The sequence below is a fragment of the Streptomyces sp. NPDC003042 genome (assembly GCF_053591315.1).
In genome coordinates this window covers 1-42316 of sequence record NZ_JBSFTP010000064.1, presented here as the reverse complement: position 1 = coordinate 42316, position 42316 = coordinate 1, and the positions used below count along the sequence as shown (strand labels likewise).

At 68.1% G+C, this 42316-nt stretch carries 36 protein-coding genes and 4 pseudogenes; 18 read left to right on the top strand and 22 right to left on the bottom strand.

Annotated elements, in window-relative coordinates:
* Positions 1 to 520 (top strand): IS630 family transposase (locus ACWDYJ_RS26735; protein ID WP_451568132.1); only part of this gene is annotated, 520 nt, incomplete at its 5' end.
* 134 nt (positions 521 to 654) lie between these two features.
* On the opposite strand, the gene ACWDYJ_RS26730 is transcribed toward ACWDYJ_RS26735, so the two are convergent.
* The 6 genes from ACWDYJ_RS26730 to ACWDYJ_RS26705 all read right to left on the bottom strand — a co-directional run bounded on the left by ACWDYJ_RS26730 (position 655) and on the right by ACWDYJ_RS26705 (position 6880).
* Entirely contained in the window at positions 655 to 1128 is a 474-nt protein-coding gene (locus ACWDYJ_RS26730; RefSeq protein ID WP_451568131.1) for an RICIN domain-containing protein, read from the bottom strand.
* Between the two features lie 255 nt (positions 1129 to 1383).
* Positions 1384 to 2235 carry an SDR family oxidoreductase gene (locus tag ACWDYJ_RS26725; RefSeq protein WP_451568130.1) on the bottom strand — a complete coding sequence of 284 codons (852 nt, stop codon included), beginning with the start codon at positions 2233 to 2235 and terminating at the stop codon, positions 1384 to 1386.
* Between the two features lie 70 nt (positions 2236 to 2305).
* The gene (locus tag ACWDYJ_RS26720; RefSeq protein ID WP_451568129.1) at positions 2306 to 2773 is read right to left on the bottom strand and encodes a GNAT family N-acetyltransferase; all 468 of its coding nucleotides are present in this window, start codon (positions 2771 to 2773) and stop codon (positions 2306 to 2308) included.
* Between the two features lie 70 nt (positions 2774 to 2843).
* Positions 2844 to 4166, bottom strand: a complete 1323-nt coding sequence (locus ACWDYJ_RS26715; RefSeq protein ID WP_451568128.1) for a UDP-glucose dehydrogenase family protein — start codon at positions 4164 to 4166, stop codon at positions 2844 to 2846.
* Between the two features lie 108 nt (positions 4167 to 4274).
* Complete coding sequence (locus ACWDYJ_RS26710) at positions 4275 to 5495, bottom strand: hypothetical protein (protein WP_451568127.1); 1221 nt, start codon at positions 5493 to 5495, stop codon at positions 4275 to 4277.
* A gap of 59 nt (positions 5496 to 5554) precedes the next feature.
* Entirely contained in the window at positions 5555 to 6880 is a 1326-nt protein-coding gene (locus ACWDYJ_RS26705) for an aminotransferase class III-fold pyridoxal phosphate-dependent enzyme (protein ID WP_451568126.1), read from the bottom strand.
* 186 nt (positions 6881 to 7066) lie between these two features.
* Between ACWDYJ_RS26705 and ACWDYJ_RS26700 the strand changes: the two are divergent.
* The 6 genes and pseudogenes from ACWDYJ_RS26700 to ACWDYJ_RS26675 form a co-directional block, all read left to right on the top strand.
* Positions 7067 to 7231: pseudogene (locus tag ACWDYJ_RS26700) on the top strand (helix-turn-helix domain-containing protein); the annotation flags it as partial.
* An 805-nt stretch (positions 7232 to 8036) separates the two neighbouring features.
* A complete protein-coding gene (locus tag ACWDYJ_RS26695) occupies positions 8037 to 8453 on the top strand; it encodes a hypothetical protein (protein WP_451568133.1) in 417 nt (138 codons plus the stop codon).
* Positions 8454 to 9039: 586 nt separating this feature from the next.
* A complete protein-coding gene (locus ACWDYJ_RS26690; RefSeq protein WP_451568125.1) occupies positions 9040 to 9165 on the top strand; it encodes a hypothetical protein in 126 nt (41 codons plus the stop codon).
* A 181-nt stretch (positions 9166 to 9346) separates the two neighbouring features.
* Positions 9347 to 9736 carry a hypothetical protein gene (locus ACWDYJ_RS26685; protein WP_079403197.1) on the top strand — a complete coding sequence of 130 codons (390 nt, stop codon included), beginning with the start codon at positions 9347 to 9349 and terminating at the stop codon, positions 9734 to 9736.
* Positions 9737 to 9795: 59 nt separating this feature from the next.
* A pseudogene (locus ACWDYJ_RS26680) lies at positions 9796 to 10281 on the top strand (translational GTPase TypA); the annotation flags it as partial.
* A gap of 255 nt (positions 10282 to 10536) precedes the next feature.
* Positions 10537 to 10923 (top strand): SH3 domain-containing protein, encoded by a 387-nt coding sequence (locus tag ACWDYJ_RS26675; RefSeq protein WP_451568124.1) that lies wholly within the window; start codon positions 10537 to 10539, stop codon positions 10921 to 10923.
* 304 nt (positions 10924 to 11227) lie between these two features.
* Here the strand turns inward: ACWDYJ_RS26675 and ACWDYJ_RS26670 are convergent, their stop codons facing one another.
* The gene (locus ACWDYJ_RS26670; RefSeq protein WP_451568123.1) at positions 11228 to 11428 is read right to left on the bottom strand and encodes a hypothetical protein; all 201 of its coding nucleotides are present in this window, start codon (positions 11426 to 11428) and stop codon (positions 11228 to 11230) included.
* A gap of 147 nt (positions 11429 to 11575) precedes the next feature.
* Between ACWDYJ_RS26670 and ACWDYJ_RS26665 the strand changes: the two genes are divergently transcribed.
* Entirely contained in the window at positions 11576 to 11968 is a 393-nt protein-coding gene (locus ACWDYJ_RS26665) for a hypothetical protein (RefSeq protein ID WP_451568122.1), read from the top strand.
* Positions 11969 to 12024: 56 nt separating this feature from the next.
* On the top strand, positions 12025 to 12315 hold the full coding sequence (locus tag ACWDYJ_RS26660) for a hypothetical protein (RefSeq protein ID WP_451568121.1): 291 nt from the start codon (positions 12025 to 12027) through the stop codon (positions 12313 to 12315).
* A gap of 199 nt (positions 12316 to 12514) precedes the next feature.
* Here the strand turns inward: ACWDYJ_RS26660 and ACWDYJ_RS26655 are convergent, their stop codons facing one another.
* From ACWDYJ_RS26655 to ACWDYJ_RS26645, 3 genes are all read right to left on the bottom strand, one after another.
* Positions 12515 to 12931: a hypothetical protein gene (locus ACWDYJ_RS26655; protein WP_451568120.1), complete on the bottom strand. Its 417-nt coding sequence runs from the start codon at positions 12929 to 12931 to the stop codon at positions 12515 to 12517.
* A gap of 600 nt (positions 12932 to 13531) precedes the next feature.
* Positions 13532 to 13948, bottom strand: a complete 417-nt coding sequence (locus tag ACWDYJ_RS26650) for a hypothetical protein (protein ID WP_451568119.1) — start codon at positions 13946 to 13948, stop codon at positions 13532 to 13534.
* A gap of 322 nt (positions 13949 to 14270) precedes the next feature.
* Positions 14271 to 14717, bottom strand: coding sequence for a hypothetical protein (locus ACWDYJ_RS26645; protein WP_451568118.1), 447 nt, complete (start codon positions 14715 to 14717; stop codon positions 14271 to 14273).
* Positions 14718 to 15786: 1069 nt separating this feature from the next.
* Between ACWDYJ_RS26645 and ACWDYJ_RS26640 the strand changes: the two genes are divergently transcribed.
* Positions 15787 to 18873 (top strand): hypothetical protein, encoded by a 3087-nt coding sequence (locus ACWDYJ_RS26640; protein ID WP_451568117.1) that lies wholly within the window; start codon positions 15787 to 15789, stop codon positions 18871 to 18873.
* 194 nt (positions 18874 to 19067) lie between these two features.
* Here the strand turns inward: ACWDYJ_RS26640 and ACWDYJ_RS26635 are convergent, their stop codons facing one another.
* Positions 19068 to 20669 (bottom strand): DEAD/DEAH box helicase family protein, encoded by a 1602-nt coding sequence (locus tag ACWDYJ_RS26635; RefSeq protein ID WP_451568116.1) that lies wholly within the window; start codon positions 20667 to 20669, stop codon positions 19068 to 19070.
* A gap of 542 nt (positions 20670 to 21211) precedes the next feature.
* Here ACWDYJ_RS26635 and ACWDYJ_RS26630 point away from each other — a divergent pair.
* Positions 21212 to 22156 carry a cytochrome P450 gene (locus tag ACWDYJ_RS26630; protein ID WP_451568115.1) on the top strand — a complete coding sequence of 315 codons (945 nt, stop codon included), beginning with the start codon at positions 21212 to 21214 and terminating at the stop codon, positions 22154 to 22156.
* Positions 22157 to 22243: 87 nt separating this feature from the next.
* Here the strand turns inward: ACWDYJ_RS26630 and ACWDYJ_RS26625 are convergent, their stop codons facing one another.
* On the bottom strand, positions 22244 to 22816 hold the full coding sequence (locus tag ACWDYJ_RS26625) for an EF-hand domain-containing protein (protein ID WP_451568114.1): 573 nt from the start codon (positions 22814 to 22816) through the stop codon (positions 22244 to 22246).
* Between the two features lie 777 nt (positions 22817 to 23593).
* On the opposite strand from ACWDYJ_RS26625, the gene ACWDYJ_RS26620 reads away from it, so the two are divergent.
* The 4 genes from ACWDYJ_RS26620 (at position 23594) to ACWDYJ_RS26605 (ending at position 27293) form a co-directional block, all read left to right on the top strand.
* A complete protein-coding gene (locus ACWDYJ_RS26620) occupies positions 23594 to 24568 on the top strand; it encodes a hypothetical protein (RefSeq protein ID WP_451568113.1) in 975 nt (324 codons plus the stop codon).
* A gap of 843 nt (positions 24569 to 25411) precedes the next feature.
* Entirely contained in the window at positions 25412 to 25951 is a 540-nt protein-coding gene (locus ACWDYJ_RS26615; protein ID WP_451568112.1) for a hypothetical protein, read from the top strand.
* Between the two features lie 827 nt (positions 25952 to 26778).
* Positions 26779 to 27030: a trypsin-like serine protease gene (locus ACWDYJ_RS26610; RefSeq protein WP_451568111.1), complete on the top strand. Its 252-nt coding sequence runs from the start codon at positions 26779 to 26781 to the stop codon at positions 27028 to 27030.
* A 74-nt stretch (positions 27031 to 27104) separates the two neighbouring features.
* Positions 27105 to 27293 (top strand): hypothetical protein, encoded by a 189-nt coding sequence (locus ACWDYJ_RS26605; RefSeq protein ID WP_451568110.1) that lies wholly within the window; start codon positions 27105 to 27107, stop codon positions 27291 to 27293.
* Between the two features lie 191 nt (positions 27294 to 27484).
* Here the strand turns inward: ACWDYJ_RS26605 and ACWDYJ_RS26600 are convergent, their stop codons facing one another.
* The gene (locus ACWDYJ_RS26600; protein ID WP_451568109.1) at positions 27485 to 27919 is read right to left on the bottom strand and encodes a lipocalin/fatty-acid binding family protein; all 435 of its coding nucleotides are present in this window, start codon (positions 27917 to 27919) and stop codon (positions 27485 to 27487) included.
* Between the two features lie 1466 nt (positions 27920 to 29385).
* On the bottom strand, positions 29386 to 29754 hold the full coding sequence (locus ACWDYJ_RS26595) for a hypothetical protein (RefSeq protein WP_451568108.1): 369 nt from the start codon (positions 29752 to 29754) through the stop codon (positions 29386 to 29388).
* Between the two features lie 321 nt (positions 29755 to 30075).
* Here ACWDYJ_RS26595 and ACWDYJ_RS26590 point away from each other — a divergent pair, with 321 nt between their 5' ends.
* Positions 30076 to 30273 carry a hypothetical protein gene (locus tag ACWDYJ_RS26590; RefSeq protein WP_451568107.1) on the top strand — a complete coding sequence of 66 codons (198 nt, stop codon included), beginning with the start codon at positions 30076 to 30078 and terminating at the stop codon, positions 30271 to 30273.
* A 764-nt stretch (positions 30274 to 31037) separates the two neighbouring features.
* Here ACWDYJ_RS26590 and ACWDYJ_RS26585 read toward each other — a convergent pair.
* From ACWDYJ_RS26585 to ACWDYJ_RS26575, 3 genes and pseudogenes are all read right to left on the bottom strand, one after another.
* Entirely contained in the window at positions 31038 to 31292 is a 255-nt protein-coding gene (locus ACWDYJ_RS26585) for a hypothetical protein (protein WP_451568106.1), read from the bottom strand.
* A 732-nt stretch (positions 31293 to 32024) separates the two neighbouring features.
* Positions 32025 to 32763 (bottom strand): annotated as a pseudogene (locus tag ACWDYJ_RS26580) (IS110 family transposase); the annotation flags it as partial.
* Positions 32764 to 33483: 720 nt separating this feature from the next.
* Entirely contained in the window at positions 33484 to 33729 is a 246-nt protein-coding gene (locus ACWDYJ_RS26575) for a hypothetical protein (protein ID WP_451568105.1), read from the bottom strand.
* Between the two features lie 185 nt (positions 33730 to 33914).
* Between ACWDYJ_RS26575 and ACWDYJ_RS26570 the strand changes: the two genes are divergently transcribed.
* On the top strand, positions 33915 to 35213 hold the full coding sequence (locus tag ACWDYJ_RS26570; RefSeq protein ID WP_451568104.1) for an NAD(P)/FAD-dependent oxidoreductase: 1299 nt from the start codon (positions 33915 to 33917) through the stop codon (positions 35211 to 35213).
* Positions 35214 to 35813: 600 nt separating this feature from the next.
* On the opposite strand, the gene ACWDYJ_RS26565 is transcribed toward ACWDYJ_RS26570, so the two are convergent.
* On the bottom strand, positions 35814 to 37778 hold the full coding sequence (locus ACWDYJ_RS26565; protein ID WP_451568103.1) for a hypothetical protein: 1965 nt from the start codon (positions 37776 to 37778) through the stop codon (positions 35814 to 35816).
* A gap of 334 nt (positions 37779 to 38112) precedes the next feature.
* On the opposite strand from ACWDYJ_RS26565, the gene ACWDYJ_RS26560 reads away from it, so the two are divergent.
* On the top strand, positions 38113 to 38814 hold the full coding sequence (locus tag ACWDYJ_RS26560) for a hypothetical protein (protein ID WP_451568102.1): 702 nt from the start codon (positions 38113 to 38115) through the stop codon (positions 38812 to 38814).
* A gap of 319 nt (positions 38815 to 39133) precedes the next feature.
* Here the strand turns inward: ACWDYJ_RS26560 and ACWDYJ_RS26555 are convergent, their stop codons facing one another.
* From ACWDYJ_RS26555 to ACWDYJ_RS26540, 4 genes and pseudogenes are all read right to left on the bottom strand, one after another.
* Positions 39134 to 39643 carry a hypothetical protein gene (locus tag ACWDYJ_RS26555; RefSeq protein ID WP_451568101.1) on the bottom strand — a complete coding sequence of 170 codons (510 nt, stop codon included), beginning with the start codon at positions 39641 to 39643 and terminating at the stop codon, positions 39134 to 39136.
* 269 nt (positions 39644 to 39912) lie between these two features.
* Positions 39913 to 40380 (bottom strand): helicase associated domain-containing protein, encoded by a 468-nt coding sequence (locus tag ACWDYJ_RS26550; RefSeq protein WP_451568100.1) that lies wholly within the window; start codon positions 40378 to 40380, stop codon positions 39913 to 39915.
* 237 nt (positions 40381 to 40617) lie between these two features.
* Positions 40618 to 41127, bottom strand: coding sequence for a hypothetical protein (locus tag ACWDYJ_RS26545; RefSeq protein WP_451568099.1), 510 nt, complete (start codon positions 41125 to 41127; stop codon positions 40618 to 40620).
* A gap of 417 nt (positions 41128 to 41544) precedes the next feature.
* Positions 41545 to 42316: pseudogene (locus ACWDYJ_RS26540) on the bottom strand (hypothetical protein); the annotation flags it as partial.

Genomic DNA, 42316 nt, shown 5'->3' with positions numbered 1-42316 from the left:
CCAGGTCGGGATCCGCTCGGACCAGGTCACCGGCCGCACCTGGGGTGCCAAGGGCACGACTCCCATCGTCCGCCGGACCGGGAACCGGTTCTCCGCGAACGCGATGTCCGCGATCAGCACCCGCGGCCGGATGCACTTCATGGTCTTCACCGAGTCGTTCGACGCGAAGGTCATGTGCCGCTTCCTCGCCCGGATCGTCGGGCACTTCGACCGGAAGATCCACCTGATCGTCGACCGGCACTCGGCCCACCGCTCGAAGACAGTCCGGGCCTGGCTCGCCAGCCACGAGGACCAGATCGAGCTGCACTTCCTGCCTTCGTACTCACCCGAGCCGAACCCCGACGAGCTGGTCAACGCCGACCTCAAACGCAGCCTGCCCCACACCCACCGGGCCAGGAACCAGGCCGAACTCGCCGCCGAAACCGCAGATTCTTCCACAGACGCCAGCGTCAACCACACATCGTCCGCGGCTACTTCGGCGGCCCACACGTCCGCTACGTCCTCGACGAGAACCCTTTGAGTTTCTGATCAATAAGGGCCTGCGTTCTTCGCACCCCGGCCAACCGGCCCGCCCCATGAGCAATCGTGTCGACCGCGCTTGTAATCTGCCGCAGCAGAACCCACCCAGCTGTCCTGGTGAGACGTGACGCTCCTTTAGGCAAGTGACCGCACGATCCATCGCTGACGCTTGATCCCAGTCTCACACACGTCGAGGGTCACCGACTCGGGCCACTCGGTCACGCACTGGTAGTTGAGTGCTGCGCTCTTGAGAAACGGGATGCCCGGACGGGGGGTCACGTACCACCGCTGCAGGGGATCGTTCGAATTGCAGGTCGCCATGTACAGATCCCCGCCCGCATTAGTGGCCAGGCATTTATCAGTGGCCACCTGTCGCATCGGTGTGGCTACTCCGTCGCCGTTGTTCCAGATCCACTGCTGGTACGGGCCTGTGTTGCACTTGGTTGTGTAGACCCCTTGGGTGCCACTGTAGTCCAGGCACTCCCCGGTGTTGTAGTAGCTCTCGAATCGGTTCGCCACCACGGCGGCCGACGCCGGCGTGGTGGGCGCCACCAGCGCGATCAAGACCGCGGCTAACACCGTTCCCATTGCCCTGCGATTCACGAGCACCCCTCGCTTCTGTGCACCACGCGCCCCGTCCTGCGTATGCCGGACAGAACAGCCACCATGCCCGTCGATGCCTACGGGAACAAGACCTGCGGCCAAGGCACACCTGTCAGCCGCGATCCGCGGCACCTGGACGGCCTGAACCGACCTTTGTCAGTGCCAGGTGCAACCCTGTACGGATGCCCGGCGGCGCCCATCACCTCGGATTCTTCCCGTGCCTGGGCATCGGCCAAGTCCTCATGGGACCTGGCCGATCACTCATGGGCCCACTTGCTGAGCTGTTGCGCCAGGGTGATGCAGGAACTGCCGGGCGCCGCGCAGTGTGGTGCGCAGAGTCCGCTGGGTCGCTCTGCTGTCGAGGCGCACGTCGAGAGCGCCGGGGAGGGTGCTGTCGGCCCGCAGACCCGTGGGCAGCCGGGAGGCGTCAAGACCGTCCCGCTGGGCGATGAGGATGCCTAGCTCGTGACGGCTTACAGCATCGCGGCCTGCGAGGTGGTGGACGCCGGTTGTGTCGGTGGCCGCCAGCTCCAGGAGGGCGGCGGCCAGGTCGGTGACGTGCACGGGGCAACGGATGTCGTCGGTGAACAGCGCACCGTCGCGCGTTCCGGCGGCGAGTTCGTGCACCACCTTCTCGTGTGCGGACTGCCCGTGGCCGATGATCAGCGATGTCCGGGCGACAGCAGCCTTCGGATGGACCGCGAGGACGCCGGTCTCTGCCGCGGCTTTGGCCGCGCCGTAGGGGGTGATGGGGTCGGGGAGGCTGGACTCGTCGTAGTGGACTCGCGTGCCGGAGAACACTGCGTCGCTGGACACGTGGACCATGCGGGTTCCGTACGTCGCCGCGGCCATCGCGAGCCGGATGGGGCCCTCTGCCGTGGTCGCCCAGTGGGCCAGGCCGCTCGAGGCGTTGAGGACGAGCTGCGGGCGCACCTCGGCCATGATGGCGTCCAGGCTGCCCGCGTCCCGCAGATCAAGGTGGCGCCACGCGGTGGGGGAGGCGGTGCCGGGCTTGGTCGCGTACGTCGCGACGGTCGTGTGCCCCGCTGTTCTCGCCTGCCGGACCAGCTCGGTCCCGAGGAATCCGCTGCCGCCGACGATCAGAACTGTCATTGCGACACCGTAGACCGGCTCCGCGACGATGAAGGCGGTCACCCTGGAGTTCGGGTGACCGCCTTCATCGTCAGCGTGTTGGTGGGGGAGGCCAGACGTAGCGGACGTCCGGCTCGCGCTCGTCGTTGCGTAGTCCGTCGGTTCGCTCGACCGCGATGAAGCCGTGTCGCTCGTAGAACCGGTGGGCCGATTCGTTGACCTGGAACGTCCACAACGCCAGTCCGTCCGGCTGCCGCTTCTTGGCCAGGGACATGAAACGGTCGCCGAGGCCCCGCCCGCGCCACGCGGGGTCGAGGTAGAGCTGTTTCAGCTCCCCGCCGCCCAGCACCATGAGGCCCACCACGTTGCTGCCGGTGACCGCTACCCAGGTCTCGTACTGGGGCACGAGCACGCGGGCGAACCAGCCGCGTACGGCGGCTTCGTCGTGGGCGCAGCGCACGGTCGGCAGCGCGGCGGCGAAGGAACGCAGCCACAGATCGGCCGCGGGGCGCGCGTCGGAGTCCTCGGCACGACGAAGAAGGACGTCGGCACTGGTCATGGCAGGGCACCTCCGGCTTTCGAGGGCGTTGATGATGTGATGCGGGCCTAATCCTTTTCGACCGCCGGTTCTACTTGCCGGGTCGTCCAAGCTGGTGGAGAGTCCAGCCGGCCGTGCGCCAGGGCTCGGGGTCGAGGGTGGTGCGGCAGTCGACGAGCAGGGGGTTGGCCGGACGGTCCACGAGAGCCTGAGGGTCGGCCTGCCGGTACTCCGGCCACTCGGTGGCCAGGACGACGAGGTCGGCTCCGTCGACGGATGCGGCCAGGTCGTCGGTGTAGTCCAGCTCCGGGTTGCGGGTCATGGCGGAGGCCACAGCCTGCGGGTCGTGAACGGTGACGTTGCCACCGGCCTGCTGGAGGGCATGGGCGAGGGCGAGGGCCGGGGACTCACGTACGTCGTTGGTGCCAGGCTTGAACGCGGCGCCCCACACGGTGACCCGGGTCCCCCTGACGGGACGGTCGCCCAGAGCCTCGCGGATGAGGTCCATGGCGACATCGGTGCGGCTCTCGTTGATCTTCTCGGCGGCGCGCAGGAGGGTGGCGGCCTGTTCGGCGCCGAGCTGGCGGGCGGAGGCGGTGAAGGCACGGACGTCCTTGGGGAGGCAGCCACCGCCGTAGCCGATGCCGGGCCTCATGCCGCCGGACCCGATCCGCGGGTCGATGCCGAGGATCTCCACGATCTGGGAGACGTCGCCGCCAGCGGCTTGGCACATGTCGGCGACGGCGTTGATGTAGCTGATCTTCAGGCCGAGGAAGGTGTTCGCGGCGCCCTTGGCGAGTTCGGCGGTCTGCGGGTCGGTGACGAAGATCGGGACACCGGCGTCCAGGATCGGCGCGTACACGGCACGGATCGCCTTCTCCCCCTCGGCGCTGGTGACGCCGGCGATGAGACGGTCCGGGCGCAGCGTGTCCTCCACCGCGTGCCCCTCGCGCAAGAATTCGGGATTCCACACGACATCGACGTCCTGGCCGGCCGGGGCCAAGCGCTGGGCGAGTGCGGTGACCTGAGCGGTGGTGCCGACGGTCACCGTGCTCTTGCCGACGATCGTGCACGGCCGCGTCAGGAGAGGGGCGAGCTGGCGGACAGCGCCGTACACCTGCCCGGTGTCGTATGAGCGGCCGTCCGCGTCGATCGGCGTACCGACACCGATGAAGTGCAGCTCGGCGAACTCGGCGGCCTCCCGGATGTCGGTCGTGAACCGCAGGCGTCCGCTCGCGGTGTGGCGGGCGAGCAGCTCGGGTAGTCCGGTCTCGTAGATGGGGCAGTGACCGGAGTTCAGGCGCTCGACCTTGGCCTGGTCGACGTCCACACCGATGACTTCGTGACCCAGTTCGGCCATCGCCGCCGCGTGCGGGATGCCGAGGTGCCCGCAGCCGATTACTGAAATACGCATTCCTTGACTCTCATCCTAGGAGGGGCCCGCGTGGCAGGGCCGGGGAACGAGCCCAGAGGCTAGCGCCGTTCCCCGGCCCCGAATCTCACGTGTTGTCTGCGTCGAGGTTCAGCAGCCGCTCCAGCTCGCTGATCGCGGCGGCGGCCGTCTGCCGTACGACCACGTCACCGGTCTGCGGGGCCTCCAGCGGGTAGTCGAACCACGTGCCGTCCGGACGGGGGAATCCCTCCGGGTCACGAGGAACACCTTGAGTCCGGCCGCGCGGGCCCGCTTGGCCACCCACCGCCGGTCGGCGTGCAGCCCGATCACGACCAGTGCCTTCGCGTCGGGGTGGAAGGTGACCGGCGGGATCCGCTGGTCGTAGCGGCGCATGAACTGCTCCTCGAACCCGGCGCGCGCGCCCAGGCCGTCGAAGTTGTTCGTGATGAACGGGCCGACCAGGTGCCCGGCCTCTTCCATGCGCTTGAGCGCGTGCAGTGCCGGGGTCACCTCGGCGTCGAAACACGCCCGGTACATCTCCGAGAGCTCGCTTACCTTGTCCTCGGTCTGAAGGAACATCTCCGTGAGCAGCGGGTCCCTCCCCGGGGCGAGGACGAACGTGAAGCCCTTGCCGAGCAGCTCGTCCTCGATCTCGTTGACGTGGTAGATCTCGTGGAGCCGGTGCAGCGGCGGGATCCCGGCCTCGTAGGAGACGCCGCAGCCGACCTCGACCTGGAACGGCAGGAAGTCGGTGAGCTGCGCGAGGCTGTCGGCGTAGACCGGTTGCCCGGGGGTGTCCTTGACCCGGACCCCGTGTGTCAGGACCTCCCAGGGCCGGCGGCGGACCGTCCTCGGCGGGAACGTGTTGACGGAAGTGAACGTGGTGTCGATGACCTCGTAGTCCGCCGGAAGCTTGCGGCCCGCCCGCAGGTCCTCCGGGTGCAACTCGACGCGGATCATGTGGACGCGCAGGTCACCCAGCTCGAACCGGCCCGGCCCGACGTGCTTCCAGCCGCCCTCGGACAGCATGGCGTGGTTCTGCTCCCACGCCTCCTCGATCTCGGCCCGCGGCGCCGCCACCGAGTGGTACAGGTACATCTGCGTCATGGCGAGCGCCGGCGCCGCGGTGGTGTCCACGAGCCCGTACTGGTGCCAGTAGTGGACGATACGGCGGCGCGCGTCACCCTCGCCCGTCCAGCCGGAGTTGGCGGCGGTCTCCTCCTGCTGGGTGCGCCGCCAGATGCCCTCCTCCTCGAACCGGGGCCGGTCGGCGGTCACGCCGTAGAAGTCGTGCCACTTGCGGAGCTGGGCCTCGTCGAGCTGGTCGATGACCGTGACGGGAAACTGCATGCCGTGTCCTCGATCTCTGATTCGGAACGGTCCGCCCCTTGGAGGGAGCGGCGGGTGGGTTAGCTGAGGGCGGCCACCGCGTCGGTGAGCGCGGCGGTCAGGAAGTCGATGTCCTCATCGCTGGCGTTCAGCGGGGGCGCGACGACCAGGCCCTCGCTGCGCGGGTCACCGGCTCCGGTGAACGGGTAGAAGAAGACGCCGCGCCGCTCGCACTCCTGCATCAGGGGCCAGAGCAGGCCGGGCGCGACCTCGACCCCGTAGAGGTGGCCGACGCCACGGACATCCCGCACCGGCGCCCAGCCGGTCAGGGACCGCAGAGACGCTCCGAGACGCTCGCCTCGCGCCGTGAAGGCGCCGAAGTCCAGGGACTCCAGCTCGTCCAAGACCCCGAGGCAGGCCGCCGCCATCAGGGGGTGGGTAGCCATGGTGCCCATCGCGGGCAGCGGGTCCACGTCCTTGTGCCACAGCAGCGGTGCGATCTCCGGCGACACCAGCACCGCGCCCACACTGACGTAGCCGGCACCCAGGCCCTTGGACAGGATGACCAGGTCGGGCTCGCAGCCGTCCCAGTGATGACTCGCCAGAGGCGTGCCGGTGCGCCACAACCCGGTGAGGACTTCGTCGTGGATGACCAGGACGTTCCGCTCCCGGCAGATCTCCGCCACCCGCCACAGGTAACCATCCGGGGGCACGAAAGCGCCGCCCGTGGTCCCATTGATCGGCTCGATCAGGACCGCGGCGATGTTCTCCGCGCCCCTGCTGTCGATCGCCCGCGCGACCTCGTCGGCACAGGAGGCATCGCAGCCGTGCCCTTCATGGGCGTGGCCGTGTGTCGGCGGATAGGGAGCGGAGAAGGCGGGGCCGAGACCGTACCGGTCTTCCGGGCGGGGGTTGCGGACCTGGTTGCCCGCGACCCCGAGGGTGAACATGCTGTTGCCGTGGTAGGACAGGTTGGACGTCAGGATGTCCCCGCGCCGCTTCCCGCCGCGGACGCGCACGATGTTCCGCGCCAGGCCCACCGCGACCTCCACGCCGAGCGTCCCGCACGTGGTCAGCGCGACGGAGTCCTCCGGCCGGCCCACCGCGCGGCACAGGCGGTCCATCAGCTCCATCTGGATGTCAGGCCGGACGACGGCGGCCCCGCCGAACGAGTAGCGGGAGAACTGCCGCTCGATGCGGGAGAAGACCGCCCGACTGCCCTGCCCGACGTTCACGCAGAGGAGGCCGCTCGATCCGTCGAGGATCCGACGGCCGTCGGCGCGGTGAAGCCAGGGCCCTTTCGATCCCACGACATCGAAGTCCGGCAAAGGCCTGGACGACGTCAGCAGACGTTCGCGACGCTGCAAGTACCGATCCACGGAGAGTCCCTTCTCGGGAGTGCTCATTGGGTGGGTGGGGTGCGCGGAGGTGATCGACCGCCGCAAGTCCAAGACCACCGCACCAGGACGCGGTAGAACAGTCCGTAGCCATAGGGCTGCAAGGAGTTTGCATCTCGTGCAAGTTCGGACGGCCGCGTGCCGAGTTCCTGCTCTCAGGGCCCACGCAGCCTGGCTACACAGGGACGGGGGGTTATGGATGCAGTGCGCAAGCCACAGGTGACACCCACAGCGACGGCAACACCCGGCGAGGTGGTCCGCAGAACGCGTAGAACCCAGGGCATGACTCTCGCCAAGCTCGGATCGCTGACCGGCTACTCGGCCGCCCAGGTATCCCGCCTAGAGCGCGGAAAATCCGCCATGACGGACGTCTCCGTACTCCAGAGGTTCGCCCGAGCGCTCGACATCCCACCGCAAGCCCTCGGCCTCGCACCGACCACGGGCGCCCAACCGGACCCGACCAGTCAGCCAACTGGCCCGTATCCCAGCCTGCCCGCCCCTACCCTGGGAATCCCAGGCCGCGAAGACGGAAAGGACCCGGTGCACACGCGAAGGCAACTGCTCGCGAACCTGGCGGTCACCGCGGCCGCCGCCATGGGCGCCCCTGTCGCCGGCGCCGCCCCGGCCAAAACCGAGGAAGCGCAACTCGGCGAGACGCTCGTCGCAGGGCTGCGCGACGCCATGCTGGGACTCGGCCGCACAGCCCCCGACACACCCCTGGACCTCCTCGCGGCGGAACTGCACCGCGCCTCGGCCGACTTCAACGACTGCGCGTACTCCAGCCTCGCCCTACGGCTCCCACGCCTGATCTCCGCCGGGCACCAGTCCACCAACGACAGCGACAACTTCCCCGTGCTGGCGCAGGCCTACCTCCTCGCGACGCGAATCCTCATCAAACTCGACGAGCCGCAACTCGGCTGGATGGCAGCCGACCGAGCCCGGCAGTTCGCCGCCGCCGGCGGAGCGCCCATGGCCGTCGCGGAAGCAGCCCGCCAGCAGGCCGTCCTCGCCCGCAAGGCGGGATGGCACGACCAGGCCCTCACCCTCTCTCAACGCCGCCGACGACCCGGCCCTGCGCGAACTCGGAAACGCAGGGATCGCACAGCGAGGTCTACTGGTCCAGTGCGCCGCCTACACCGTCGCCCACCAACGCGATCAAACCGGCATGCGCGAACTGACAAGCGAGGCCACCGCCATCGCCAAGAGCCTCGGCGCCGTAACCCACCTTCGGGACACCAACGGCGGCTTCAGCCGGGCCACCGTGCAGCTCCACCTGATCTCAGCGGAGAACACCGCCGGTGACCCTTCCGCAGCCATCGCCGCTGCCGATGCCCTCGCCCCCCAAGCCCTCCCCACCACGGAACGGCGCGCGCTCTACTTCACCGACCGCGCGAAAGCTTTCGCCCAATGGGGCCGACGAGACGAATGCATCCGCGCCCTACTCCAGGCCGAGTACTGGGCCCCTCAGGAAACCCACGCCCGCCCAGCCGTGAAATCCCTCGTCTCCGGCCTGCTGCTCTCCGGGCGCACCACACCCGAGCTCCGAGGCATCGCCGCCCGTACCGGAATCCTCCACAGCTAGCTGACCAAGCCGCCGATCACGACGACGATGGTCGCTGACCCGCCCAGCTACCAGGAGCAGCGCACCCCCGCCTCGGAGGCGGACACCAGGTCAACCGGTATCTGTCCGGAAGGATGATGCCGTCGAGAGCCGCTGCAGGGGGACCGGCCGTTCTGCTTCACTTCGCCCATGACCGACACCCGCGAGGCCCTCGACCGCGCCGTCACCGCGCTCGCCACGGGCTCGGACCAGACGCAAAGCCAGTCCGTCCGAGCCCTGGTGTCGATCGCGCTCAGAGCGTGATTCTGAACCCGGTTCAGGCGGGGGTCGTGGTCACCCGCGCAGTGTGCCGCCCGGCCTCGGCGGTCCGGGCCGGTTCACCGGCGGTAGCAGTGGTTTAACCGCTCTGTTCTGGTGAGCTGAAACAACCAGCCTGGCCCTGCTGGCCAGGGCCAGAGCACTATCACCGCTGATAGCGGCCTGGCCCTACCCGCAGGGCCGGACCTGGGAGACTAGGGATCATGACCGACCGTCGACCGCTCTCGCTGCCCGCCTTCTCCGAGCCCGCTTCGACGCTCCCGTACCCGCCCAGGCGGGTGGGCGCCTGATGCCGGTCGAGCAGGGCGCCGACTTCCTCCAGCCGCCCGGCGAGACCGAGCCCGCACCCGCCCCGGCCCGACGTCCGCTCGCCCCCGGCGGCCTCACCTTCTCAGACCCGGACCGCCATATCTGAGCGCTACCACCACGGGTTGCGCCACGTCCAGGACCAGCTCACCACCTAGCCCCACCGCCCGGTGTGTCAGCGCCTCCACCTGGACAGTGGTCGTAGCCGGACCGGCTCCCGCCTCGGATACCGTGTTCCTCTACGGGGTGCCATAACGGATGTGACGCCCCCCACCGGAGGTAGTCAGCGTATGAGTTCAAAGCGCAGCAAGAATCCAGCCCTGCCCGTACTTGATGACGCATTCCGACTCGCGTCGGTCAAGGACGCCGAAGAGTCCACCCGTGACTTGGCTGCGCGGCTGGCCACTACCGAGCTGCGCCGCGTTTCCCACCCGGGCCGGGTCACCTGGGAGCCCACCGATCAGGCCGAGCCCGTACCGGTCCCGCCGACTGTGGTTGACGGTGACGGGGACCTGTGGCTGCGGGACCGGGGCACTGGCACCTGGACCATGCCCGAGTTCAACCCGAAGGAGTTCCCGGCCCGCTGTGGCGAGGTTCTGACGTGGAACCAGCTTGCCCGCGAGTTCGGCCCGCTTACCGCACTGGCCGACGACCGCCGCATCGGCGGCGGCCGGCGCTGATCGCGCAGCCTTCTGGGATGACCGCGCCCCTGAAGCGCCCGTTACAGCCGGAAAGATTGTCGTCAGGCCGGGCTGGCTTCCGTACGGAGTTCCTGACGCAGACCCGCGGCACCGGCATCGCGCACTCCCTCTTCGAGGGTCACGAGCCGTGGTTCGGCGAGCTGCGCACCCGCCACAACGGTTCGCTGGTCGCGGACCGCTCCGGTTCGGTGACACCGTTCGCGATGGTCAACCTGCAGGAGCGTGGTGTCATCTTCCTGGAGGCCGGCACCGAGGTCTACGAGGGCATGATCGTCGATGAGAACTCGCGTGCCGACGACATGGACGTGAACATCACCAAGGAGAAGAAGCTCACCAACATGCGTGCGGCGGCGGCCGACAATACCGAGAACGTGGTGCCGGCCCGCAAGCTGTCGCTCGAGCAGTCGCTGGAGTTCTGCCGCGACGACGAGTGCATCCGGGTGACCCCAGAGACCGTGCGTATCCGCAAGGTCGTCCTGGACCAGAAGGAGCGCGGCCGCACCAGCTCGCGCGCCAAGCGCTGACGCCGTCCGGGCCCCCTGAAAGGGGCGTCCCGGGGCTCCAGCGTCTTACGGACTCCCCAACCGGAACCGGAACGGGCAACTTCCCCTTCCGATTGGGGAGTTCTCATGCGTCAGGCGGCTGACTTCGCCCCGATGGCGCTAACGTCGTGCGCGGCTCCGGTGTCCGTTGAGAGGTGACACCGCTCGGCCGACCCGGGCCTGCTCCTACGTACGTGTTCCGCACCCAGAACCGACGACGCAAGGGGAATCGATTCCATGACGGTCGCAGCAGCACGCCGCACCATGTCACCGCGTCGCTCCGCCGCCCGCACGGCGGCCGTGGCGGCCCTGTCCGCCGCCGCGCTCCTCGGCGGCGGTCTCACGGCCCAGGCCGCCGCACCCGCCCGGACGACGGGCGCGGCCGTGGAGCTCGCGCCGGCCGGTGCGCTCGCCACCCGGTGCTACTACAAGGTCAACGCCAGTGGCGGTCTGCTGATCCGCAGCGGTCCCGGCACCGGCTACTCGGTCGTCGGGTCCTACGCCAACGGCTCCACGATCCTCGCATCGGCGTCCACCACCAACGGCTTCCGCAACGTGGGCACCAACCGCTGGGTCTCCTCGGCGTACACCGTCCGCATCGTCAACCTTCCCTGCGAGTCCTGACAGGGACCCGCGCCGAGGACACCGTTCCCCAGCCCTTCGACAGGCCGCCGACCGCCGGAAATCTCTCCGACGGCCGGCGGCCTGTCCGCTGCCTCCGACCGGTCTCCGAATTCGTCAAAGCGCCTGGATTTCTGAGGTGCTGGCACCACGAACTTGGCTCTGCCGCCCGGGATCCTCGGCTGTGTCGGCTCGGTTCCGGCTGATTCGGTGTCGAAGTGCATGACGATTCGGTGTCCGAGTGAGCGAGTGCTCGGGCGCCGGAGCGAGAGGGGCGGTGCGGGCACGCAGTCGGGGCGGTTGCCGGTTACGGCGTGTCCTCTTGGCCGCGGTCGGGCAAGGGGTCGGGGAGGAATGTCCGGGTGTAGCGCAGTCCGGTGTCGGGGGAGATGTTGAATACCGCGCACAGGTGTTGCGGGTCGGCGCCGGTGACGGCGGCCTCTTCGAGGATCCGATTCTCGCGGAGTCGTTGGGCGGTGACCGGATGATCCTTGAGCAAGGGCTGCATCCAGCCGATGGTGACCGGCGTGCGAGAGTGCGCGGTCCAGCTGTCCGCGTAGGGCACGCGGGGGTGGCAGCGGCGACAGTAACCTCCCGCGCAGTGGTCGCTGCCGCATGCTGTGCAGACTGGCAGGTTGATGGGGATGCCGACGAGTTGGCCGCCCTGACGGCGGGGGCGTTCGGGGCGTCGGTGGGCCGGCTGACCGCGCCGGGCACGGGACCGTTGGCGGTCATGGGGGAGGTGCGGGTGGCGGAGCGGTTCCGTTCCGGGTCGGGCGGCCTGCGCCTCACGCTCACCTGGCCTGCCGGCCTGCGGGGCGCCGCCTCGGTGGGCTCGGTCGGTGTGGAACGCCACGGGGTGGCATACGCCGGCCCGGGGGAGGCGTGCGCGTGCAAGCGGCACGACTGCGGCGGAGTCGTCCCGGTGAGCTGGTGCGCCGAGCACGGGGGCGTGGTGGGGCCGGTGATGGAGTGGCACCCCGGCGGCGGTATCCGGTGCGTGGAGCTGGCCCGGAGGCGTACTGGTGTTGCGGCGGTCCGTGCCTGACGCAGGACAGTGGCCGCCACGACCAGACCGGGCGCCTGCGCCCCGTCGGTCGCACGGTGCCCCTGCGGGCGGATCAGGCCCGCCAGGTCGCGGACCACCTGCCGGTTGCCCCAGCCGGCCGCGACCACCCGTGGGAGGGGGCCCGGTTCACCGCGTCATGGGGGTCCCGCGACATCCTCGATATCACGGTGGTCCGTCCCGAGCTGGTGGCCGAGGTCAGCGCGGATCGCGCTATTGACCGCGGCGGAGTCTTCCGTCACCCGCTGCGTTTCAAGCGGCTACGTCTGGACGTGATGGCGGCGGATGTGCCGCTCTTCGGCCAGGGACCTGCTGCCGCGGCCGGTTGACACCAGATCAGCGTGCGGCGTTCGTTGCTCAGACTGAGGAAGGAAAAAGCTCAGTGGCCAGGATGAAAGAGCTCAAGGCTGGCCCACTACCAGCCCGAAAAGCCGAAACGGCCCGTCATAGACACTGACGGACCGTCACGAAAGGTGCAGGTTCAGTCACTGCATTGAGGCTTTTGCTTACCTGGGTAGTATCTGCCGACTACTCGTTGAATTCGGTAGAGGCCTTGCAGCCTGGCCATGTTTGGAAAGCATTCGTCGGGTAATCGCCCGGGCAGATAACGAATGTATAAGTGCCGGTGTTGCCGATGTCGTAGCCTTTTTTGTCGCAGCCGGCGTCGCCGCCGTCGTTGATCGTCATCACCCTCTGGTAGCCGTCGGTGTTGTAGTAGGAGTTATAGAAAACCGCCCCATACACCCCTTCGCCATTCACAAGAGTGTCGCAGATTTTGAAGACGTCCCCGTCGTCGATGAACTCCATCCTGCCTTCGGCGATGCTGACGCTCTTGTTTGCCATCGCGGTAACGTCGTCGGCAGCCGCCGGATATGCTGACGCGAAAACCATTGCGGCGGCGCTTGCGCAAATCCCTGCCATGTGGGCAAATCTGGACGTGAACATTATTCCTCCTGATCGGCCGCTTTATTCGCGAGCCGGAATCAAATACTGTTTGGCGATTCCCGGTTGGCAGACTGTCATGTGCTCATCAGATCCGCGAGACGGGTAGCGGTGCTGTGATGGGAGTCACGTCTGCTGTGTCCGGATAGAGCGGGATGGAACCAAATAGCGGGTTGCGGGTGGCCCGTCGTGTCCTGCTCCGACTGTCCGGAGTCTCGCAGGGCCGAGGCAGTCATCTTCCCCAGTAAGGCGCTGTACGCCTCGCTGAGCGCTAGCGGCCACTTCCAGCCCCCTCGGTTGAGTTGGCGACTGATGGGCGCTCAGCGGGGCCTGTCGGGCTGTGGGTTGGTCTTGGTGGAGTCGGGACGGGGCATGGGGTCGGGGACTGGGTGCCCTGCTGCCGCGGCTGGTTGACACCAGATCGGCGTGCGGCGTTCGTTGCTCAGACTGAGTAAGGAAAAGCTCAGTGCCAGGATGAAAGAGCTCAAGGCTGCCCACTGCCAGCCCGAAAAGCCGGAACGGCCCGTCATAGACACCGACGGACCGTCACGAAAGATTCAGGTTCAGTATTGAGGCTAGTGGCTACCTGGTGGTATCCGCCGACTACTCGTTGAACTCGCCAGAAGCCGTGCAGGGATAGGTTTGGTAAGCATTCGTCGGGTATTCGCCCGGGCAGATTACCATCGTGTAAGACCCGGTGTTGCCGATATCGTGGCCCTTGGTGTCGCAGCCGGCGTCGCCGCCGTCGTTGATCGTCATCACCCTCTGGTAGCCGTCGAAGTTGTAGTAGGAGTTATAGAAAAGCGCCCCATACACACCCCGGCCATCGACAAGAGTGTCGCAGATTTTGAAGACGTCCCCGTCGTCGATATGCGTCATCGTGCCCTCGGCGATTTTGATGCCCCTGTTTGAGAACGCGGTAACGTCGCCGTCGGCAGCTGCCGGATATGCTGACGCGAAAACCATTGCGGCGGCACTTGCGCAGATCCCTGCCGTGCGGGCGAATCTGGACGTGAACATTATTCCTCCTGATCGGCCGCTTTATTCGCGAGCCGGAATCAAATTGCTGGTTGGCGATTGCCGGTTGGCAGACTGTCATGTGCTCATCAGATTCGCCAAACGGCTAGCGGTGCTGTGATGTGAATCACGTCTGCTGTGTCCGGATAGAGCGGGATGGAACCCACATAGCGGTGCGGGTGGCCGTTTGGGTCCTGCTCCAACTGCCCGGAGTCCCGCAGGGCCGAGGCAGCCATCTTCCCCAGAAAGGCCGTCTGTACGCCTCGCTGAGCGCTTCACAGCCCCTCGCGGCTCCCCTCCAGCCAGATGGATGTCTGACGGGCGCTCAGCGGGGCGTGTAAGGCTTGGTATTGCTCGTGTGGGGACGCGGGCGGGGGCTGGCCCAGGTGGCGGGGGTGGGGCGTTGGGGCATGGGGTCGGGGATTGGGTGGAGTGGGGGTGTGATGAGGGGGTGGTCGTCGCCGGTGAGCGGGTGGGCGGTGAAGCCGGCGGTGTGGACGTTGTTGTCGGCCGTGAACGTGATGAGGGTTCCGACCGGCTGCGCTGCGGCCTGCTCGATGATGCGAAGTAGTTCGTCCGACCAGTCGATCGGGCGTCCGTTGCGGTCGGTGCGCTTCGCCCCGGGCGGCAGGCGGAGTATCAGGCCGTTCGGGTGGCCGGTGACGTGGAGGTGGAGGTCATCGTCGGCGGGGGTTACCGCGGTGACCTTGTCGGCTCGGATTCGGGTGTGACCGACGCGGAGCCACACCCGGGAGCGGCCTGCGCTCACCATGTCCGGGCCCGTCGGGCGATGGTCGGCCGGGGGCCGACGGTGGTGTCCATGCAGCCACGATCCCAGGAAAGGCGTGGGGCTCGGAGACAGTTCGAGAGATCCCAGCTGGCCGTTGTTGGCTGGTGTCACTACGGATCGTCTGACCTGCGGTTGTTGTCGGTCGAAGCACGACTGCGCAGGTTGGTTGAGTGCTGCTGTGAGTTCTCATCCGTGTTGCGGTAGAGGTATCGCTATGAGCTGCGGGCCTGCAGATGACTGAGAGATGGCTCGGTACGCTTCTTCACGCAGATCAGGCCTTGGCCTGCAGTACCGCAAACTGGATGAGAATCCCGCAGTTGTATTGAGAATTCTGGTAGCGGCCAGGGAGGCGTCTGACTGGCTACCGTCGGCGGCATGAACCGCACGCCGATCCGGCTCTCCGGTGCCCGCCCGGACTGACACCGCTCAGGTCCGACCACCAGGAGTCGTACCGGTCCACGCCAGGCCAGGAGGTGGCGCGTGGGCAGCGGTTCAACGCGTTCCTGGCCGAGGTGCTGCGCTCGGGCAGCTGGGGGACGCGGTCAGCGACCAGCGCGGACTGGATGGCCGGGACGAGACCGGTGTGTCGTTCCCCTCGAGCGTACCCTCTACAGCCTCGAGGCCAAGTGGCAGCACGTACCGCCTCCCGGCGGCTGAGGGGGCGGTATCCCGTGGACCGGACCTCCCCGCCCGCACCCCCCACTCCCAGCCGAGTCGGCTGGGCAACGCCGAGGCTTTTGTTGTAGTTGTTCGGGCGTCGGCCGCACTCGCCGCGAGCATCGACCCGTTCCGGCCGCGCTGGTCGTGGTGGCCGCGCCGTAGCCGGCCTGATCCGCACGTTGCACCCGGCGTCCCTAACACTCCCTCCCGCCGTTGCAGCCGTGACCGTGAGTCGCCCCATCAAGTTTGTCGCCGCTAGCGCCCACCCCGACAAGTGCACGACTCGGGCGACTGAACCCTAGCCGCAGACGTGGGCATGCCTCCCAAGATGTCAGTGGGGTGCTGGACACTGGTCGTGCGTGACCGTGGCAGTGAAACCAGGGGGAACGACGTGAGTGACGATGCCGTCCAGCTCGAGAAGCGCATCCGCTTCGCATTGAGCACCCTCGGCGAGAGCAACAGCCATCACGAGTTCGAGGCCCTGTGCCTGGGCCTGGCCCGCCGGAGGATCACCAGCAATCTGCTGCCGGCGACCGGCCCCGTCAGTAGTGGCGGGGACCAGGGCCGGGACGCCGAAAGCCACTGGAGCGACATTCCCCGGGAGCTGCCCGACACTTCCCTGTTTGCGTCGCTGGCCTCCACCCGGCGGGTGGTGATGGCCTGCACCATCCAAAGCACCGACATCCCGGGCAAGATCCGAAAAGATCTGGCATCGATCTGCGGGCAAGGCACCCCCGTTGACCTCGTCATCTACTTCACAGTGACCGCCGTGCCCACCAGGAAGCGGCACGATCTGATCGACGAAGCCGCCCGGACGCACCAGGTCGACCTGGAGATCTGGGACGCGGCTGCCCTGGCCCTCCACCTCGCGGACTATGACCTGTTCCACCTCGCCGTCCAGTACCTCCATCTGCCCTCAGATCTCGCTCCACCGCGCCCGGACGGATCCGGTGAACTACCCGACTGGTATGCCGAAGCCCGCCGACGATGGCAGGCAAACGACGCGCCGGCCCGCACGCTGGGCGACCTGGTGGACCTGCGAGGCCCGCTGCGCCACGCTACCTTCCACGACGAGGCCCGGGCCGATCTGCCGGAATGGATCGGCCACGCACGTGCTCTGCTGGTCGCCGCGGCGGGGGAGCACACCGCTCTGCGCGCCAGCTACGAGATCGTCGTGGCCACCCTTCGCGGCCTCGGCGACATGCACCCGGCGGACCAACTGGCCCGCGACTTCTTCGACACGGTCACCACCGACGACACCCTCACCGACCCGGGAATCATCGAGGACGCCGTCGTGCTCCTCGGATACGGATTCGGGGCGCTGATCCGCAATCTCACAGCGCTGACTGCAGACGCCCTGTGCGGCTGGCAGCGCCTGCTGGCCGACAAGCTCGACCGCTTGCTGGACGCGGACCCGCCTGCCAACGCCATGGCCCATCTGCTGGCCATGCGGGCCCGTCTGGCCCTTCACACCGACATGACCGCTGACCTCGAATCCGTGCCCGAGGACCTGGCGACCATCCGGGAAGTCACCGCATCCGTCCTCGAAGCGGTAGAAGCCGGTGAGCCGATACCTGCTCTGCAGACGGGACTGCCGCTCACCGACCTCGACACAGGCATGCGCATCCTGCTGAGGCTGGGCCGCCACCTGGACAGCGCGCCGCTGTTCCCTATCGAACCCACCGCCGACCTCTTCGACTACCTCACCCCCCTACTGGTGGACCATCCGCTGTACCGGGAGGTCCGAGACCTGCTCGATCAGGCCACCGACCGGGTCACCGGCCAGACCGCACGAGGCGAACGCGCCCAGTCCCGGGGCCACGCCCTGATCAAGAGCGGCCGCATCCCGCAAGCACTCCAGGAGATCCACGAAGCCAAAGCCAACTGGCTACGCGGCGACACCCTCGAGGGCGGCCTGATCATGCTGCTGCTGTGCGCACGCATCTACAGCGAACTTGGCCTGCACCTCGCCGCCAAGCAGTACGCGCTCGCAGCCGCCACCGCTGCGAAGTCCGCACCCGCCCCGGAGCTTCGTCGTTTCATCCCCCACGGGATCATTCTCGCCGCGCGCTACGACCGACAGGCCGGAAACTGGATCTCCGCCACCCGCCTGTTCTGCATCGGCCTCATGGCACAGAACGCCTACTGCGACGAGCCGTACGACCACGAACGCTACCCCTACGTCTGGGAGATGATGGCCGACCAGGCGCTCACCCTGCGCGTGGCCGGCGCGGTGCGGCCTGGCTTCGTTCCCCTGCTCCGCGCGATCACGGCCTCAGCGGGTATCGACACCGTCATCGACGAGATGCTCGCCCCGACCGCCGACGACCCCACGGCAACCGAAGAGGCGTATGCCGAGGCGGCCGATACACACGGTGTGGGACGGCCCTTCAGTGACGCCGGCCTCACACGCCGCTATGCCTGGAACGCGCTCGGTGTCGACTGGGAGATCACCTGCCCGAACGAACGGCTGTCGGTGCTGGCTGCGGAACGCTACATCGCAGCGCTGCAGGTGTTTCTCGGTGAACTTGCCGTAGAGGACCCGTTGTTCCTGCCCGGACGCTTGAGCGTCGAGATTTGCGCAGACGCCACTTTGCCCCATGATCAGCCCGCCGTCTGCGATCAGAGCGCCGAACGGCATACCAACCGGTGGAGGCTGCGCCTGCCCACGGCCGGCCCCGCCGACCTGGAAACAGAGCCGCCCCGTCTTCTCACCGCCCTGGTGAAGGTGGTGCTCTCCCAGTCATTGCTCTCCGACGAGGCCTTCATGTACCTCGTCGAGCGGGCGCTCGCCGGCGGACTATGGCACAAGCTCCTCGTCGGCCGCCCCTACGACGAACTGGCAGACTTCCTGGGAGCCGACGACTACCAGACGATGGCTGCGCTCGCCGACCCGTCCGTCGGAGCAGGCACTCCGCGCGGCGAGGCGGAACCCGCTGCCCTGCCGGCCCGGACCGGGCCTGGACCCGGCTACGAGCACGAGAGAGCCCTCGACACCGTCCGCAACCGCTATGCCGTCATGCTCCCCATCGTGCGCTACACCCTTCCTCGCCTGACTGCGGACCACGGCTTTCGGCGTACGGCCACGCAGTTGAGGCAGGAAGGGTGGCGCGATTGGCATCTGCTGACTGCCGTTGCCAACGCGGTTGGAAACCACCGCGCCCACCAGCAGGGCCTGCGTCCCTCCCCAGGCGATTCCCAGCAGCACCGGGCACGCATCCTTGCCGCCATGCAGGCCCCCGAGCACCCCGATGACTCGCCTGTCCCTGCAGAGGCAATCACCGAACATGCCCTGCGGTCACACCTGGCCGTGGCTGCTGTGAGCACCGCGCTCGGTCTCGGCCTCGTCATCCGCACCGGCCCGCTCGACTCTCAGGCACTGTTGTCGGTGCTCGGCGAGCGGTACGGCTACTGGAGGGACGACATCGAGCACACGGACCCGTTCGGCTGGCCGGCTGAGCAAGACGACGCGATCTGACTGGCCAGCGCGTCGGCCGCTTCGACGATGTTGTTGAGGTGCTCCAGTGGGCCCTTCCCTGGGGGTTGGCCACACGATGAGCTGGTGGAGCAGCGTCACGTCGCTATGGCGCCAGCGAGTCCGGAATCGGCGAGTTACTGCCACCACCGACGATGATGCCGGGGCCTTTGCCGTGGTGAGTGGATACGGCTCTGTCACCACGCCCTGTCGTGCTCGTCTGCCGCAGTCAGGTCGAGGTAGCGGGCGGCGGCGTGCAGGATTTCGAGGGTGAGTGCTTCGGTGCCGTCGAGGATGGCGAGTTGGGCGGCCATGCCGATCAGCGGGGTGAGGTGCTCCATGAATCCGTCGGTGATCTGGTACAGCTTCTTCTGATGGTCCAGGAGGCTGTCCGGTTTGTGATGCCGTAGCCGGAGCCGGCCGTCGAGGGTGGCCAGGGTGCTGACCCATTCGTCGGGGTGTTCCTTGCAGCGGGGAGGGAGCCGGTTGACCCAGAGAGTGGGGACCGAGCGTTGCCGGATCGGCGCTGTGGACTCTGTGGGCCGGCGCAGGGCTGGGAAGCGTGCGGCGCGGGCTTCGCGGAGGATGTCGCTGGAGCCGATACCGCTCCAGAAGACGGTAAGCCCCAGTTCGTCGGCGAGGTAGTCGAAGAAGTCGAACGTCGGCCGAAGGTCTTCGGGTCGCAGCCGGTCGATCCCGTCGACGAGACACACTTCCGTGCGGGCGTGGCGCATCACGTGGACGGCGGGGCCGGTGAAGTCCTTCATCCGCTGCACGGGCCGTTGCTCGGTGTCGGGGCGGTACAGGTCCCAGCCGATGAACATGGCCAGGGCCGCGGACCAGTCGGCGGGTGAGCCCTGCTCCGGAGGGGCGTTGACGCAGACGACGGGGATCAGGCTGTCGTCGATGCCATGGAGCTTCTCGCGGCGTCTCTGGTGCGCCAGCCCGATGTGGTGCAGCAGGGTGCGTTTGCCGGTGCCGCGGCAGTCGCTGTCGATGGCGATGTGGGAGCAGGGGTGGCGGCGTTCGCCGTTGAGACGCAGTAGCCGTCGTGCGGTTTTTAGTCCTGTGGTGATGTCGGTGGTTTCGACGAGGCCGAGCTGGGCGTGGTAGCGGACCCTGGGGTCGTCCTCATCGACGAGGGCGGAGTCGCCGACCGACGGGATCGGGGGAGGAGAGGGCTGGTGGCGCACGCGTGCTCGCCAGCCCTGCAGGGTGGTCGGCGGCCCGGGAGAGGAGAGCGGTGTGGGCGCGGGAGGTGGGGCGCTTCGAGCGTCACGTGTGGGGGCTTTCACTGGTCGTCTCCTTGCCGCGGGCTTCCCGATCCGGCCCGAGGTCCGGTGCGCCTCATCGACCACGATCAGATCCCAGGCCGGGAGGCCAGCGTTGTGGGCCTTCTCCAGCGTGCCCAGGCCGAGGGAGGCATAGGTGGCGTAGACGGTGACCTTCTCCAGGCCCCGCGTCCACTCCACCAGCTCGACCGGGTCCGTGGTGTTGGGGAAGGCCACCTCCGCGCCCCGCAGCGAGGACACCCCGATCATCGGGCCCCGGCGGCCGCCCTCCCGCCACGCGGCCTCGGTCTGCGCGAGCAGGTCCAGGGAGGGCACGAGGACCAGGGCCCGGCCCGCGTGGAGCTCCTCCGCGCTGCGGACCGCCACCCGGGTCTTCCCGGACCCGGTCGCCATGATCACCTGCGTTCGAAGCTCGCGAGGGGCGAGCATCGAACTCGCAGGCGACTCGAGGGCGCGGAGTACCTTGTCCACGGCCTCTCGCTGGTGCGGACGGAGTTCCATTGCCATCCCGGCATTCTCTCCCGGGCTCCGGACGTCTCGTGCGCGCCGAGCTTCCCCTCTCTGTCTGGCGGACTGGGGCAATGAGCTAACAAGATGAAGGACTGGCGGTCTTCGGGCTTACCGGGGTCACGCCCCGCAAGGACGACCGCTCCGGTGCGCCTGCTGGTGCCCCTACCCTGTGGCGCTTGCCGGTGCTGTGCTGGGTGCGTTGGCAGTTGGATGGGGCAGCCGTTCGCCGGCCTGCGCACAGCCGCGCCGTGACGACCGATCGTCGGGAGTGAGTGCCAATGACTGTGACCTCAATGGCCACCAGCGGATACGACAGCGTCGGCCCTGCGTGCCCGCACGCTGTGCGTGGCACCTCCAGTTCTTTGGAGGGGCCGCCGGTGTTCGTGGTGTACCCCAATGGTGCGGGAGCCTGGGCGGTCTCGCGGTACGCCGATGTACGGACGGTGCTGGCCGACACCGTCGGGTTCAGCTCACGCCGAGGGCCTGGGGACATGCTCCCCGGCCCCCAGAGCAGGGACGCACTGCCCGTCCTGCCGGGCATGTTCTCGCACCAGGATGGCAGCGAACATCTGGACTACCGCCGGCTGATCGCCCGGGAGTTCTCCGTTCTGCGCACCAGGCGCCTGGCGGTACGCATCGGCCGGATGGCGGAGAAGCGGATTGACGCCATGACGGCGGCGGGGGATCGGGCGGATCTCGTAGCCGAGTACGCGCTTCCACTCTGCTCCGAGGCCCTGTGCGACGTGCTCGGCATTGCGTGGACGAAGACCACATCGGCGGAGATCCTTCGACTCTTCACCGGCCAGGACCTGAGCAACCATGACCTCTACGAGACCGGCACTCCCGTCGACGACTTCGCGCTGGACTTGGCGCGCCAGATCATCAAGGAGCCCGGCCGGCGGCCCGGGCTGCTCGCAAGGATCGCCGGCCGGCAGGTGCCGGGCGGGCGGATCGGGGAGGCGGAGCTGGCGGGGGTGGCCAAACTGGTGCTGCTGGCGGGCCATGTGAGCCCCACCCACATGCTCGCCCTGAGCGCGCTCACCCTCATCGAGGATCAGCGGGAATGGTATTCCGCACTGGGCCAGGATCCGGCCTGCGCGACGGCAGTGGTGGAGGAACTGCTGCGGCACATCACCATCAAGCAGTTCGGCCTGATCCGCCGTGCCACGCGGGACACCGAGGTCGCCGGCGTTCAAATCCGAGAGGGTGACTGGGTGGTCTGCTCGTTGAAGGCAGGCGAGGACAACCAGCTTGGGCAGCCCGTCGACTTCGACCCGGCCGGCCATGCGGGCGGTCACCTTTCCTTCGGGCACGGTCCGCACCAGTGCCTGGGCCAGAGCCTGAGCCGGGTCGTCCTTGAGGAAGGACTGGTTGCACTCAGCCGCCGCCTGCCGGGACTTCGCCTGGCCGGGCCTGAGCACGCTCTGCCCTTCCGTGACGACAAGACCGTGTATGGGGTGAAACGCCTGCCGGTCGCGTGGTGAGCGGCAGACGCCTCTCCAGTGCTGTGGTGGTTCCCCTCCTTGCGGGGAGAGGCACCACCACACGGCGGACGCACGCTCCGGCGGAGGTCAGCCGGCCGCTGCCGTGGTGTGAGCGAGTGGCCCATACAGCCAGTTCCCCGGCGCGCTCGCATCCGTGCTCAGGAAGAACTCCTCGAAAGCCTGCGCGAGTTCCTCGCGGCTGATGCGTCCGTCTCCGTCCCGGTCGAGGCGCTCGAACGCCTCCAGCGCCGAGCCCGAACCGACTCCGTACGCTTCGAGCCAGCGCGTGAACTCCTGTGCGTCGAGGGCGCCGTCGCCGTCACGGTCCATGGCCGCGATGACGGTGTCCACGATGGGCAGGATCGAGGCGGTAAAACCGTAGGCTTCCTGCACGCCGTGCCAGGCGCCCACGAACTCCTCCCGGTCCATGCTTGCGTCCGCCCCGCATCCCAGTTGCTTGCACATCCGCAGCCAGCCCTCGTCATACTCTCGGCGCAACCGCCGGGCGGGCTCTGAATCAGGACCGCTGCCGGCGGCCTCGGCCAGGCGAGCGGCAAGGTGGTCGTAGTCCTCCTTGTTCACCTGGCCGTCCCCGTCCTTGTCGAACAGATCGAATCGCCGCTGCAGTTTCGCGCGTGTCAGGCTGTGCACTGGCTTCACGCCCTTCTCGTTGCATTGTCTGGGGATCTCCATCGACGCCGGTCACGGCCGGCACTTTCCCAGTAGTCCAACGAGATCCGCGCGGCCGGGGAAACGTCACCCAGGGAGCCGAACGCCTCCTACTCTGAGGCGGGTACGGGCGCCGGCATGTGATGCGGATCCTCGCCCTGGTGGCCGCGCTGACCGTGTCCGTACCCAGCGTGATAGGCGGTGACCCACGGGCCGCAATCTGGCCGCGCGAAAAGAGCCTCGCGGCCATGGTGGTGTTCGCTCCAACGAGAGCCTCTGCTGACCCACACAGCGACAGCCGACCGGGACACCTCACACCACCCTTCGGACTCTGCTGATGGCAACCAGAGTGGCGCAGTTCCACCTCACGCCGGCTGAGCGGCCGGACCCGGGCGCTGACCTGCTGTGTCTGTCAGGGGTGGTGCGGCCGACCGGACCTGGTGCTTGATCGGTTCTTCGGTGATTTCGCTCCGCCGGCAGGGTGAGGCGCCTTCGCCAGGGTCGTGCTGAGGGTGATCTGTCAGGTATCACCGAGCGGTGATCATGAATATGCGCGTCGCCTGGCAGCCTCCGGAGCGGGAGGCGCTGGCGCTGCGGTACGCCGCGAACTGCCCGAACGCGACGCTGGCCTTCGAGCGGGCGTCCTGACCACGGCCAGCACCGGCTGACGACAAAGCGGCGCGGGCACCGCCGTGACGTGAACGGCTGGAGAACGCGACAGAGCAAGCAGCGCAAACGCTGACACTCAAGCAGAAGGAGAAAGAAATCATGGCAGTCGTAACGCCATTCTCGGTCACAGTAATGGCCGGCGAGGACGTGGCCGATTCCATCGTCAATGCCATCGGCAAACAGAAGCACGTCATCACCAAGGAGGAGAGGGACGGCTTCGGCTGGCCTTGGGGCAGCATTACCGATGCGTGTGAAAAGTACTTCGGACGACGCCCTACCGGCGCGTGGATTCACAACCCGACCGACCATGACCTGTACAACACCTACAAGTGGCAGCAGACGACCACGGTCCTGCAGGCCAGCAAGGCCGAGATCCTTGGGATCAGCAGCAACCCGGAAATCGTGAAGACCGACACGCTCCGCAACAATTCCGAAACCGTGGGCGGAGAGTTCCACGCCAACATCACCCAACAAGTAGCCAACTCGGTCAGCAACACCTGGTCATCGACCAACAGCATCAAGACGGAGCAGAAGATCTCCTACGAGATCGGGTTCCTGGGCAGCGGAGGCGGCGGCGAAACCTCAATTAGCTATACGCACGAATGGGGAGAGTCGAAGACCGAAACGCAGACGGTCACGCTGGGCTCGGAATCCGGGGTCAAAGTCTGGCTCGAACCCGGCCAGGCAGTGGTGGCCAAGCTCGTCGCGACCCGCGGCACCATGAACGTCAGGGTCACCTACGCGGCGACGGTCGAGGGACAGACCGCCGTGCACTTCCACCCTCAGCACAACGGACACTACTTCTGGGGCCCGTACATCAACCCGATCCTCAGCGCAGGGAACCTCAACCGCAGCAAGACATTCACCGAGGAACTCAAGATCGGCTTCTACACCACGGCGGAAATCGTCCTGGAGGACGCCGAGACCGGTGATGTCCTGGTCTCCTTCCCGGTCGACGGCGGCCCTGCCACCGCAGCGGGCGAGCCCATCTCCTTCGACCTCTCCCCGCAGGCACGAGCGGCCGAGGCCGCCGCAGTAGCGGGAGAAGGCACGAACATCCCCAGCCTGAGCTGAACATCTGAGCGCAGCGCAAGGCATCCCAGACAGCTGGCAACCGCGTGCAGCACTGCCCTGGGGCCCCTGCCGGTGCCGGGCGGCAGGCCGCACTCGGTGGCCACACCCGCCATGGCACGACAGCTCCTGACCCTCCCCGCCGGAGATCAGGGGCTGTCGGCCGGCGTGCTTGCGGCCGGTCTGGCGTTTGAGCAGAAGTTCGCCCGGTGAGTGCCTGTCTCTGAGCCCGCCCCGCGCGGGCCGGCAGGGAGAAGTGGAAGTACAGGGCGCGAGCCAAGGTTCGCGAAATGCTCACGCATCCGGGCTACACCACTGGGGTAGTTCGGCCCGGGGCCGGCGGCCGCCATGGTGCCAGGTCGGCCACCGCGGCCGAGGCCGTGCTCTGTCCGTATCCGGGGCCCTGGCCCTCGGCCGCCGACATTCGGCGGTCCGCTGGATTGCCTCGACCCGCATCCACGCCAAGTCATCCGTTTCGAACTCGTCGCCGAGCTCATCACGGAACGCCTTGGGTTGCTGGGTGGGTGCCGCGGTGGCGGGAGTCCTCGCAAGGGGTGACGTCGACCGCGTCCCACGACGTCGCTGCGCAAGTCGGTTCTCTCTCGGTTGTCCCACTGCATCTTGTCGCTCGGCCAAGACGCGAAGGGAGGGCGCCCATGGGATGCGCCTGGTCCGCCCAGGACATACGTGGGGCAGGTCAGGCTGAGTGGGTGGGCAAATGCTGGCAGTCGGGTTCTTCGAGCGGCAAATCGATGCGCTGCTGACCACCGGGGGACATCGTTGTGTACCGCAACGGGCTCGCCGGAGCCCGGGGTATCCAGGCCCGAACAGGAAAGAGACATCGAAGTGCGCACCCGTCTTCTCGCAGCAGTGGCCGCCGCCACCTCCGTCGCCCTCATGCCCCTCGGTACAGCCTCCGCCACGGCGCAGGCCGAGATCGGCAGCGTCTCTTGTCGCGGCGGCAGCCTCACCCTGCAGTACAACCCGGGCCTCAGCTTCAGGAGGCAGGACGTGCGGCTCTCGGCCAGTGGCAACATGGGTCTGTGCCAGTCGGACAAGCACCCGAAGATCACCGGCGGCACCGTCCATGTCGCAGCGACGTTCCAGGCCGCGTGCCCCAGCCCGATCGGCCCGGGCTACGCCAAGGTGACGATCTCCTGGAACGACGGAAGCACCTCAGTCATTTTCCACTCGACGTTCCGTGGCGACACTGAGTCTTTCGGCCTCGAAGGGGGCAATGTCATGAGCGGTCCCTTCCTCAACGGCACCGCACGCGCGAACGGCCGGACCACGACCAACCCGCTGGACATCGGCGGCGCCTGCGCGACCGGCGGCGCCATCAGCTACCAGTCGACGATCGACGACTTCGCCGTCGGCCAGCTCTAGAAGGCTGCTGAGAATCTTGTGGTGGGGCTGTCCGGCCGGAGGCCGGGTGGCCCCTTGCTTATGCGGTGGCCGGGGTGAGGCGCCAGGTGGTGCTGGTTCGGGTGAGTCCGAGGTTGATGAGTCGGCGGAGGTTGAGGGCGGCGGCGCGGTGGTGGAGCCAGATGTTGTTGGCGTTGACGCCTCGGTGCGGGACTCGTCGGTTGCCCTTGGCGACGAGCCTCCGCCGGCAGCGCACTCTCCGCCACGCCCGGCGCACGGTCCGGGACCAACCGCACCGACCGCCCCGCCACCTGGACGACCGGCGAGCCGGCCGCCGCCCGCTCCTCGGCGATCTGCTCGCCCCTCCGCTGCATAACTCGCTCGGCCACGGCGAGCTCGGCCCGCACCTCGGACAACTGCTTGGCCAGCTGTTCCTCGAGTTCGTCCAGCTCCGCACGTCGGGCGGCGATCCGCTCCACCACCTCGGGCTCCATACGGCGGATCGTAGGAGCGGCCCCGGCAACGCCGGACGGGAATTCGCAAAGCCACCCCTGCCAGACGATCTACACCCCAGACTGCCGCCCGCCACCAGCGCGAGCACCCCGGACCGAGCCACACCAGCCCCTGTGACCAGCCAACTTCAAGATGGCGGGGCTTCACTGATGCCGCTCATTTTGCCCAGGTCGATGCGAATGCCGTCAGGCGCCTCAGCTTGCGGCGTCTTGTCAGCCATGTCTCTGCCCCTTACCGGTCGGCTCACCGCTGACCTCAGGGGATCATCCCATCGGTTCCCAGACAGCCCGAACTAGTCGAAGTGACTGGCTGGCCATTCGCTCGTTGGGCTGGGCATGATCAAGAAGACACTCCTCACCTCCCTGGCTGTCGTTACCGTTTCGCTCCTGCTTGCCCCTGGAGCATCGGCTGCTGGCGGTCTGACCACGACGGCGGTTCAACACATCGAAACCAGGGCCGTGGACACCTGCCCGGGCGACAGTGGAGGTCCTCTGGTTGACTCGTCAGGATCTGGAGACTTCGTGGGCGGCGACACCTATTCCGACTGCCAGGGCGGCGGTTTGCCATTCCACCCCGGCATCTACTGACCGGTGAGGGTTCGATCACCCGTGGCGCAACCCTGCGTCGGACGGGGCGTCACCCCTGCTGCGAGACTTCGGCGGTGAGCACCATGCGCCGCCCCCTCGGGCACAAACCCGCCCCGGCCGTCGCTGACCAGGAGTCGGCAACGGCCCCCCGCCGGACCGCTGCGGAGCGAGCCGCGAAGGAGGAACTCCTCCCGTACACCCCGGCTTCGGTGGCCGGCGCCTCGGCGGGACGTCGGCTGCTGGGGGAGGGGCCCCGCAGCTGACGGACCGTCCTGGGCAAGCCTGCGAAGGACAGGCGGGCGGGCCGGTACCGTCGCCGCCGTACTCGGCCGCTCGCTACGAGAGGACGAGGCAGCGCGCAGCCGAGACGGCGGTGGCCGAGGCGCTCCGGGCGCTGTCCTCAGAGCTGGATGCAGTCAAACGGCACGTTGGTGGCGACGTCCGGATGTTTCGGTTAGAGCTTCTCGTACGTCAGTACGGCTGTGACGCCGTTCACCGTGTATTGCGCCGTCATGCCGCGGTCGTTGAACTCGCGGACGATCGTACTTTCGCGCTCGGAACCTACCTGCTGGTGGATCAGCTTGCCGTCATCAACGGTGATGACCGACTTGTAGGTGCGTTTGTCGTCAAGGATTTCCTCGAACTCCTCGCCGAGGGCGAAGGAGATCTGCGTGGTCTTGACCGCGCTCGTCTTCAACGTCCAGGTCTGGTCGCCGCCGGACAACTCCACCTCCTGGGTGGATGCCTTGATAGCGGTCCGGGCGATCATGCCAACCCCGAGCTCCTTGAGGTACTCGTCGTAGTTGTGGGTGTTTATCTGCTTCCACTTGCCCGGCTCAACGGCCACCATCGTCTCCTTCACGCATCGCGAGAACATCACCGGCACCATGTGCCGAACCTCGAAAACCCTACGCGTTCACCACGAAAATGATCAGGGTTCCGCTCACAGCGATCTGCCCGGCGCTCCATGTGCAGGCACAAGTTCGAATCGGCCTGCCCCGTGCGGTGGGAGGTGGACGCGCCGGAGCCGGGCAAGCTCCAGCGTAGGGTCCTCGCTGCCGTCGACCCGTACGTCGACCGCGGGACGACCGGGATCCCGGCCTGGAACGCGGCGGTCAGAAGGACACGCAGCACGATTCGTCCAAATGGACGTGGAGGGTAAGGGTCTCGTCCCAGGTGACGTTCTCACCCGCGGCGAGTTGGGGCCGGGTTCGGTCCGAATGGAACGCGATAACGCTAAGTGCCACATAGATCTGGTTGCCACTGAAGTGGCTCAGATTCTGCAGGTCGCGAGCGGCGATGACATGCACTGTCACCGTATCCGGGCGGGGGGTTTGGGAAGAAGTAGTCACAACGAGGGACCCCCCACGATGGAGATGGCCCGATAGGCCGTGCCCCCGGACAGCCGTGTTGGGCGGCTCGATGCTCTCCGTGGGCAGCGCCGCAGTGGCGATGCCCGAGGGCATGGTCCGCGCCTGGCCTCCCCGGCCTGGCCCGCCATGGCCGCCGCGATGGACCGCCTGGACGACCAGGGCGTGGACGGAACCCGGCTGCTCAATGACGCGCACGCCGCCAAGGTAGGCGTCGACAAGGCGGTAGGCCGCCGTCCTCGCCGCCGCACTACCCGAACCCGTGGCCGGCCCTGCTACGTCGGGGCCGGGTGAGGTCGCGGCCGCACGCACGGCCCATGCCCGACCCGTCGGCCCCACAGCCCGCCGCTGAGAAGGTACGCGCACCCGGGCCCGCTCGGACCCTGGGCCGCCGCCCGCCTCCGCCCCGGCCCCTGCTGCTGCGCCTGCTGCTGCGCCTGCGGCTTCGGCAAGCACGCTTCATGTTGTTCATACCCTGCGAACGCACCCGAGATGTACCGGCTCACTTCCGATGGCGTGCTGCCGCACACGCCGACGATGTACCGCCGCCTGTCCGCGCAGCTCGGCCGTGCCCGCCGGGAGGGACCCTTCTGCGACCTGATCGGCCGGGCGAGGGCCGGTAACACTGCGCCTCGGTCGAGCACCCCGCCCGCCGCTCTTTGGATGAACAGTGCCTCACACCAGGGCGGGAATGGGATGGCGAGGGCTGTCGGCCGTGGAACCCGTCCGTGGGCCGCTTTGTGTTGCCGCCGAGCGGTGGTCCGCCCCCGAGCCTGCCAGTCACGTGAGCGCCGCACCGCTCGGTCTTTTGGCCGGGGTCATCCCTACAGGGCAGGTCGCTCATGACTGTGGCCCCCAGGCGGCGGGGGCCACAGCAAGGAGCGGTGTGCGACAGCCAGTGGCGCTGATGCCGACGGATGCCCGGTGTTCCCCATGCGTCAGCGGGAGGGCGAACCCCTACGCCGGCCTCGCCTGGGTGGCGCGGTTACTTGTCGTTGAGTGCAAGCCTGTTCGGCGTCCCATAGGGGACATTCCGCGTCCCCAGATCGGCTTGGGCGGGAGCGGCGGTCGTGATCTGGGTATTGCTGGTGGTGACGAGGGCGTAAGCGCGGGCGAGGGCTTCCACTGCGGTGGCGGACTGGGTCTTGTCCTTGGCGTTGGTGATGGCGGTGGCCTCGCTGGCGATGGCCTTGAGGAGTGCCTCGCGGGCCTCGGTGGCGGCCGGCGTCTGCGGGGCGGCGGTCAGCACCAGGCCCGCATCCGCCGGCGCCGCCTGCTTCCCGTTGGGGCTGGCGGTTTCGTCGGTCTGGATGGGGGACAGGCCCGGCGCGGGCTCGGTCTTCTTCTTGGCCATGATCGGTCCTCTTCCTAACGTGTCGGCAGATGATCAAGGTATCGGCCCTACGGCTCCGGGAGGACTGAATCGCCCAACTCCGCGTCTTTGTGGGCCCGGTCGCCTAAAACGGTCCGCTCCCGAAGCAAGAAGTATCGGCATCGCCGATAGGCGACTGGGTCTGCGTCAGCTTGAGCTCGACGGTTCCTGATCCGTTCCCGGTTTGGCGCCGCTGGCTTCCGGGCGGCGCCGAACCAGACGCCTGGGAGCAGGACGCGCTTTCCACAGGAGGGAAGGATGTTGTGACCGTTACAGCGTGGGCGTCTGGTCGTTGAGGTGGGCATGAAGATCACACGAGCTGTCGCACTGCCCCTCATTGCCGTATCGGTCGTCGTGGCAGGAGGCAGCGGCGCCCACGCCGACGAGGCGCCCCGCGGTAACAGCGCCGTCCTGCCAGCGAGCCAGGTCATTCCCTCGGGTCTGGAGTTTCAGGACGCCCTGCTCGAAATCGTCCAACAGCTCCCCAACGGCATCGCCTGAACGATTCAGCCGACCTGGCCGGGCTGATGGGCGTCGCGGATTCTTCACCGGTTCCGCGACGGGTGCCTTCACCAGCATGCGGAGTGCTGAGCGGGGAGTCTTGAGTCGGGGCGTGTCGTTTGTATGGTCCAGGCGCTTGTCGTTTCGCAGGTAGATGGCGTGGCGTGCGTGTAGGAGTACGGGTGTTCAGGCATCAGCCCCCACGGCGAGCACGCCGAGGCGCCCCGGAGTGAACCGGTCACGGCGCTGCTTCTGCTTGACGATCCACACCCCCGGTCCGATGCTCGACCGTCCGGGAGCCGTTCAACGTGACCGCGTCCCGGCATGCCGCCACCCCCACCGCTCCCGGTATCGTGCGAGGGCCTCATCACCCGCCGGGAAGGCCACCGCGCCCCTCCCGGACATGGACGTCACGGTGTCTTAGCCGTGGTCGTGCGGGCATCGGCTGCATTCACGCCGCTCCGTCACCTGGGTGCGCCGGCGGCTCGCTCACCGGCCGTCTCCTATGCACCTTCGCGGGCTTCCTCCCGTCGCGTTCCCTCCTCCACTCGCCGTTCCCGCGGGCCTGACCGGACGCGACCGCCTTCGTTGCGTAGATGCCCGGTTGGTTCCGGCTGGACCGGACCGAGGGCGAGGGCGCGCCGTGTACGTCGCGGCGGAGAAGGACACCCTGTGCCAGCAGCTGACCGGCTGGCTCCGGGTCGCGGGCACCCCGGTCTTGGTGGTGCCCCGGCGGCTTGGGGTTGCCGTCCGGTGGCAGCGGGTCAGCAGGTGATGGGGACTTGCTGGCCGAGGCCGTTGTCGGAGCCGGTGGGCGGCTGGTAGCCGGGCGGGAAGACGATCTTGAAGTACATCCAGCCGCGGTAGTTGCCGTTGTTGCACGGCACTGCGGCGTTGCTCTGCCCGGTGCGGGTGTTGGTCTGGGTCCGCAGCGCCGACTGCTTGGCGAGCTGTCCGTTCTTGTACAGGGCTGCCCGGGTGGTGATCTCGGAAACCGGCGCGGTACACGACACCCTCACGGTGACGTTCACTGTGCTGGGCGTTCGGGTGGATTTGAGTGGGCGCTGTACCTGCCCCTCACAACGGATCGCGGCGCCCGCGTCCGAACCCTTGCCGGCTTCCACGGAGCCCGCCTGTTCGCCGTCTCCCGCCGGGACGGTAGCCGGTGCGGTCGGATCGGGTGCAGCGGACTCTGCCGCGGCGGGGGACGTTGCGGCGAGAAGTGCCAGGACCGCCATCGACGCGGCCGAGGCCGGCATCCTCCATGTGCGCATGAGTCTCCTTCATGACGAAGGCCGGCGATGTAGCGGACGGGTGTCCGGGATCCGAGCCGGCCCTGGTGCAACAAGAGACTACACAGAGCATTCGAAGTGTCGCGCGGAGTCACAAGCCGACCGGTGAGTCGGCTCGGAGACGCGCAAGGGAAGCGCTCGGCGGGGCATGGAAGCGCGGTACCGCACCGCTCTGGCGTGGGCGCCCCCGCCGAGTGTCCGCGGAAACCCAGACCGCCGCGGTAGACGTACCGCCGTGCGAACCGCGAGACGGTCGCGGACATCCAGCCCGATACCTCCTCATCTGCTGCTCGCCGCCGAGTTGAAGCTTCCAGCCGCCGAGGCGTGCCTGGGTGGCCTCGCGTGTCCGACCGCCCTCCACGCCGAGAGCGGGCGATCCGCCACGACTCGTCGACAAACCACGGCCTCCGGTGGCTACCGGCCGAATTCGTGGAAGACGGCGGTGAGGTTGTCGGCCACGGCCAGGGACGGGATCACGATGTCGAGGGTGCCCGTGCCGGGAACGATGACGGTCTGTTCGTCGAGGGCGTCGAAGACGTCATCGATCAGCCTCTGTGTCATCCGCGGGGCCTTGGGCCGGATGAGTTCGACGAGTCTGCGGCGACCGGCCTTGCGCAGTACGGCGGGGGATCCGTGTCGCTCGAGGAGCCAGGTGACGGCCCGGTGGTCCAGTCGCGGGCCCAGGACGCGCTCCAGCGACGGGTGGAACTGGGTGAGCAGGCCGCGTATCCGGTTGCTGGTGCGGGTGGCTTCCGCGGCGAGGTCCTGGTCGAATCCGGTCAGCACCGTGAGCTCGGCGGTGATCTCGTCGGTCAGCTCCAGCGAGCGCAGGGTGTGAGGCATGGTGCGGGCGGCGTCCGCGATGACCGCGGCGTCCTTCACGTCGGTTTTCGCCTCTCCCGGGTAGAGGTCGGCGATCCGTCGCATCGCGAGTCCGGGCAGGTAGGCGACCTGGCAGCCCGCGTCCCGGGCGACGGTCAGGGGGCAGGGCGCCGATCGAGGCGGGCTGGTCGACGATCACCAGCACGGTGCCGAACTTCGCGGTCAGCTTGTCGAAGACGGCCCGCAGTTTCGGTTCACTGTTGGGCATCGGCTTGTCGAAGACTTTCTTGCCCGCCGGGGTCAGCCCGTGGCCGTGATGGGCGCTCTTGCCGACGTCCAGACCGAGGAAGACGCCCACATCGCCGGTGTCTAACATTGCACCCCTCCCAGGTAGTTGACCTTGCCGGCCTCGGCGGCGGCACCGTGCTCGCGCATCCACGTTATGCAGACCTGCCGCCCGCGAACTGCCCGGCATTGCGCCAGGCCAGGCGGTGGCCGGACCTCTCATCAGCGTCTCCGACGGCACCCCTCGGACCCGGCGACACCACCCCCCAGGTCATCCGTTCGACAGAGGGGACACAGTCATACCGAGCCCGGAGGCCAGCGGCCCCATTGCAGGACCGCGAAAAACATAACGGGGGGGGCGTTCGGGGCGTCGGTGGGCCGGCTGACGGCGCTGGGAACGGCGCCGTTGGCGGTGCTGGGGGAGGTGCGGATGATCGAGCGGTTCCGTTCAGGGTCGGGTGGCCTGCGGGTGACGCTGGCCTGGCCGGCCAGCCTGCGGGGTGCCGCCTCGGAGGGGTCGGCGGGGGCCGTCAGGCACGGCCGGGTCTTCCTCGGCGAAGGGTGCCGGTGCGCACGGCATGCCTACGGCGGCATCGTCCCGGCGTCCTGGTGCAACGAGCACGGGACGACCACGCCGGTGATGGAGTGGCACCCTGGCGGCGGGATCCGCTGCGAGGAACTGGCCCGGGGGCGTACGCGCTGTCTGGCTAGCACCATCCCCTCAACGGGGACGCCGACCACGGGTCGACGCCCCCGCACTTCATACAGAGCCCACTTCAACGGCGCAGGCTGCAGGCACTACGTGAGCGCCTCAGCCCACGTTGACCTCGCTCGTGTCAATCCAATAGCAACTGCACTGTTGCTGCACGGCGTCGAAGCTGCTGGTGAACGACGCGGAGACGTCGCGTGGTGCGGCCGAAGCCGGAGCGGTACCCAACGCTACGGCGGCAATGGTCAGGCACAGCGCGGAGAGGAGGTGTTTCATCATGTTTCGCGAACGACTGCGTCCTGAAAAGGGCACGCGTTTCTTGACCGTCTGAGCGGTGTTGGTTTTCACCGGTCGGGGTGGTGTTGATGGTGGGTCGCCCGGAGGTGAAACTGCTCCGGGCGACCCGACCATCAGCCCGGGGCCGCGACGAGTTGTGCTTGGCCCGAAATTCGTCTGGTGTCGGGGTGAGGCAGGACCGGGTGGGGGAGAGTAAGAGACGCTTCGTTTCGCCCGCCCAAACCAGGTGGAGTGCTGTGTCGCAGAATGTCGAGGTGGTGGTGGTTGGGGCCGGGATGTTCGGTTCGGCGGCCGCCAAGTACCTCAGCCGTGCCGGCGCCGATGTGACGGTCGTTGGTCCGCCAGAGCCCGGCAGCCGTCCGGGGGCCGGGCTGCCTGAGTTCGGCGCCTACTACGACGAGGCCCGGATTGTACGACGTCTGGGATGGGACGATGTCTGGGGCACCTTGGACACCCGCTCGGCGGAACGCATGCGGGACATGGAGACGGAAGCGGGGGCCGGATTCTTCCACGAGTGCGGGGCGCTGGCGGTGATGGCGAGGCTGATGCACTCACGTACCGACGCCATGCTCCGCGCTTGCGAGGGCGATGGCATCGTGGTGGAACGGATCTCCAGTGCCTTCCTGCGTGAGGAGTTTCCGGATCTGGGACTGCCACCGATGGCCGGTGGCATTGAGGGACTCCTGGAACGGGAGAGCGCCGGCTACCTCAACCCACGGCGTCTGGTGAAGGCCCAGCTTGACCTGACGGTCGCGTCGGGCGGGCGGCTGCTCCGCGGGTCCGTGACCTCCGTCCGCAAAGACATGGCCGGTCTATGGCGGATCCATGGAACGGCACAGGACGGCGCCTTCGAGCTGCAAGCCAGGAAGGTTCTCATCGCGTCGGGCTCCCTGATCAACCACAGCGACGCGCTGCCCGCCGGCTACAGGCTCGACCTCCACGTCTTCACCGAACCCAACCTCCTCCTCGAGGTCGGGGGAGATCAGCTCCGGCGACTGAGCGGCCTGCCCACCGTCGTCACCGTCGATCCTGCGGACTCGGGCAACGACAACATGTCCCTCTATCTCCTGCCGCCCATCCGCTACCCGGACGGCAAGTGGTATGTGCGGATCGGCCCGGCGATGCAGCCCCTTGTCCAGGAGCTGCGCACGCAGGAGGAGATCCGTTCCTGGTACGGCCGGGAGCGGATCACCGCGGAGCAGTCGCGCTTCCTGCTGCGCATGATGCGTCTATTGCTGCCCGGTCTGGAGCCGGCCTCTGTGCGCGAGGCGTGCTGCGTCGTCGACAAGACGCCCTCGCGCTACCCCTACATCGGTCACCTCGACGAGGACGAAAGCGTGACCGTGGTCGTCGGCGGCAATGGCCATGGCGCCCGCGGATCCGATGAAATCGGACGGCTCGCCTCGAGCATGGTGCTGGGCCAGCCGTGGGACTTTCCGGTCCCGCAGGAGGTGTTCGCTCCGACGAGAGCCCCTGCCGTCCCACACAGCAACAGCCGACCGGGATTCCTCACACCGCCCTTCGGACTCTGCTGATGCCCACAGTTGGGACGGATTCCACCGACACCGGTTGTTGTTACGGCCGAGAGGCACTGGCCCGGCGGCTCGTTGCCGAGCGGGAGCTGGACGCCGGGCAAATGGCCGCAGGCCTCACCCGGTCTGGTGCCGGCTGATGCGCTGGCTGAGATGGGCAACGACAGGTCGGACCTGGTTCCGGCGCCGGACCAGGTGAGGTGCGGTCGTCAGGGGTCCGACGTCCACCCCGGACCGGGTGGCGGTGTTGGGCCGCCGTCCTCGACCTGGCCGCCTTCGTCGACCGGCACGTCCGTCTCGGCCCGGATCCGGCCGCAGTGCGGCTCTCCGTGTGGCGGTGGCGCCAGGGCGTATAGCGGCCCCCTTCGGCCGAGCGCAGCAAACGTCGCCGTTCCGCCCCGAGCGCGCGGCGTTGCGCCGGCACTGGTTCCACTGGACGGGCGGAGATGAGGGCCGGCCAGGGCAGCGACGCCCACTTCTGCGAAGCGGGCTCGGATCGGTGCGGGGTGCTGCTCTGGGAAATCCAGTCCGTGGTGCGTGGGCGGTGCGGGGGTGTCTTGCCCGGCATGTGCCGGGCAGGACACCCCCCGCGCCTTTCGGGGGTCAGCCCACGCGGTACAGCAGGTGCAGTTTGTTGTCGTGGGAGGCGAGGGCGGCCTCGTCCAGGCAGGCGCTGCCCGGGATGGGGGTGGCGGCTTCCCAGGCGGGGGAGATGTACCGGGAGATGCGCAGGTCGCCCTCTAGGGCGCGGTGGACGAGCGTCAGTTTGTTGTTGTGCACGGTCAGGGCGGGACCGCTTTCGGTGCGCCAGTTGCTGTTGGGCTGGTGGGAGGTGCCGGCGGGCCAGGTGCCGAGGTGGATCTTGTCGTCGTGGGTGCCGCGGTGGGCCAGGAGGAGGCTGCCGCCGTGGGAGACGGCGGTGGCGGTCACGTTGATCCGCCAGGGCGTCCAGGCTTCGCCGCGCCAGGCGTTGGGAGTGCCGTCGGAGGACCACAGGAGCATGTCCGTGCCGGGGAGCTGGTGGACCATCCACAGCCGTCCGTTGTGGCTGGCCAGCGCTGGTGTCACGGAGGTGTAATTCCCCTGGGTGCTTTGCTCGCTCCATCGGGTGCCGTCGAACGAGGCGGTGAAGATCTTCCCGCTTCCTCCGACGTGGGAGCAGTGGAGGCGGTTGTTGTGGGCGGCCAGGCCGACCGGCAGGTAGGTCTCGGTGCCGGGGATCGTCTGGGGGCTGCTCCAGGTGGTGCCGCTCAGGCGGCTCCACGTGATCCTTCGGTCCTGGTCGGGGAAGACCGCGTAGAGGCTGCCGTTGAAGGAGGCCAGAGCAGGGGTGGACGAAGCCTGCCAGTTGGGCGTGGCGGCATCGGTCCAGGAGGTTCCGGTGAGAATCTTGTGGCGCACGGACGCCGGCCGGGCGAGGGGCTTGGCACCGGTGTACCCGACTTCCAGGATGAAGTGCCCCATCCCCCGGGAGGCTTCCGCGTCGAACTCCATGTTCCACGCGCGGTTGGGTGCGTGGTAGAGGGCGGCCAGGTCGGCGCGGGAGAAGGTGAAGCCGCGGGTGAGGATCAGGTCGTCGTAGTTGCGCAACGATTCCCACAAGGTGGTGATCAGGCCGACCGCGTTGTAGAGGTAGCCGAACGCCTCCGTACCGGGCAGGAGGTCGGCGAACATCATCTGGACCTTGAGATTGTTGACAACCGTCGTCAGCGCCCGGCCCAGCGCGGTGTACCACTCCGCGTTGGACTGATCGCCCTCCCAGGCGGTGATGACCGTGCTGCCGTAGCCGCCCCTGAAGGTGGTGTCGAAGAACGCCGTGCTGCCGGTGACGATGTCACCGGCGACGTTGTACCGCTGGCCGCTGACGACTGATCCGGTCTCGTGGGTGCGGGTGGTGTGCTCGTAGCCCAGCGTGTTGGAGGCGGCCGTCCAGTAGATCTCATCCCTCCCCCCGCCCTGGTCACCGGCGGCTTTGCGGCAGAAGAAGGTGCGGAACTGAAGCCGGGCGTGGAAGTCCCCGGCCGCAAGGGCGCCGGCCGTCCCCTCGTCGCTGTCACCAGTGAAGACGGTGATGCCGTGGCCGTACTCGGCCAACGAGGCCTTGAACTCGGCCGTGTCGATGCCCTCCCCGGCCTCCAGCCGGGCCCGGTCGACCACCGCCACGTTCGGCAGCGCGGCCACCAGCGGGCCGATCTCCCGGATGGCCGCCGTGTAGTCGGCCTGGGTGAAGCCCTCCTTCAGGCTGCGGGAGGTCACCGAACGCGGCAGGATCTCGATCTGCGAGCGCGCCGCAACCTGCTCGCGGTAGACCCGCCCGACGCCAAGAATCTCCTCGTCGCCCAGCACCTCCCGCAGCGGCCCCAGGAGCCCTTCCTCGAAAGGCGTCAGCTCCAGACCCTGCTCCGCGCGAGCGGCGGCATGCAGCCACACACCCGACAGCACATTCGTCTCACCATCGGTGCGCAACCGGCGCGCACCGGACTGCTCACCTCCCCTGCCCGAGAGCATCTCCCGCCACCGCTCCAGGCGTGCCGCTGTGCCCGTGCCGTCAACCGCTTCTGTGCTCACTCGTTGCCTCCGACCTGCCCAGACCGTGGAAGCCGGGCACTCATCGCCTGACGCACAAAAAAACGTACGGACAAACCACTCACCGAGCGACGTAATCTGTGTATTCAGCCACAAGTCAGGCTAAAAACTGCCGCAGGCGGAGATCATCACACTCGGCACCGGCCACGGCCCGCACCCCAGCAGGCAAGACGGGCCATCACCGCACCCGACCAGGCCGGCCCACTACCCGGTTCTGACAAATACGCGACGCGCCAGAGCCGAGCCACCATGACAAGCGCGGGGCCACGCTTCGGTCGATCAACCACCGGCGCCCCGGCCCCTGCTGCCGGCGCGCATGGGCAGCTCCGGCGACCCGTGGGGCGCGCCTGCGGCGGGACGCGTACCCACACCCGCACCCGCTCCCGCCCCGGCTCCGGGCACCACGCCCGCGCCCGCTCCCACCCCCGCCGCCGCTGCTGCGCCGGTGCGGGAGGCCGCCGACCCGTGGGCGCCACCCGCCAGCGTGGACGCGAAGCGCTCCTGGGGCCCGCTGACCGAGGGGTTGAGCGTGCCCCGGGATCTGGACCTCGGCGACCGGACGAAGGCGCTGGAACAGCTCGGCGTGGGCCGGCTCGCGCACGCCGCGATCGTCGGCGTCGTCAAGGACGTCCTTGCCGAGACGCAGGCGGGTCTCCTGGTCGGCTCCCGCCAGTGGCCCCTGCTCGTGGCCCGCATGGACCGGATCCGCGACCAGGGCGGCACCGGTCTCCTCGGCGCGCACCTGGCCCGCCTCCAGGCCGACACCTCCTGGAAGGACGGCCCGTCCTCCACCACGGTCGGGCGGCTCGTGGACGCGACCCTGCACTCCCTGACGACACCGCCCTCGGCGCCGGCCGCGCCCGCCTCCCGGGGCCGGGTCTCTCCGACGGCTGCCCGCTCCCGCTCCACCACCACGCCTGCCGCCGCGGCCCCCGGACAGCCGGCCCCGACGGAAGCCGCCGTCCCCGCCCACCGGCAACAGACCGCACCGGCCAGGGGCGCGGGGCGTACCCGGTGACGGCGGCGGCTCCCGTATCCGGACGCCGCGGGCGTGGTGCCCGCTTCCGGGTGTGGACGGATCGCGTACGGGCGCGGGCGGGCTGGTGGGCGCCCACCGGCCGAGACCGGATCGCAGTGGAGGGGATTGCTGATCGCCGTCCCCATGCAGGTGCTGGGCTGGCGGGCGGGTCAGGTAGGCCTGGAGCAGGCGGACTAGACGCCGCTCGGCGGAGTTCGAGCAGTCCAACTGCGATGACAAACGGTCCAGGTCTGGTGTCACAGGACATCACATATGCCCTCTGACAGGCGATCTTGACCGTTTGCCAGTGATCTTGGTTTCAGCCCTCCGCCCAGTACAGGGTGGGAACGAGCGTCGGGTTGCTCTGGTAGAGCAGTTCCATCACGGAGTCGTAGTCGAATTCGCCCTGCTTGAAGTTGCTGACGATCGCCTTGGCGTCCTGGGTGAACTTGCTGTCCGCCGAGGTGAACTCGGTGAGCCACCAGTTCTCGTCCAGGACGAGGGGGAGGTAATTTTCTCCCCTCACCGGGTCTGTGATCCCCTCGATCCACGCCGATGCCTTCGCGTAGCTCTTCTCGGGCAGCAGCCAGAAGACCAATCCTTGCTTCTCCTTGCTGAGGATGAGGGACTTGAAGTCCTCATCGAACTCGAGGTACTTGGCTGGCAGGTTCCGGGCTTCGATCATCTCCTCGCGGTTGGTGGGGAACATCCAACTCCTCTTCGCGCCGAAGAAGAACACGGCACTGTCGAGCTGCTCGGGAGGGATGGCCCTGTACTGCTTGGAAAGGTACGTCGCGTTCATAAAGGCGTGCCGCCGTGCGTCGGTCATGGCTGGTCCCCTCGTGTTCTCTCGGACTGTCGCTGCCCAGCGCTACCCCAGACGACGGTGGAAGACACGAACGAAGCCCAGATTGACTGGAACAGGTGCCATCGGGCCTCATCCCGGCCCGCAGCAACCTCTGGCGTGAAGGTGCCATGCCCGGAAACCGCCGGGGTGGGGTCCCCCTGGGGTCGGCATCTGATGCTTGCTGCAAGTGGCCCTGCACGGTCAAAGTCACCTGGCAATCAGTCAAGATCACCTGTCAGAGGACAACATAGCTATTGCGCCCACTCCACGCCGAGGGCGGCGAGGGCGGCGAGCTGGGCGGCGTCGAGCCGGTCGCGGCGCTGTTTCTGGTTGACGATCCACACCCCGGTGCGGTGGGCGGTCCCGTCGGGGAGGTGCTCGACGTGAGCCCGCCCGGGCAGACCGCCGCTTTCCCGCTCGATGTACTGCGTGAGGGCCCGGACGCCCTTGTGGAAGGCTTCCGCGCCGCGCCCGGACGTGGAGGCCGCTGCGGTCGTGGCGGCCGCCGTACGGGCCGGGACGGCCCGCGCCGGCTTCACGCCGAGCTCGGCGAGACGGCGCTGCTGCTCGGCGCTGAGCCGGCCGAAGTCGCGGCGCTGGGTGGCCGTCCACCGGCCAATGTCCTCGCCGTGCCACGTCACCCCCGGTACGACGTTCGCCAGGCGCGCACCGCCCGCCAGCAGGGCCCGCAGACCCGCGTAGTGCCGCTGCCAGTCCACCGTCCTGATGTTCTTTGTTGTTTTGTCGGTGGTGGTTCGGTGGGTTGGTGTCAGTGAGGTGGGTGTCTGATTGTTGCTGGTCAGGCGGGTAGGTTGGGGGTTTCTGGTGCTGTCATGGATGACGATTTAGTGCTGTCGTTTTTGGTGGGTGGCCTGGTCAGTTGGTTGCAGGTCGGTATGACGGGATGGTGTTTCGTCTGGTCCCGGGCGGCAGGTCCTGTGGGCGTGTGGCGGGGGTCAGTCGCTGACGGGTTGCCATTCGCCGCAGTGTTCGCTGTTGAAGGAGTAGTCGCCGGCCCGGATGGTCACTTGTACCCGTTTCGCGGCGTTGGTGAAGTAGTTGTCGATGATCTCGCCGTTCGAATCGGCTCGTTCCCAGTAACAGCCTTTGACGTCGGTGGTGTAGTAGGTGCCCGCTTGCACCTCGGTTCCGACCAGCAGTACACCGGACCCGAAGATCTTGCCCTCGGACCTGAGCTTGTTCTGCTTCTCCGCTCCTGCCAGCAGCTTGGTGATCATTTCCTTCTGGGGGTGGTCGGGGCAAAGCGTCAGCGCTCCGGTGACCTCTTGGACCTGCTCGACAGAGCCGGCTGTCGCCAGGTAGCCCCAGCTGTCGGGGGCGTTCTGGGCGCACATCCCGTACAGGGTGCCGAGGCTGCCGCTCTTGCCGGCTGTGCCGTAAGCGGTCTCGACGGCGCGCTCCTCGTCCGCGGCCATCACCTCGCCGGCGATCGTGGCTTGGCACATGTCGTGTTCGAGTGTCCAGGCCTTGCGGAAGTCGGAGTAGTAGCTGGCGGCGCATCGAATGGCCGGCGCCACCGGTACCGGAGCGGGGGAGGAGGCTGAGGCCGTTGCGGGTGAAGCGGCGGCTGGGCCCTGAACCGGGTCTGAAACTGTAGGAGCGCTGGTCTGGGAGCTGCCGCAGCCTGCCAGCACCAGGACCGTCGCGACCACGCCGAACGACTTCTTCAACTGACCCCCGCATGCTGCTCTTACCCGCGTATCCGGCACGGACGGTGCGCCCCGGCGTATGGAGCGCACAGTACGTTCCAGCCTCGAGGCGTGTCGCCCGAACGGTGAACTCCGGCGGCTTGCCGGTACCGGCGCGGAGTGTGACGCCGCCGCCTGCGTCCGTGCCGGCGGGAAGACCGGCGGTGGCTCCGGCTACGGCGTGGCGGGCAGGCGGTAGCGGATGCTTGTCGCGGTGCGGTGGAGTTCTTCACCGTCTCGGCTGCTGATGAGGGGGAACAGACTCTGGTCGGGGTCTCGTTGTCGGAGCCGGCCGTAGGTTTTTGCCGCGGCCAGGAGGGGGCGAGCCCAGTGGGGGACGGGGTGGACCCGGCAGTGGCGGTGGGCTGGCTGGTCGTGGATTTTGAGGACGGCCGCTGTTTCGCTGATGTCGCTTCCGCGGATCAGGGCGAGTCGGGCCGTGCTTGCCGCGGTGAGGGCGTGGATGGCCAGGGCTGCGACGTGCGGGGGGTGGGCGATGCGGTGCAGCCGGTGGGCGAGGACCTTCTCCCAGGTCCGGCCCGCCTCGCGGCCGGCGCTGTCGGGCCGCGGAGTTTCGGGGAGGGGGGTGTGGTCCGCGCCAGGGCAGGGGGTACGGGCGGGCCGGGTGACTTCTATCCCCCAGCAGTCGGGGCGCGCGGTCATCCATGGCCCGTAGTCCGGGCCGAGGCGGCTTTCGGCGGGCTGGTCCTGGTTGAAGGACAGGGCCAGGTTCTGAGCGTCGGCCGGTGACGGCGCGGCTGGATGGAGGACGGCACGTGCCTGCTCGAGTTCGTCGATCATCTGGTGTTCCAGGCCGTTGAGTAGCCGGGCCAGGGCTCTGTCCGCGGGCTGGTGCCAGAGGAGGGTGAGTCGGATGCCGCTGCGCTCTCGCAGGGCGAGCAGTTGGGCCCGGCGGGCGTGTGTGAGGCGGTCGGTGCGGCAGACG

Excerpts from the sequence above, each read along its gene's own strand:
- ACWDYJ_RS26710 (WP_451568127.1), bottom strand. The coding sequence starts at position 5,495 with ATGCAGTTTCCCGTCACGGTCATCGACCAGCTCGACGAGGCCCAGCTC.
- ACWDYJ_RS26715 (WP_451568128.1), bottom strand. The coding sequence starts at position 4,166 with ATGCGTATTTCAGTAATCGGCTGCGGGCACCTCGGCATCCCGCACGCG.
- ACWDYJ_RS26620 (WP_451568113.1), top strand. The coding sequence starts at position 23,594 with ATGGCAGTCGTAACGCCATTCTCGGTCACAGTAATGGCCGGCGAGGAC.
- ACWDYJ_RS26725 (WP_451568130.1), bottom strand. The coding sequence starts at position 2,235 with ATGACAGTTCTGATCGTCGGCGGCAGCGGATTCCTCGGGACCGAGCTG.
- ACWDYJ_RS26650 (WP_451568119.1), bottom strand. The coding sequence starts at position 13,948 with ATGTTCACGTCCAGATTCGCCCGCACGGCAGGGATCTGCGCAAGTGCC.
- ACWDYJ_RS26610 (WP_451568111.1), top strand. The coding sequence starts at position 26,779 with ATGATCAAGAAGACACTCCTCACCTCCCTGGCTGTCGTTACCGTTTCG.
- ACWDYJ_RS26635 (WP_451568116.1), bottom strand. The coding sequence starts at position 20,669 with ATGGCAATGGAACTCCGTCCGCACCAGCGAGAGGCCGTGGACAAGGTA.
- ACWDYJ_RS26630 (WP_451568115.1), top strand. The coding sequence starts at position 21,212 with ATGTTCTCGCACCAGGATGGCAGCGAACATCTGGACTACCGCCGGCTG.
- ACWDYJ_RS26670 (WP_451568123.1), bottom strand. The coding sequence starts at position 11,428 with ATGCAGCCCTTGCTCAAGGATCATCCGGTCACCGCCCAACGACTCCGC.
- ACWDYJ_RS26695 (WP_451568133.1), top strand. The coding sequence starts at position 8,037 with ATGCGCGAACTGACAAGCGAGGCCACCGCCATCGCCAAGAGCCTCGGC.
- ACWDYJ_RS26675 (WP_451568124.1), top strand. The coding sequence starts at position 10,537 with ATGACGGTCGCAGCAGCACGCCGCACCATGTCACCGCGTCGCTCCGCC.
- ACWDYJ_RS26595 (WP_451568108.1), bottom strand. The coding sequence starts at position 29,754 with ATGGCCAAGAAGAAGACCGAGCCCGCGCCGGGCCTGTCCCCCATCCAG.
- ACWDYJ_RS26645 (WP_451568118.1), bottom strand. The coding sequence starts at position 14,717 with ATGGTGAGCGCAGGCCGCTCCCGGGTGTGGCTCCGCGTCGGTCACACC.
- ACWDYJ_RS26655 (WP_451568120.1), bottom strand. The coding sequence starts at position 12,931 with ATGTTCACGTCCAGATTTGCCCACATGGCAGGGATTTGCGCAAGCGCC.
- ACWDYJ_RS26720 (WP_451568129.1), bottom strand. The coding sequence starts at position 2,773 with ATGACCAGTGCCGACGTCCTTCTTCGTCGTGCCGAGGACTCCGACGCG.
- ACWDYJ_RS26545 (WP_451568099.1), bottom strand. The coding sequence starts at position 41,127 with ATGTGCCAAGCCACGATCGCCGGCGAGGTGATGGCCGCGGACGAGGAG.
- ACWDYJ_RS26560 (WP_451568102.1), top strand. The coding sequence starts at position 38,113 with ATGGGCAGCTCCGGCGACCCGTGGGGCGCGCCTGCGGCGGGACGCGTA.
- ACWDYJ_RS26590 (WP_451568107.1), top strand. The coding sequence starts at position 30,076 with ATGAAGATCACACGAGCTGTCGCACTGCCCCTCATTGCCGTATCGGTC.
- ACWDYJ_RS26555 (WP_451568101.1), bottom strand. The coding sequence starts at position 39,643 with ATGACCGACGCACGGCGGCACGCCTTTATGAACGCGACGTACCTTTCC.
- ACWDYJ_RS26690 (WP_451568125.1), top strand. The coding sequence starts at position 9,040 with ATGCCGGTCGAGCAGGGCGCCGACTTCCTCCAGCCGCCCGGCGAGACC.
- ACWDYJ_RS26685 (WP_079403197.1), top strand. The coding sequence starts at position 9,347 with ATGAGTTCAAAGCGCAGCAAGAATCCAGCCCTGCCCGTACTTGATGAC.
- ACWDYJ_RS26600 (WP_451568109.1), bottom strand. The coding sequence starts at position 27,919 with ATGGTGCCGGTGATGTTCTCGCGATGCGTGAAGGAGACGATGGTGGCC.
- ACWDYJ_RS26705 (WP_451568126.1), bottom strand. The coding sequence starts at position 6,880 with ATGAGCACTCCCGAGAAGGGACTCTCCGTGGATCGGTACTTGCAGCGT.